The following is a 57671-nucleotide window of genomic DNA, read 5'->3' on the forward strand; positions in this document are numbered from 1 at the left end:
ATCGTCTCGGTGCTCACGCCCCGGCTGATCTCGATCGTCCGCCGGGCCCGCGCGCGAAGACAGGCGGCCCCCGCCAGGTCGCCCGCCTGATCCCCTGTGCTGTTCCCGTATCCCCCGCCACTCCCCCGGAAAGGTTCGCCCCCAGTGAGCAGAAGATCACGATTCGCCCGCGCCTGGCTCACGGCCACGGCCGGCGCGCTCGCTCTCAGCCTGACCGCCTGCGGCGGCACCACGAAGGAGTCGGTGGCCAGCCAGGCGCCCGCCGCCTCCGCCTCCGCGTCCGCCCCGGCCTCCGCGAACCCGGGCGCGCCGCTGAAGGAGGGACTCAAGCTGGCCTTCCTGCCCAAGCAGATCAACAACCCGTACGAGACCATCGTCGACGACGCCGGCATCGAGGCGGCCAAGGAGTTCAAGGGCGAGGCCAAGGAGGTCGGCCCGTCCGACGCGTCGGCCTCCTCGCAGGTCTCCTACATCAACACCCTCGCCCAGCAGGGCCAGGACGCCATCCTCATCGCGGCCAACGACCCCAACGCCGTGTGCGGCCCGCTGGAGCAGGCCCGCCAGAAGGGCATCAAGATCGTCGCGTACGACTCCGACACGAGCAAGGAGTGCCGCGACATCTTCATCAACCAGGCCAGTTCCGAGGACGTGGGCCGCAGCCAGGTGCAGCTGCTGTCGGAGCTGATCGGCGGCGAGGGCGAGATCGCGATCCTGTCGGCGACCGCCAACGCCACGAACCAGAACACCTGGATCGAGTTCATGCAGGACGAGCTGAAGAAGCCCGAGTACGCCAAGATGAAGCTGGTCAAGATCGCCTACGGTGACGACGACGACCAGAAGTCCTTCCAGCAGACCCAGGGCCTGCTCGCGGCCTACCCCGACCTGAAGGGCATCATCTCGCCCACCACCGTCGGCGTCTCGGCCGCCGCCCGCTACATCTCCAGCTCCAAGTACAAGGGCAAGGTCACCCTGACCGGTCTCGGCACCCCGAACCAGATGCGCAAGTTCGTCAAGGACGGCACCGTGGCGAAGTTCGCGCTGTGGAACCCGAAGGACCTGGGTTACCTGGCCGCGTACGCCGCCGCCGCCCTCGCCTCCGGGCAGATCACCGGCGCCGAGGGCGAGACGTTCACCGCCGGGAAGCTGGGCGAGCGGACGATCGGGGCCGACGGCGAGATCATCCTCGGCCCGCCGTTCACCTTCGACAAGTCCAACATCGACGAGTACGACTTCTGAGCCGCCGCGGGCCGTCCCTCCTTCCGGCGGGACGGCCCGATCTCAGGGGCCGATCTCAAGGGCCGGGCTCAGGGGCCGGTCAGGCGGCGTTCACCGGCCGTGGTGAGCACGAACACCTGCCAGCTGTAGTACGCGTAGTAGGCACGCGGGTCGCGTTTGATCTGGCGGGAGTGCTTGAGGATCGCGTTCACGTACGCGCGGGACGGGTTGTAGGCGTGCAGGGCCCGCTGGTAGTCGCGGGGGGCGCCGGTGGCCTTGAGGTAGTTGGCCGCCCCCATGACGGCGTCGCGCGGGTTCTGCACGTTTCCGCCGAGCCCGTACGCCTTCCAGGTCGCGGGCATGAACTGCATCGGCCCCTGCGCGCCGACGTAGCTGTCGGACCTGACCCGCCCGAACTTCGTCTCCGCGAACATCACCGCCGCCAGCACCTCCCACTCCACCCCGAAGCGGCGCTCGGCCTTCTTGAAGTAGCCGAGCAGTTCCCCGGCGGGGCGGGCCCGCTGCGTCTTGAACACGGCGGAGGGCTTGATGGGCTTGGCCAGGGCGAGCAGTTCGCGGATCGCGCCGGTGTTGTCCCTGGCCTGGGCGGCCAGGGCGGCGGGCAGACGGGCGAAGGCGCGGGAGGCGAGGTCGGGGTGGCGGGCGGCGTAGCGGTAGAGGCGCTGCTGGTAGAGCGCGAGCAGCTCGACGTCGCGCGGCGGGCCGCCCTTGGCCGTGCGGCCGCTCTTCGTCCAGGCGTCGATGGCGTCGTTCAGCCCGGCGGTGGTCTCCTTCAGGGCGGTGGCCAGGCGCGCGGCGCTCCCGGGGATCTTCGCGCCGGGCTCGGGGAGATCGTCGGCCTGCGTGGTCGCGTCACCCGCGGTGCCTCCTGAGGAGCCGGTGGGGGAAGCGGCGGGCGGCCGTTCCGCCGGGGCGCTCGCGGCCGGGGTCCCGCAGGCCGCGGCGGCGACGAGCACGGCGAGGTTCGCGGCGGCGGTGGCGAGCGCCGGGCCGCGGCGGCGGGGTCGCGGTTGCTTCGGGGGTGCCTCCATGGACAGGCAACCTACCCGGTACGGCGCCGCGTCCCGCACCTTCGCGGGCCGACGTGTCGCGGCCGGGCGCGTGGTACCGGGCGCGAAACGGCACGTCGGCCCTCCGGCACGTGCGCTTTTTGAGAAACTGTCCGGAGTTGCGGTGAACGGTGCTCTTACGCGTTTCTCGTAGGGGTCCGTCCTGGTTCGGGGGGAAAGAGGAGACGCATGACGGGAACGCGCCCGCTCCGGCCGGCGGACCCCGAGCGGGTCGGCGCCTACCGCCTCGTCGGCGTGCTCGGATCGGGCGGGCAGGGCGTCGTCTACCGGGGCGTGTCCGAGTCCGGGCGTGACGTCGCGGTCAAGCTGCTGCACAGCCACCTGGCGCAGGACGCCGCCATGGCGCGCGGGTTCCTGCGCGAGGTGGAGGCGGCACGGCGGGTGGCCGCGTTCTGCACGGCGGCCGTGCTGGACGTCGGGATGCTGGACGAGCGGCCGTACATCGTCAGCGAGTACGTCCCCGGCGAGACCCTGCACGCGCTCGTCCGCACCTCGGGGCCGCGGTCGGGCGGGGCCTTGGACCGGCTGGCGATCTCGACGCTGACGGCGCTGGCCGCGATCCACCAGGCCGGGATCGTGCACCGCGACTTCAAACCGGCCAACGTCCTGATGGGGCCGGACGGGCCGATCGTCATCGACTTCGGCATCGCCAAGGCCCTCGACGCCACGACCCGCACGTCGGGGGTGCTGGGGACGCCGGCGTACATGTCGCCCGAGCAGTTCCGCGGGGAGCGCGTCGGGCCCGCCTCGGACCTGTTCAGCTGGGCGGGCTCGATGGTGTACGCGGCCACGGGGCGGGCGGCGTTCGCCGGGGACACGATGGTCGTCGTCATGAACGCGATCCTGAACGAGACCCCCGACCTGCGGGGAGTGCCGGACCATCTGGCGGGCCTGATCGCGGACTGCCTGGCCAAGGACCCTGCCGCCCGCCCCGCCCCCGCGGACCTCCTCCGCAACCTGATCCGCCAAGCCGGCCTCACCACCCCCGGCAACGGTGACACCCCCTCGGTGGACGGCATCCCATCCACCGGCGGCTCCCCGCTCAACGACGAACCGGGCGCACCCGGCACCCCTCCGCACGCCGTCGCACCGCTCAACGGCGACCCACTCCACACGAACGGGCCCGCGGCCCGCAGCGCGTCGGATACCGCCGAGCAGCAGGGCGGGGCCGGCGTCGGTGGCGGGCTTGACGTGAGTGACGGGCACGGCGTCTTTCGAGATCCGGAGGCCGGTGGCGCGCCCCGAGTCGGTGGCGGGGCCGAGGTCGGAGGCGGGCCTGGAGTCGGTGGTGGGCCGGGTGGCGGTGGCGGGGCCGAGGTCGGGGTGGGGGCGCGGGGTGGGCGGGTGGGGGTTAGCCGGCGGGTGTTGATCGGTGGGGGTGCCGCTGCGGTTGCGCTCGGGGGGTCGGCGTTCGCTGTGTGGCGGGCTGGGAGTGGGCGGCGGGAGCCCGTCGGTGGTGTGCCGTCGGGTGGGGCGACGCCGGTTGCGGGCTCACCCGCTCAGGGCTCGCCCAGTCCGAGTGAGGGCGGCACCGCCTCACCGTCCGGGGATGCCACTCCGGTGGGTGACGCGACTCCCACGGTCGGTGCCAGTCAAGCGGTGTCCCCTGAGCCGTTCGGGACGCCGGTCACCGATCTGACGCCGCTGCCGGGCGGTCGCGTGGGCGGGGCGGCCGCGCTGGCCGCCGCGGAGGGAGTCGTGGTCTGCGGGACCGACAAGGGGCTCGTCTTCGGATGGGACCCGGGCGCGGCGCCCGTGCGGCTCGGAGACGGTGGCGGGTCGGTGGCGGCGGTGGCCGTGGGCAGCTTGAAGGGCAGGACGGTGGCGGCGTCGGGGCACTCCGACGGGAGGATGCGGCTGTGGGGCCTGGCGGGCGAGAGCCTGGCGAGCCACCGGGTGAGCGACCCCGTCATCGGCGTCATGGTGGCGGGCCGGGCGTACGCGGTGTCGCAGAAGTACGACGGCATGAAGGACCTGCACAGCGTCGTGCGGCTGTGGGACGTCTCCACGGGCAAGCGGATCGGCGCGCCCATCACCGTGCACTTCCAGGGGATCCGCGGGATGGCCTTCGGGCGGGTGGGCAAGGACGACGTGCTCGTCACGGGCGACGGCGGCGAGCGGATCAGGGTGTGGCGCCTGTCCACCGCGGGGATGCTGCGTACGTTCACCACCGGCGAGATCGGCGGCATCGAGCACCTGGCCTGCGGCGAGATGAACGGCAGGCCGGTCCTCGTGTCCACCCACCTGGACGCCACCCTGCGCGTGTACGACCTGACCACCGGCAAGCGCAGGAAGCGGTGGTCGTTCAGCCGCCGGAGTCCCGATGACCGGTTCGCCACCGCCCTGGCCGTCGGAGTGGCCGGCAAGGTGCCCGTCGCGGCCGTGGCGCACGCCCCGGCGGGCGGCGAGAGCTTCGTCCGTGTGTGGGACCTGCGCGACGGTGACGTCATCGGCGTGCTGGGCGCGGGCGAGGGCGGCGCGATCCGCCGGCTGGCCGTGACGGAGCAGGACGGCAACCCGGTCGTCGCCGGGGCCGACGAGGACGGCTCGTTACGGTTGTGGAGCCTGGGCCGCCCCTGAGGCACTGTCTGGAGTCCGGGGGGCCGGGGCACTGTCCGGGGCCCGGGCACTGTCCGGGGCCGGGGCACTGTCCGGGGCCGGGGCTGAAGCGCCGTCCGGGGTCTGGGCCGGTTCTGCGGCATCGTCTGGAGTCCGGGACGCGTCTGAGGCGCCGTCGCGGATGGCGTCGACGTGGTTCATCACCGGGGTGGCGGTGACGCCGTGCAGGACGACCGAGACCATGACGGTGAAGCCGGTCACCGCCCACAGCTCCTCGGCCGGCACCCCGAAGTCGGCCTGGCCCAGCGCGTACGCGAGATAGAACAGCGACCCGATCCCCCGGATGCCGAAGAACGAGATCGCCAGCCGCTCCCTCGGCCCCGCCCGTCCGCGCCACTGGACCAGCCAGCCGGTCAGCGGCCGGATCACCAGCAGCAGCAGGAGCCCGACGGCGGCGCCGCGCCAGGTGAGCGCGGCCAGGCCGCCGGTGGCGACGAAGCCGCCGAGCAGGAGCAGCAGCCAGGCGGTGAGCAGCCGTTCGATCTGCTCGACGAAGCCGTGCAGCACGTTGTTGTAGCCGTGCCCGCGCTCGGCGCCCCTGATGGCGCACGCGGTGACGAAGACGGCGACGAAGCCGTACCCGTGGGCGAGCTCCGTCACCCCGTACGCGAGGAGCGTGGCGGCCAGCGCGACGAAGCCGTCACGGCGCTCCGACAGCCGCAGCCCGTCGGAGCTGGCGCGGAAGAACAGCCGCCCGAGCAGGCGGCCGATCAGCAGGCCGAGGACGAGGCCGGCCGCGGTCCGGTACAGGACGTCCAGCAGGGCCCACTCCCCCAGCCGGCCGGCTCCCGCCGCGCCCGCGACCGCGATGGCGGCGTACACGATGGGGAAGGCCATCCCGTCGTTGAGCCCGGCCTCCGAGGTGAGGGCGAAGCGGACCTCGTCGTCGGCGTTCTCGGCGTCCACGGGCTCGCCGACGTGCACGTCCGAGGCGAGCACCGGGTCCGTGGGCGCCAGCACGGCCCCGAGCAGGAGCGCGGCGGCGATCGGCCAGCCGGGCAGGGCCATGGCCGCGACCGCGACGCCGGCCACGGTCAGCGGCATGGCCAGGACGAGCAGCCGCCACGTCGTGGACCAGCGGCGCCGACCCGCAGGGCGGTTGATGGCCAGGCCCGCGCCCATGAGGGAGATGACGACGCACAGCTCGGTGATGTGCTCCAGCGCCGTGCGGTGGGCGATCGGGTCGGGTTCCGGCAGGCCGATGGGCAGCGTGAACAGCAGCAGGCCGGCCACGAGGTACACCAGGGGCAGCGACAGGGGGCGGCGGGCGAGCACCTCGGGCAGGATCGCGGCGAGCAAGGCCGCGGCGCCGCCCAGGGCCAGGAGGAGGTCGAGGGTGGACATCACCGCTCACCCTGCCCACAAGATCATAGATCATCCCTTTTGTCCCTCGATTCTCCCCACGAATGGGCCTCCCCGGCCGCCCGTCGGGTCCCAGCGGTGGAGGAAGGGATCCGCCGATCGAGGTGGTGGGGGACGGTCCACTGACGCCGAGGCCGGACGAACGCGGTGGCGGGAGGCGGTCGGCCGGGGCCGAGGGCGGACGATCGCGGTGGCGGGAGGCGGTCGGCCGGGGCCGAGGGCGGACGATCGCGGTGGCGGGAGGCGGTCGGCCGGGGCCGAGGGCGGACGATCGCGGTGGCGGGAGGCGGTCGGCCGGGGCCGAGGGCGGACGATCGCGGTGGCGGGAGGTGGTCGGCCGGCGATCCGCCGGTCGGCGGTCAGCCGGCGATCTGGCGGTCGATGGCGGACGGGGCGAGGACGTGCTCGGCGACCATGACCGCCGCGCCGACGATCCCGGCCCGGTCGCCCAGTTCGCTGGCCCTGATCGCGAGATGCTGCGTGGCCAGCGGCAGCGACCGGCTGTAGATCGTCTCCCGTACGCCCGCCAGCACCTGCTCCCCCGCCTCGGCCACGTCGCCGCCGAGCACGATGACGGAGGGGTTGAAGAAGTTGACGATGGAGGCCATCACCGCGCCGACCTCGCGCCCGGCCTGCCGGACCAGCCGGGTGGCGGTGAGGTCGCCCGCGCGCATCAGCGCCACCACGTCCCTGCTGCCGGCCGCCTCGATCCCGGCCGCGCGCAGCGCCGCCGCCATGGACGCGCCGCCCGCTACCGCCTCAAGGCAGCCGGCGTTGCCGCACCTGCACGGGGCCAGCGACCCGGTGACGCGGATGTGGCCGACGTCCCCGGCCGCGCCCTGCGCGCCCCGGTGCAGCCGGCCGCCGGAGACGATCCCGGAGCCGATGCCGGTGCCGATCTTGACGTAGATCAGCGGGTCCACGGCGGGTCCGGCGGCCCAGTGCTCGCCCAGGGCCATGATGTTCACGTCGTTGTCGACCAGGACGGGCGCGCCGAGCCTGCCCTGGAGCCATTCGGGTACCGCGAAGCCGTCCCAGCCCGGCATGATCGGCGGGTTGACCGGGCGGCCCGAGCCGTGCTCGACGGGGCCGGGCAGACCGACGCCGACGCCGCACACCTGCGCGGGATCCAGGCCCGTGGTGGCCAGCAGGTCGCTCAGGACGTCGGCGACCTGGCACAGGGTGCGCTCAGGCCCCTGCTCGACGGGCAGTTCGGCGGCCCGCTCGGCCAGCACGTTCATGGACAGGTCGAGGACGGCCAGCCGGGCGTGGGTGGCGCCGAGGTCGGCGGCGAACACGGCGCGGGCGCCGCCGTTGAAGGCGAAGACCCCGGCCGGCCGTCCTCCCGAGGAGATCGAGTCCTCGCCGGCCACGACCCACCGCTGATCGATCAGGCCGTCCAGCCGCTGGGTGACCGTGGATCTGGACAGTCCCGTCAGCCGGGCCAGCTCGCCGCGGGTGCGGGCCCGCCCGTCCCGCAGGATCGCCAGCAGCGCCCCCGCCCCTACGCCCTGGCCGTTGGCGCCGCTTGCCATGCGCCTACCTTACTTCGAACATCAGCCGACTTATGTTGACAAGAGGTAAAAGTCGCGATCTCCGGCGTCGTTTCCGCCGCCCCGGTGGCGGAGGTTGCGCCTGTCGTGTGATGTGTGATGTTGTGCCGCTTCGGTCCCCTTTCCGGCTCCAGGAGGCTTCGCCGTGCCGTTCATCGTGGATCTGACCAGTGGAAACGTGGAGAAGGAAGATCGCACCCGGGAGAAGGGGCACTATGGCGGGACCGTTCTGGGGCTGCGGTTGATGGAGGAGCGGACGGCGCCGGGGCTGGATCCGTACGATCCGGAGACACTCCTGTACGTGGCGGCCGGAATGCTGGGCGGGACCGCGGCCCCCGGGCTGGCCAAGGCCGTGTTCCTGGCCAAGTCGCCGTTGACCGGGGTGGCCGGGGAGGCGCACGCGCTGGGGCCGTTCGCGGCGGGGATGCGGGCGGCGGGGGCGAAGGCGCTGGCCGTGCTGGGGCGGGCGGAGCGGCTGTCGTACCTGCTGGTCGAGGACGGCGAGGTGACGCTGCACGACGCCGGAGAGCTGCGCGGGCTGGGCGTGGCCGCCACGACCGACGCGCTGCGGGCCCGGCACGGCGAGCGCGCCCACGTGGCGGCGATCGGCCCGGCTGGTGAGAACCTGGTCCGGTACGCGAGCGTGGTCACCGACCTCGCCTTCGCCGCCGGGCGCTACGGCCTCGGCGCGGTCTTCGGCGCCAAGAACCTCAAGGCGATCGTGTGCGCCGGCGACGCGCCCGCCGAGGTGGCGGACCCGGCGGCGGTGGCCGCGCTGGCCGCCTCTTACCGGGAGTCCCTGGTCACGAATCCACTGGCGGCGCTCCAGGCGGGGCTGCCGGGGTTCGCGGGGTGGGCGGACGGCCCGCTCGACCCCGGCTACGCCTCGGTCCGCAACTTCTCGGAGACGGGCACGCCGGGGCTGCGCGTCCCGTCGGCGGATGACTACGCCGGCCGGGCGGTCGCCACCTCGGGCGCCTGCACGGGCTGCCCGAACGACTGCCTCAAGGTGTACGCGCCCCCGTCGGCCGCCGAACGGCGCACGGGCGGCCTCGGGCAGGAGGCGTTCCTGTCGCTGGGCTGGAACCTCGGCATCGACGACCTCGACGCCGTGCTCGCCGCCAACGCCCGCTGCAACGACCTCGGCCTCGACGTCGTCTCCCTCGGCGGGACGATCGCGTTCGCCATGGAGTGCGCCGCGCACGGCCTGCTGCCGGACGGCCCCGCCTTCGGCGACGCGGCGGCGGTGGCGGAGCTGATCGAGGACGTGGCCACCCGCTCGGGCGCGCTCGGCGACCTGCTGGCGGAGGGCTCGGCGCGGGCGGCCAGGCGGCTCGGACCGCGCGCCGGGCGGTACGCGATCACGGTGAAGGACGCCGAAGTGCCCTGCTTCGACCCGCGCCCCCAGCCCGGCATCGGCCTCGGCTACGCGCTCGCCCCCGGCGGCCCGCGTTACGACGCCCTGGAGCACGACCTCGATTTCGACCCGGTCGCCGGCCTGCACTACAGCTTCCCCGAGGCCGCCAAAGTGGGCGCCGCCCCCGCGCCCGCGGGCGAGCTGGACGAGGAGCGGGGGCGGCGCAGCGCGCGGCTGCTGCGGTTGTGGAGCGGGCTCGACGCGCTCAACCTCTGCGTCTTCGCCTCCTCGCCGACCAGGCCGCTGACCATCGACCGGCTCACCGCCCTGGTCACGGCGGTGCTGGGGACGGAGTTCACGCCGGCGGATCTGCTGGCGGCCGGGCAGGCGCGGCTGGACGGGATGCGCGCGTACGCCCTGCGCGAGCAGCCGGACGGCCTGGACGAGGAGCTGCCGGCCCGCCTGCACGAGGAGCCGGTCGCCCAGGGCCCCCACCAGGGCGCGGTGCTCGACCGGACGGCGTTCGCCCGCGCCCGCGCGGCCTTCTACGCCGAGCTCGGCTGGACGACGACCGATGACGATATTTCCCGATAAAACGCGATTGACTGGCCCCTTGTTCGTTTCGGAAGCCGCCTGTTGGATTCCGGTCAATCGTTTGAACGACCAAGGGAGATCACGCTGGAACTCGTGCAACCTCCTGCTACCTTGTGACGCTCAAACGATTGATCTCCGGAAGGATCACCTGCATGGCCGTCGTCGACGCCCACCAGCACTTCTGGAACCTGGAGACGGGCTCGTACCCGTGGCTGACCCCGGAGTCCGGGCCGATCTTCCGCACGTTCGAGCCGGAGGAGCTCCTCCCCCAGCTCGCCGCGGCGGGGGTGGACCGCACGGTCCTGGTGCAGTCGATGGACTCCGCCGCCGACACCGGCGCCATGCTCGCCCAGGCCGACGCGTACGACGTCGTCGGCGCGGTGGTGGGCTGGGTGCCGCTGACGCGGCCGGAGGCGGCGGCCGGGGCGCTGGAGCGGTACCGGCGTCATCCGAAGTTCGCCGGGATCAGGCACCTCATCCACGACGAGCCCGACCCCGACTGGCTGCTCCAGGACACGGTGATCGAGGGCCTGCGGCTGCTGGCCGCCGCGGACCTGCCGTTCGACGTGGTGGCGGTGCTGCCCCGGCACCTGGAGCACGTTCCGGTGCTGGCCGAGCGGGTGCCGGGGCTGCGGATGGTGATCGACCATCTGGCCAAGCCGCCGATCAGGGAGAAGGGCTGGGAGCCCTGGGCGTCGCTGCTGGCCCGCGCGGCGGCGTGCCCCGGCGTGTACGCCAAGGTCTCGGGGCTGAACACCGCGGCCGCGCCGGACTGGACGGGCGAGGATCTGCGGCCGTACGTGGAGCACGCGGTGGAGCTGTTCGGGCCGGACCGGCTCATGTTCGGCTCGGACTGGCCGGTGGCGACGCTGGCCGGCGACTACGCGCGGGTGTGGCGGGAGACGCGGGCGGCGCTCTCCGGGCTGGACGAGGCCGGGAAGGCGCAGGTGCTCGGCGGCACCGCGACGCGCTTCTACCGGATCGGGGAAATGGCCGCTTGATCGACGTCTTCGCCCCCATCGCGGCCGCCGCCGACCTGACGATCCCGCCGGCGCACCGCCTGCCGGTCGCCGTGGTCGGAGCGGGGGCCATCGTGGACGTGGCCCACCTGCCCGCCTACCGGCAGGCCGGGCTGGAGGTGACCGGGCTGTTCGACCTCGACGCCGGGCGGGCCGCGGAGGTGGCCGCCCGGCACGGGGTGCCGAGGACGTACGCGTCGCTGGAGGAGTTGCTGGCCGACGAGCGGGCCGCCGTCGTCGACATCGTGGTCAACCAGCAGCTCCGCTTCGACGAGGGCATCGCCGCCACCCGCGCCATGGTGCGCGCCGGCTGGATCGGCGAGCCGACGGCGATGACGTTCACCGTGAACATCTGCACCGACTGGAGCGCGTGGGACTGGCTGGTCGCCACCGACCGGCTGGAGATCGTCTACCACTCCATCCACCACCTGGACGCGATCCGCTCGATCCTCGGCGACCCCGAGGTCGTCCTCTGCACCGGCAGCCGCACGCCGGGCCAGGCCGCCAAGGGCGAGACGCGGACGATCAGCACGCTGGTCTTCCCCGGCGACGTGCGCGCGCTGGTGCACGCCACCCACGAGAACCGCACCGGCGACCCGGAGGCCTCCTTCCGCGTCGACGGCACCGAGGGCGCGATCAAGGGCCGTCCATCGACCGGTAGAGCGCGTCGAGCAGGCGCAGCGTGCCGAGATTGTCGGCGCCGGACGTCGCCGGCTCGCCGCCCTCCGCGACCGCCGCGAGCAGCGACCCTATCGGCCGGCGAGAGCCGGCGGCCGGGATCGGCGGCATGATGCGCACGCGGGTGACGCTCGCCGACGTGGCCGCGATCGCGAGGGTGGACCGGGCCGTCGTCTCGCGCGTCGTCAACAAGGACCCGACGCTCAACATCCGGCCGGAGACGCGGGAGCGGGTGCTGGCGGCGATCGAGGAGCTGGGGTACCGGCCCAACGTGGCCGCGCGCAGCCTGCGCACGTCGCGGGCGCACATGTTCGGGCTGTTCATCCCCGACTTCGCCAACCCCGTCCACGCCGAGATCATCAAGGGCGCGGAGGCGGAGGCGGCGGCCCAGGGGTACGTGATCGTGACGGGCAGCGCGACGGGCGCGGGGCTGGGCGAGTACATGGACCGGATCGGGCAGGGCCGCATCGACGGGCTGCTGCTGGCGGGGGCGGGCGACGACTCCTCACTCATCGCCCAGCTCGACCGGTCCGCGATCCCGTGGCTGATGCTCAACAACCGCAGCGGGAGCGTCAAGCGGTACGTCATCCTCGACGACCGGCGGGCCGCCGCGCTCGCGGTGGAGCACCTCGTGCTCCTCGGCCACCGCCGCATCGCCCACCTGGCCGGACCGTCGCGGTCCGACACGGCGGCGCGCAGGTCGGCCGGCTACTCGGCGGCCATGGGCGACGCGGGCCTGCCGGAGGGCCCGATCGTGGCGGCCGACTACACCCCGGCGGGCGGCGCGGCGGCGATGGCCCGGCTGCTGGCCGATCCGGAGCCGCCGACGGCGGTGTTCGTCGCGAACGTGGCCTCGGCGATCGGGGCGATGCAGGCCGTACGCACGGCCGGGCTGGAGATCCCCCGGGACGTCTCCATCGTGGCCGTGCACGATTTCGAGCTGGCCGGCTATCTCCATCCGGCGCTCACCACGGTACGGATGCCGCTGGCGGAGCTGGGCCGGCGCGGCGTGACCCTGCTGGGCAGCATGAAACCGGATGACACGATCGCCGAGGTGCTGGCGGGCCCGATCGAGCTGATCCAGCGCGGCTCCACCGCGCCGCCGCACCGATGAGTTCCGCCGCTCTCCGCCGTCCACACCTTGAACGGAGAGGTGGATCATGAGCAGACTGCTGTACTCGGTGACCATGTCGGCCGACGGCTTCATCGCCGGGCCCGGTGGCGACATGTCCTGGCTGACCCCGCACCTGGGGCCGAACCCGCTGGTGGACGAGCTGATCGGCGAGATCGGCGCGCTGCTGGTGGGGCGGCGCACGTTCGGCGGTGACGACCCGCACCGGGGCACCGAGAAGGAGGGCAAGGCGTTCGGCGGCGGCTGGGAGGGTCCCCAGTTCGTGCTGACCCACCGCGCCCCCGGCTCGCCGGTCCCGGGCGTCACCTTCGTCGGCGACCTGGCGCGGGCCGTCGCGGCGGCCAAGGAGGCGGCCGGCGGCAAGTACGTCAACGTGCTCGGCGCCGACGTCGCCCGGCAGTGCCTGGAGGCGGGCGTGCTGGACGAGGTCCTCACGATCGTGGCTCCGGTGCTGCTGGGCGACGGCGTGCGCCTGTTCGACCGTCCCGGCGGGACGGACGTCAGGCTGGAACGGCTCCGCGTCGACCACGTGCCGCACGCCACGAACCTCTGGTATCGGGTCGTGAGGTGACCTCCTTCCGCTGGTGACCGGCCTGCTGGTGATCGGCATCGTGGGACCGGCACGGTGGGAACCGGCCGGACGGCGGTCCGGCCGGGTGGGATGGCGCGGCGCAGCTTCCTGCGGGTGCCGATGTTAGCGCTAACATCGGATGCGGAAACGGCCTGAACGTATGAGGGCTGACAAGGCCTGTCAAGACCGTCGTGGCAAGGGCTTGGTGTCGCCGCAGTTCAGCGCGGCCACGGCCGATTCGCCGGCCGATGTAAGTTTCACCACTTCGCACGCCGGGATTGACGGCCGGGAAAGCGCATGCCTACATTTCCCACGACGCGACGGCGCAGCGTCCGGCAGGTGCGGCGGCCCCCCCGATCCGAGGAGGACCCTTGCGTCGCCTATCCCGTCTCGTCGCCGCCCCCGTGACCGTGCTCGCGCTCGCCGCCTCGCTCGCGGGCGCCGGGCTCGCCTATCCCAACCCCGGCCGGGTCACCGGCGACGTCCTGGTGCACGACCCCACGATGATCCGCACCTCGTCCAACTACGTGCTCTACTCCACGCACGGCTACCTGGAGGCGCGCACCTCCACCGACCGCGTCGCCTTCACCCGGGCCGGCTCGGCCTTCCGCACGCCGCCGTCGTGGTGGCGGACGTACTCCTCGGGCAACGACCCGTGGGCGCCCGACATCTCCCAGCAGGGCGGGAGGTACCTCATGTACTACGCGGTCTCCAGCTTCGGCTCCAACCACTCCGCCATCGGCCTGGCCACCAGCTCGACCGGCCAGCCCGGCTCCTGGAGCGACCAGGGCGTCGTCTACGCGAGCACCACGAGCTCCGACCACAACGCCATCGACCCCAACCTCCTGGTCGACTCCTCGGGACGGTGGTGGCTGAGCTTCGGCTCGTACTGGACGGGGATCCGGATGATCCGGCTCGAACCCTCGACCGGCAAGCGCCACTCCTCCGACCGGACGCTCTACCATCTGGCCACCCGGCCCGACTCCCCGTACGCCGTCGAGGCGCCCGACATCGTCCGGCACGGCGGCTACTACTACCTGTTCGCCTCCTACGACCGGTGCTGCGCGGGCACCTCCAGCACGTACAAGATCAAGGTCGGCCGCTCGTCCAGCCCCACCGGCCCGTACGCCGACCGCTCCGGCACGCCGATGTTGTCCGGCGGCGGCACGACGGTGCTGGAGACGCACGGCCGCTACATCGGGCCCGGCGGCCAGAGCGTCATGTCCGACGTGGACGGCGACCTGCTCGTCTACCACTACTACGACGGCCAGGACAACGGCACGGCCAAGCTCGGCGTGAACCTGATCGGCTGGGACTCGGCCGGCTGGCCGTACGTCTACTGACCCACCGGGAAGGGACCGGCCCGGGCACCCTCCACCCGGGCCGGTCACCGGCGCGCGGGCGGGTCACCGGGAGCGGCACCCGGCGTGCGGGCGGGTCACCGGGGGGCCGACACCCGGCGTGCGCGGCCGGATGCGGTCAGGTAGCGGCGGCGCCATTGTCGGGCCCCCCGATTTCCCATACATTGCGTCTGCAATCACGCCGTCTCCCTCCGTAGCGGGAGGTACATGGTGAGACCTCCGCCGCTGCTCGCGCGGTTCCCCGCGCTGCGTGCCCCGGCCGCCTCCGCGCCGGTGATCCCGGCCGGCCGGAGGGCCGGCTATCCCGCGCTGACCGCCGACTTCGAGGTCCTCGACCGCGAGCTGACCCCGGTCTTCGAGCGGTACGACGCCGAGGCGCTGCGCGACCAGAACCGCTACCGCCGCCAGCAGGTCCTGATCCTGCTCGGCTCGGCCATGATCACGGGCCTGGGCGGGCTGCAGGCCGTGCTGCCCGACCAGCACTGGCCCGCCGTGCTGGTCACGGTGATCGGGGTCGCGCTGGCCACCAGCACCAGGTACGCCAGGGAGAGCGAGACCCTCGACCGCTACCTCGCGGCCAGGGCCAGGGCGGAGCGGCTGCGGGCGCTGTACTTCGGCTATCTGGCCAGGACGGGCGCGTTCGCGGGTGAGGACAGGGAGCTCGCGCTCGGCCGCGCCGTGCTCGCGATCGAGGCGGGCGAGGAGCCGGAACGGGAGCCGGGATGAGCGACCAGCGCACCGGCGAACCCGTTGAGCCCGATGAGCGTGATGAGCCCGATGAGCCCGTTGAGCCCGATGAGCCCGGACGCCGTGGGGCCGGCGACAGGGACGCGCAGTTCCGCGCGTTCTACCGCGAATTGCGCGTCGACGACCAGCGGGCGTTCTACGAGGCGCGCGAGCGCGAGTACGACCGCGCCCACCACCAGTCGATCCTGGTCCGCAACACGCTGCTGCTGCTGTCGGCGCTGCTCGGCGTGGCGGGCCAGTTCAGCACGGGCACGGGACGGGCGGCCTGCGGCGTCGCCGCCGCCGTCCTGGCCGCGCTGGCGGGCGCGGTGACGGCGTTCGAGGCCCTGATCGGCTTCGCCCAGCTGCGCAAACTGTACGGCGACACGGCGGGCAACCTCCGCGCGGCGGCACTCGACTGGCAGGCCGCCGGACCAGGGGCGGGCGTGGAGGAGCGGGTCGAACGGATCGAGCGGATCTTCCGCACGGAGAACGGCCGATGGGGCCAGCTGATGCTCCAGAGGCAGGAGGGCACCCCGCCGGATGCCGGGCCGGCCGCGCCGGAGCGGCCCTGACCCCTCCGGTCCCGGCATCCGTACGCAATGACGCGTCAAGCGCAGGGAGGGCAGGCGATGAGCAACTCCGTGGCATTCATGGTGATGCCGTTCGGCAGGAAACCCACCGGGCGGGTGGACGACGGCGTTCCCGCGGTGGTGGACTTCGACTTGTTGTGGGAGCGGGTGCACGAGCCGCTGCTCACGGAGCTCGGCTACCGGGCGATCAGGGCCGACAGCGATCTCGGGGCGCTGGTCATCGTGCAGATGATCCAGCGGCTGGCCCTGGCGGACGTCGTGATGGCGGACGTCTCGCTGCCGAACTCGAACGTGTACTACGAAGTGGGGGTGCGCCACGCGGCGCAGCGGATCGGCTGCGTCCTGGTGGCGGCTGCCTGGGCCGAGCCGGTGTTCGACCTGAACCAGATCCGGCGGCTGGCGTACCCGCTGGCGGACGGCGACTGCGGCGAGCAGGCCGCGGCGGCGGCGAGGGAGCACATGCGCAAGCGGCTGCGCGAGCAGCTGTCGGGGACTTCGCCGGTGTTCGAGGCGCTGCCCGGCTATCCGCAGGTCTCCGACGGCGCCCAGCTGACGCCGTTCACCACGGCGGTCAACATGCTCTCGGACTTCCAGGCCGACGTCCGGGCCATCCAGCTCACCTCGGACCGGCGGCAGCGCCAGGAGAAGACGCGCGCGCTGGTCTCCCGTTTCGGCGCCCAGCCGGTCATCCGCGAGTCCGTGGTGCTGAAGCTGCTCCGGCTGATCGAGGACCACCTCGAATGGGAGGACGTGCTCGCCTACATCGACACGCTGCCCGACGCGCTGCAGCGGCATCCGCCGGTGATCGAGCGCAGGCAGCTCGCGCTGGCCAGGACCGGCAAGGCGGCGGAGTCGGCCGCCGCGCTGGAGCGGCTCATCGAGCGGGTGGGCCCGTCGTCCGAGCGCATGGGGCTGCTCGGCGGCAGGTACAAGGACCTCATGCACGAGTCGGCGGGCGAGACGTCGCGCGACTACCTGGACCAGGCCATCGCGGCCTACGAACGGGGCATGACCCTCGACCTGAACGACTACTACCCGGCCTCCAACCTGCCCCGGCTCTACCGGCTGCGCGGCGGCAGGGGCGACGAGGAGCGGGCGGCCGAGGTCGCGACGATCGTCCTAGCCGCGTGTCAGGCCGGGGTCGAGCACCGGCCCTGGGACGATTGGGCCCTGCCCACCAGGCTGGGGGCGGCGTTCGACAAGGGGGACGTGGAACTGGCGCGCGATCTGGCGGCACAGATCCGCAGACGGGGCATAACCGACAAGCAACTGAAGACGACCATCCGAGATCTGGAGCTCAGCTTGTCGTTGCAGAAACGGCGCAGGGTCAGGGCGGGCCTGCGCGGCGTGCTGAAGTCGTTCCGCGCTCTGGGACGGGAGTGAGGCGAGTCCTGGTCGTGGGCGGCCATCTGGTGGACCGCCCCGGCCGCGTCCCGCCGCGCTTCCCGCAGCACCGCGTCGAGGCCGTGACGGCCGCGATGGGCGAGGTCCTCGACGCGTGGGAGGTCGGGCCGGGAACGACCGTGATCTGCGGCGGCGCGCGCGGCGCCGACCTCATCGGCGCCGGGCTGGCCCTGGAGCGGGGCGCGGCGGTGCGGCTGTGCCTGGCGCTGCCGCCGGCCGAGTTCGCCCGCCGGTCGGTCGACCTGCCCGGGACCGGCTGGCACGCGCGGTTCGAGGAGGTGCGGGCGCGGGCGGAGGTGGAGGTCCTGCCGACTGGGGCGGCGGTGGGCGACGAGGTGTTCGTCCTGGTCAACGCGTGGATGGCCGAGGAGGCGTACGCGCTGGACGAGCGGCCGCGGGCGGTCGTCGTCTGGGACGGGAAGACCGGCGACGGGCCCGGCGGCACCGCGGACCTCGTCGCGCTGCTGGGCCGCGACGACGCCGGAGCCCGCATCCGGATCATCCACCCCGATCCCACAGCGCCCTGACGCCCTGAGGCCCCCACGCCCCCACGCCCCCACGCCCCCACGCCCCCACGCCATCATCCGCCCGGCCTCCGGCGTCCCGACGCCTGGCGTCCGCTCGGGGATCCCCTTTTCCGGTCGGCCGTATTTCCGCCATTGACATCCCCACAAAGCGGACTTTAGCGTGATGCGAAACGTTTCGACCCCCGATATCGGCCGCCTCCCGGAGTCTCCTTGCCCTCGATACGTGACGTGGCCTCGCGCGCCCAGGTCGCGGTCAGCACCGCGTCCGCCGCGCTCAACGGCACCCGCCCGGTGGCGGAGGCGACCAGGCAGCGCGTACGGCAGGCCGCGGCGGAGCTCGGTTACCGCCCCAACCTGCTGGCCCGCGGCCTGCAGAGCAAGCGCACCCGCATCCTGGCGCTGCTGTTCCCCGCCCCGCACAGCGGTTTCGGGCTGACCGAGATGCGGTTCGCCACAGCGGCGGCCGAGGCGGCCGGCGAGCTGGGCTACCACCTGCTGCTGTCGCCCGAGACCGGCGACCCGATCGAGGAGCTGCGTCACCTCACCGGCCTCGGGCTGGTGGACGGCGTGGTGCTGATGGAGGTCAGCCTCGACGACGCGCGGGTGGAGTTCCTGCTGGAGGCCGGGGTGCCGTTCAGCATGATCGGGCGGACCCGCGAGCCGGGCCCGATCGACCACGCCGACATCGACTTCGCCGCCACCGCCGGGGACGCCGTGGCGCACCTGGCCGGGCTCGGGCATCGCAAGCTGGCCTTCTTCAACCTCTCGACCGGCACGTACGCGGCCCAGTACGGCCCCGCGATCAGGGCGGGCGAGGAGTTCGCCGCCGCCGCCCGCGCCGCGGGCCTGGCGTACGTGGACGACTACCGCCCCGGCTCGGCCGAGGAGGGCGGGCAGGCGTTCGAGCGGCTGATCGAGGCGCATCCGGACGTGACGGCGCTGGCCGTGATGGACGACCACGCCGCGGTCGGCGTGATCGCGGCCGTGGCGCGGCGCGGCTGGCGCATCCCCCGCGATCTGACGCTGATGCTGGTGCTCTCCTCGGCCAGGGTCGCCGAGATGTTCCACCCCCGGCTGACCACGATGGAGCCGCCCAGCGCCGAGCTCGGCCGGCTGGGGGCGCGGATGCTCATCGACCGGTTGCGGGGCGACGTGCCGCCACAGGGACGGCTCATGCCCTGCCGGCTGGTGCCCGGGGACAGCTCAGGGCCGCCACGGGACAGTACGGCGCGGAAGGAAACAGGGGGAATGGGTTCATGACGGAACGGCTGGGCATGCACACGCTCACCGAGGGGCGCGGGCTGCTGTTCGGCGGTGACTACAACCCGGAGCAGTGGCCGGAGGAGGTCTGGGCCGAGGACGCCGAGCTGATGCGGGCGGCCGGGGTCAACCTGGTCACGGTCGGGGTGTTCAGCTGGGCCCGGCTGGAGCCCGAGCCGGGCCGGCACGACTTCGGCTGGCTGGACCGGGTGCTCGACCTGATGGCCGCGAACGGCATCGCGGTCGACCTGGCCACCCCGACCGCCTCACCGCCGCCCTGGCTGGGGCACCGGTGGCCGGAGACGCTGCCGGTGGACGAGGGCGGGCACCGTCTCTGGTACGGCTCGCGCAACCAGTTCTGCCCCTCCTCCCCCGTCTACCGCGAGCGGGCCCTGGCCATCGCCGGCGCGCTGGCCGACCGGTACGCCGGCCATCCGGCGCTGGCGCTGTGGCACGTGGGCAACGAACTGGGCGAGGTCTGCCACTGCGACGTGTCGGCCGAGGCGTTCCGCGGCTGGCTGCGGGCGCGGTACGGCGATCTCGGCACGCTCAACGAGGCGTGGGGCACCACGTTCTGGAGCCAGGGATACGGCGACTGGGCGGAGGTCCTGCCGCCGCGGCGGGCCCCGTACATCGTCAATCCGTCGCAGCGGCTCGACTGGTGGCGGTTCAGCTCGGACGCGCTGCTCGGCCACTTCCGCGCCGAACGCGACGTGCTGCGGGAGCGCACGCCCGGCATTCCGGTCACGACGAACTTCATGGGGTTCTTCAAGCGGGCGGACTACTGGTCGTTCGCGGCGCAGGAGGACGTGGTCGCCAACGACTGGTATCCGGAGCCGGGCGACCCCCTGTCCCCCGCCAGGACGGCGCTCACCCACGACCTCATGCGCGGCCTGGCGGGCGGACGGCCCTGGATGCTGATGGAGCAGTCGACCAGCGCCGTCAACTGGCGTCCGCACAACCTGCCCAAGCCGCCCGGCCAGTTCCGGCTGGAGTCGCTGCAGGCGGTCGCCCGCGGCGCGGACGGGCTGTGCTACTTCCAGTGGCGGGCCTCGCGCTTCGGCGCCGAGCGCTTCCACGCCGCGATGGTGCCGCACGCGGGCGCGGACACGCGGCTGCACGCCGAGGTGCGCGCGCACGGGCAGGAACTACGCGGGCTGGCCGGGCTGGCGGGCGAGCCGGTGCCGGCGCGGGTGGCGATGGTGTTCGGCTGGGAGAACTGGTGGGCGCTGGAGGAGCGCGGGCGGCCCAGCGACCGGCTCAACGCCGTGGACCAGCTGCTCGCCTACTACGTGCCGTTCTTCGAGCGCGGGGTGAGCGTGGACGTGGTGCCGCCGTCGGCGGACCTGTCGTCGTACGCGCTGGTGGTGGTGCCGAACCTGTTCCTCGTCGCGGACGAGGACGCGCGGGCGCTGTCGGCGTACGTGCGCGGCGGCGGCGTGCTGGTGGTCGGGCCGTTCTCCGGGGTGGTCGATCCGCGCGGGCACGTGCGCACCGGGCCCTTCCCAGCGCCGCTGCGCGAGGTGCTGGGCGCCGCCGGCGAGGAGTGGCTGCCCGCGCCGGACGACCGGCCGGTGCGCTGCCGGTGGAGCGGCGGCGCCGAGTTCACCGCGAGCACGTGGACCGAGCTGCTGCGCGCCGAGGGCGCCGAGGTGGTGGCCGAGTTCACCGAGGGCGACCTCGCGGGCCGCCCCGCCGTCACCCGCCACCGCGCCGGGAACGACGGCGTCGCCTGGTACGTGGGCACCATGCCCGAGCCCGCCGCCCTCGGCGCCCTCGCCGCGCGGGTGCTGGCCGACGCGGGCGTGGAGGGAGCGGTGCCGGACCTGCCGCCCGGCGTCGAGGCCGTGCGCCGGGGCGAGGTCCTGTTCCTGCTGAACCACGGCGCCACCACCGTACGGGTGCCGGTCCAGGACGCGGCCGAGGACCTGCTGACCGGCACGCCCGCGCGGGAGGCCGTCACGCTCGCCCCCCGCGCGGTCGCCGCGCTGCGCCGCCGGCCCTGACACGAGAACGGATCGAGATGAAGTTCAAAGACGGCTACTGGCGGATGCGTCCAGGAGTCCGGGCCGACTACGCCACCAGCGCGCACGACGTGACGGCCGAGCCGGAATCGCTCCGGATCCTCGCCCCGACCAGGGAGATCCTCCGCCGCGGCAACACCATCGACGGGCCGGTCCTGCGGGTGGACCTGTCCGCGCCGATGCCGGACGTCGTCCGCGTCCGCGTGACGCACCTGGCCGGATCGGTGCCCGCCGCCCCCGTGTTCGAGGTGCGGGACGACCACCCCGGCGTCGAGATCTCCGTGGACACCGAACGGGCGAGCCTGACCAGCGGCGCCCTCACCGTCCGCGCCGGCCGGGACGCGCCCTGGGACCTGTCCTTCAGCGCCGGCGGACGCGAGCTGACCCGCAGCGCGGGCAAGAGCCTGGGCGTCATGCACGACCAGGACTCCCGTCACTTCATGGTCGAGCAGCTGCGGCTGAGCGCCGGCGAGCTCGTCTACGGCCTCGGCGAGCGCTTCGGCCCCCTCGTGCGCAACGGCCAGTCCGTCGACATCTGGAACGAGGACGGCGGCACCAGCAGCGAGATCGCCTACAAGAACGTGCCCTTCTACCTGACCGACCGGGGCTACGGGGTGTTCGTCAACCATCCCGGCCGGGTGTCGTTCGAGGTCGGGTCGGAGAGCGTGTCACGGGTGCAGTTCAGCGTCGAGGGCCACGACCTGGAGTACCTCGTCGTGTACGGGCCGACGCCCGCCGACGTCCTGCGCCGCTACACCGCGCTGACCGGCCGGCCCGCGCTGCCGCCCGCCTGGTCGTTCGGGCTGTGGCTGTCCACCTCGTTCACCACCGACTACGACGAGGCCACGGTGACGTCGTTCGTGGACGGGATGGCCGAGCGGGACCTGCCGCTCAGCGTCTTCCACTTCGACTGCTTCTGGATGCGGCGGTACCGGTGGTGCGACTTCGAGTGGGACCCCGAGGTCTTCCCCGACCCCGAGGGGATGCTGCGCCGGCTCAAGGAGCGCGGGCTGCGCGTGTGCGTGTGGATCAACCCGTACATCGCGCAGGCGTCGGCGCTGTTCGACGAAGGGGCGGCGGCGGGGCACCTGCTGCGCCGGCCGGACGGCACGGTCTGGCAGGATGACCACTGGCAGGCGGGCCGGGCCCTGGTGGACTTCACCTCGCCCGCCGCCCGCGAGTGGTACGCGGGCAAACTGCGAGGGCTCCTCGACATGGGGGTGGACGCGTTCAAGACCGACTTCGGCGAGCGCATCCCGACCGACGTCGCCTACGCCGACGGCTCCGACCCGGAGCGGATGCACAACTACTACAGCCTGATCTACAACCAGACCGTCCACGACGTGCTGGCCGAGCGGCGCGGCGCCGCCGAGGCGGTGCTGTTCGCGCGCTCGGCCACGGTCGGCGGGCAGCGGCTGCCGGTGCACTGGGGCGGCGACTGCGAGTCCACGTTCGAGGCGATGGCCGAGTCGCTGCGCGGCGGGCTGTCGCTGGGCCTGGGCGGATTCGGCTTCTGGAGCCACGACATCGGCGGCTTCGAGGGCCGTCCCGACCCGGCCGTGTTCAAGCGGTGGGTGGCGTTCGGGCTGCTGTCCTCGCACAGCCGGCTGCACGGGAGCGGCTCCTACCGGGTGCCGTGGCTGTTCGACGAGGAGTCGGTGGACGTGCTGCGCGCCTTCACCCGGCTGAAGGCGCGGCTGATGCCCTACCTGTACGGCGCCGCCGTGCAGGCCACCGAGGAGGGCCTGCCGATGATGCGGGCGATGCCGCTGGCCTTCCCCGATGACCCGGCCTGCTCCCACCTGGACGCCCAGTACCTGCTCGGCCCGGACCTGCTGGTGGCGCCGGTGCTGTCGGCGGAGGGCGAGGTCTCCTACTACGTGCCCGCGGGCACGTGGACCCGGCTGCTCGACGGGGAGCGCGTCACCGGGCCGGGGTGGCGGACCGAGCGGCACGGGTTCGACAGCCTGCCGCTGCTGGTCCGGCCGGGCGCGGTGATCGCGACCGGCGCCCGCGACGACCGGCCCGACTACGACTACGCCGGCGGCGTCACCCTCACCGCCTACGAGCTCGCCGACGGCGAGGTCGCCACCGTCACCGTTCCCGCACCCGACGGCCGCCCCGCGGCCGTGTTCGAGGTGTCCCGGGCCGGCTCGCGCCTGCGCGCCCGCCGTATCGAGGGCGCTCCCGCCCCCTGGAACCTGCGCCACGCCGGGACACACGCCGCCGCGGCGCCCGGGACCGACCACATCGAGATCAGCCTCAGCGCCAAGGAGTGACATGACCGCCTTCCCCGAGAACTTCGTGTGGGGCACCGCCACCGCCGCCTACCAGGTCGAGGGAGCCTGGAACGAGGACGGCCGCGGGCCGTCCGTCTGGGACACCTTCTCCCACACGCCGGGCCTGGTGGCGCACGGCGACACCGGTGACGTGGCCTGCGACCACTACCATCGGCTGGAGGAGGACCTCGACCTGCTCGGCGCGCTCGGCGTCGGGGCCTACCGCTTCTCCATCTCCTGGCCGCGCGTGCAGCCGGGCGGCCGCGGCGCGGTGAACGCGCCCGGCCTGGACTTCTACCAGCGGCTGGTGGACGGGCTGCTGGCCAGGGACATCGCCCCGGTGGCCACGCTCTACCACTGGGACCTGCCGCAGGAGCTGGAGGACGCGGGCGGCTGGCCCGAGCGCGACACCGCGGCCCGCTTCGGCGAGTACGCCCGCCTCATGGGCGAGGCGCTGGGCGACCGCGTGCGGACGTGGATCACGCTGAACGAGCCGTGGTGCTCGGCCTACCTGGGTTACGCCTCCGGCGTGCACGCCCCGGCCAGGACCGACCCCGCCGCCGCGCTGGCCGCCGTGCACCACCTGAACCTGGGCCACGGCCTGGCCGTCCAGGCGCTGCGCTCGACCGCGGCCAAGGACGCGCAGATGTCCGTCACCCTCAACCTGCACCACGTGCGCGGCGTCTCCGATCGGGACGCCGACGCGGTCCGCCGCGCGGACGGGCTGGCCAACCGGGCCTTCCTCGGCCCGATGCTGGAGGGCGCCTACCCGCGCGACCTGATCGCCGACACCGCCGCGGTGACCGACTGGTCGTTCGTCCGCGACGGCGACGAGGCCACCGCCTGCCAGCCGCTGGACGTGCTCGGCGTCAACTACTACAACCCCACTCTGGTACGCGCCTGGGACGGTTCGAGCGCCAGGGAGACCGCCGACGGGCACCAGGACGGGGCCGCGTCGCCGTGGATCGCGTGCGAGGACGTCGAGTTCGTCCAGCAGCCGGGGCCGTACACCGAGATGGGCTGGAACATCGACGAGACCGGGCTGACCGAGCTGCTGCTGCGGCTGCACCGCGACTACCCGGACCTGCCCACGATGATCACCGAGAACGGCGCCGCCTTCCCCGACCCCGTCTCCTCCGACGGGCTCGTGCACGACGCCGACCGCGTCGACTACCTGCACCGCCACCTGAGCGCCGTGAGCGAGGCCATCGCGGGCGGGGCGGACGTGCGGGGGTACTTCGTGTGGTCGCTGATGGACAACTTCGAGTGGGCCCACGGGTACGCCAAGCGGTTCGGCATCGTCCGCGTGGACCGCGACACGCTGGATCGGAGCTGGAAGGACAGCGCCCACTGGTACCGCGATGTGGTCGCCGCCAACAAGCTGCCGGGCTGACCTACTGGGCTGACCTACTGCGCTGATCCACTGGGCCGGCCCGGCGCGAGGGGGCTACGGCTTGCGGCCCACGCCTCCGGCGAAGGTGTGATAGGTGATCCCGAGCTCGGGCAGTTCCTCGTCCGGCTCGGGACGCCACTCCGGCAGCGGCACCAGGCCGGGCTCCAGCAGTTCGAGACCGTCGAAGAAGGCGAGAATCTCCTCGCGGGTGCGCCACCGGCCCGTGCCCAGGTGCTCGTTGAACACCCGCTCGGCGCTGACGGCCTGCTCCGCCACCTCGGGGTGGGCCTGGCCGGGGTTCTGGAAGTGCGAGATCACCACGTGGCTGCCGGGAGCGAGCGGCCGGATGAGGCGGGCCGCGACGCCGGCCGGGTCCTCCGCGTCCGACATGTGGTGCAGGATGCCGAACAGCAGCAGCCCGACCGGCTGGGTGAAGTCGATCAGGTCGCGGGTCCGCGGGTCGTCCAGGATGCGTTCCGGCTCGCGGGCGTCGGCCTCGATGATCGTGGTGGTCTCGTCCACGGCGAGCAGGGCCCGGCCGTGGGCGAGCACGATGGGGTCGTTGTCGACGTACACGACGTGCGCCCCGGGGGCGACGGACTGGGCGACCTCGTGCACGTTGCCCTGCGTGGGCAGCCCGGAGCCGATGTCGAGGAACTGGCGGATGCCCACCTCGCCGGCCAGGTGGCGGACCGTGCGGCGCAGGAAGTGGCGGTTGGACGCGGCCGCCTGCGGCGCGTCCGGCGCGATCTCCAGCATCGCGGCCGCCACGTGGCGGTCGCTGGCGTAGTTGTCCTTGCCGCCGAGGATGTAGTCGTAGACACGGGCGACGCTCGGCTTGCTGGTGTCGATCCCGCGGGGCGCGCTTTCCTGCTCGCTCTCGGGCACGGGGAGCTCCTTGCGACGGTTCGGGGCGTTGGCGCCATGATCCTAATGGGGCCGCCCCGACCCGCGCGCGAAGTATCAGGAAATTTCAGGACACGCCCAGTTCGTCCCTCAGCAGCCGGGCCGCGCCCGCCATGGCCCGCATCTTGCCCTCGGCCGACTCCCTCGGCAGGTACTTCATCCCGCAGTCGGTGGCGATGACGATCCGCTCGGGAGACGTCCACGAGAACGCCTTGCGCACCCGCCCCGCCACCACCTCCACCGGCTCCACCTCCGGCGTGGACAGGTCGATCACGCCGAGGATGACCGTCTTGTCCTTCAGATCCGACAGCACGCCGAGGTCGAGACCCGACTGCGCGGTCTCGATCGACACCTGCCGGACCGGGCAGCCGGCCAGCTCGGGCAGGAACGAGTACGCCTCGGGCCGCTCGTGGATGATCGCCGCGTACCCGAAGCAGATGTGCACCGCCGTCATCCCGGTGATCCCGTCGAGCGCCGCGTTCAGCGCCGCCAGACCGTAGGCCCGCGCCGCCTCCGGCCTGGCCTGCATGTACGGCTCGTCGATCTGCACGATGTCGGCCCCGGCGGCGAACAGGTCGCGGATCTCGGCGTTGACCGCCGCCGCGTAGTCCATCGCGGCCGCCTCGGCGTCGGGGTAGTGGTCGTTCTGCGCCTGCTGGCTCATCGTGAACGGCCCCGGCACCGTCATCTTCACCACCCGGTCGGTGTGGGCGCGCAGGAACCGCAGGTCGTCGACCTCGACCGGGCGGGGCCTGCGGATCGGCCCGGCGATGCGCGGCACCGGGTTGGGATGCCCGCTGCGGTCGAGCGCCGTGCCCGGGTTGTCGAGGTCGAGTCCCTCCAATGCGGTGGCGAAGTGGTTGGAGTAGCTCTCGCGCCGGATCTCCCCGTCGGTGAGGATGTCCAGCCCGGCCCGCTCCTGCGCCCTGATCGCCAGCTCGGTGGCGTCGTCCTGGGCCTGGGCGAGCCGGTCGGGCGGGATCCGCCACAGCTCGGCGGCCCGCACGCGCGGCGGGAACCGGCCGGCCAGCCGGGCGCGGTCGATCAGCCATTCGGGCTGGGCGTAGCTGCCGACCAGGGACGTCGGCAGCAGCGGCAAAGAGTTCACAGGGGGCCCTCCTCACATCAGGTACAGGAGTCCACTCTGCCCCCACCGCGCGGGCGTTTACCAGTGATCGACGTGAAGGACCTCGTCCAGCGGCTGGCGCTTGGCGGGGCCGAAGGTCTCGCCGGTGTAGTACGCGGTGGGGATGAGCACGCCCTGCCGGACGTCGCCGGGGATGCCGAGCAGCTCGGCGATCTCGCTCTCGTACGCCAGGTGCAGCGACGTCCACGCGGTGCCCAGGCCGCGGGAGCGGGCGGCCAGCATGTAGCTCCAGGCGGCCGGGAGCAGCGAGCCCCACAGCCCGGCCTGGTTGCCCTGCGGCAGGCCGGGCACGCTGATGCAGCCGATCACCAGCACCGGCACCTCGCCCATGTGCTCGGCGAGGTGGCCGGCGCTGTCGGAGACCCGCTGCTGGGTCGCCGCCCGTACCGGATCGTCCTCGAACAGCCGCCGGGCCGAGCCGCCCGACTCGTAGTAGCGGCGCCAGGAGCGCTGATAGTAGTCGCCGATGGCCGCGCGCTTGTCCGCGTCGGTGACCACGACCCAGTGCCAGCCCTGCGAGTTGCCTCCGGTGGGCGCCTGGAGGGCGATCTCCAGGCACTCCCTGACCAGCTCCAGCGGGACCGGTCGGGTCAGGTCGAGACGCTTGCGGACACTTCTGGTCGTGGTGAGCAGCTCGTCTGCTGAGATCGTCATGCGGCCATCATGCCCCGATCGGCGTGGCGACCCCCTGGGCGGGGCCGCGATCAGCGGCGGCCGAGGACCGTCATCGCCGGGAGCGCCCGGTCGTCGTAGCCGAACAGGGCCTGGTTCTCCCAGCCGTTGCCCGACGCCGGGTCGGCCGGATCCCAGCCGTTGCCCTGGACGCCCGTCCAGGTGGCCTCCCAGGTGAACAGGCCCAGGCCCAGGCCGTTCGGCACGGCGCGGACGATGTCGGCCACCTTGGCCAGCATCGCCGCCTGCCCCTGCGGGGTCGCCGGGTAGCCGGGGTAGGGCTCGGCGGCGGTGATGATGTTCGGCCAGCCGTCGTCGTCGCCGGTGGTGAACGGGTAGGCGGTCTCGACCACGACCACGGGCTTGCCGTACCGGACGGCCACGTCGTCGATGTTGGCCTGGAAGCTCTCCGGCGTGCCGTGCCAGAAGGCGTAGTACGACATGCCGATCACGTCGTGCCGGATGCCGTGGGCCCGCGCGTTGTCGAACCACCACCGGTAGAGCCCGTTGTCGCCGCCGTCGGCCAGGTGCAGCACGACCTGGGTCTTCCTGGACACCCGCTTGACGGCGTCGTAGCCGGCGTTGAGCAGCGCGGCCGTCTTCGGCCAGTCGGCGTTGGAGCCGTCGGGCCAGAGCAGGCCGCCGTTGATCTCGTTGCCGATCTGCACCATGTCGGCCGTGGTGCCCTGGCGGCGCAGCGCGTCGAGCACGTCGAAGGTGTGGTCGGAGAGGGCCTGCCTGAGCTCGTCGAAGGGCAGCGCCTCCCAGGCGGCGGGCTTGAACTGCTTGCCCGGGTCGGCCCAGGTGTCGGAGTAGTGGAAGTCGACGAGCAGGCGCATGCCGTGTGCCTTGATCCGCCTGGCCATGGCCAGCACCCTGGCCTTGGTGTTGTAGCCGTCGGCCGGGTTCACCCAGACCTTGAGCCGCATGTAGTTGAGCCCGGCCTTGGACAGGATGGCCAGCGCGTCGCCCCTGCGCCCGCGGGCGTCGCGGTAGACGCCGCCGTACGCCTCCGACTTGGCCAGGCTGGAGACGTCGGCGCCCCTGATCGGAAGCCGGCCGGGCCCCGTCTGGGGCCCCGTCTGAGGCACTGTCTGGGGCCCCGTCTGGGCGGCGGCGGGCGCGGCCGGGAAGGCGGCCAGGGCGACGAGTAACAGCAGGGCGGTGAGCATGCGTTTCATCGGGTCTCCCTAGGGTTGGGGGGTCGGCACGACGACCATGACCTCTCCGGCCGCGACGGTGACCGGCCCGTCGTGCCGTACGCCGTCGAACACGTTCACGCCGCTCACCCCCTCGACCGTGACGGCCTGGTCGCCGTGGTTGATCAGGAAGAGGTGGTCGCCCCTGCGCACCAGTTCGAGGGTGTCGGGGAGACCGTGCGGGCGGGAGACGCCCGCGTGGCCGAGCACCTGGGCGAGCAGGTCGCGCAGGCCGGTGAGGGGGGCGGTGGCTAGGTACCAGGCGGCGCCCGCGCCCAGGTCGTGCCGGGTGAAGGCGGGGTGGCCGGCGTCGGGTCCCGAGGCGAAGCCGCGCAGCGTGGTCGCGCCCGCGGGGCGGACCCGTTCCGACCAGATCCGGGCGGCGCCGCCGCCGGTCAGCTCCACCGTCTCGTCCGCGCGCAGGGGGTGGAACTCCTCGATCGACAGGCCGAGCAGCTCGCGCAGCGCCCCCGGGTGGGCGCCGGGGTGGATGGCGTCGTGCTCGTCCACGATGCCGGAGAAGTACGACACCAGCAGGTTGCCGCCCGCTTCCACGTACCGGTGCAGGTTCTTGGCGGAGGCCTCGGTCAGCAGGTACGAGCTGGGCGCGACCACCACCCGATACCCCGAAATATCAGCGGAAGGGTGGACGAAGTCCACCGTGACGTGCTCCCGCCACAACGCCTCGTAGAAGGCGTCCACCCGCTCCCTGAACGTCAGGTCCACCGACGGCCGCCACTCCAGCTCCAGCGCCCAGTACGACTCCCAGTCCCAGACGATCGCGACCTCGGCCCGGACCCGGCTCCCTCGCACCCCGGCCAGCCGACGCAGGTCGGCGCCCAGCCGGACCACCTCGCGCCACTGCGCGGAGTCCGCGCCCGCGTGCGGCACCATCCCGGAGTGGAACTTCTCCGCCCCGAACCGCGAGGCCCTGAACTGGAAGAACAGCACGCTGTCCGAGCCGCGCGCCACATGCGCGAGGCTGTTGCGGCGCATCTCCCCCGGCCGCTTGGCGAGGTTGCGCGGCTGCCAGTTGACCGCGCCGGCCGAGTGCTCCATCAGCATCCACGGCTCGCCGCCCGCCACGGACCTGGCCAGATCGGCGGACATGGCCAGGTCGATGTGGTTGTCCGGCCGCTCGGCCTGGAGGTAGTGGTCGTTGGCGATCACGTCCAGCTCGCGGGCCCACTGCCACAGGTCGGTGGACTTGCAGTTGACGGTGCCGGCGAAGTTCGTGGTCACCGGCACGCCGGGGGCCACCTCGCGCAGGATGTCGCGCTGGAGCGCGTAGTGCGCGCGGTGCTGACCGTCGCTGAAGCGGGCGTAGTCGAGCCGCTGGGCCGGGTTGACGACCGTGTGGTTGGCGCGGGGGGCGTCGATCTGGGACCAGTCGGTGTAGGTCTGGCCCCAGAACGTGCCGCCCCACGCCTCGTTCAGCGCGGAGATCTCCTGGTAGGTGGCTTCGAGCCAGCTCCGCCAGGCGGCCACGCTGTGCTCGCAGTAGCACTCGCCGAGCGGCGCGCCGTACTCGTTGTGCACGTGCCACATGACCACGGCGGGGTGGCCCCGGTAGTGCTCGCCCACCGCCCGCACCAGCCGCGCGGTCGCCTCCAGGAAGGCGGGGGCGCTGGAGCACGCGCTCTGCCTGCCGCCGAACCCGATCCGCAGGCCCTCCCTGGTCACCGGCAGCACGTCGGGGTGCTCGGCCACCAGCCAGGCGGGCGGGGCCGCGGTCGGGGTGGCCAGGTCGACGGCCACGCCGGCGCGGTGCAGCCGGTCGATGACCTCGTCCAGCCAGCCGAACGCGTAGCGCCCCCGCTCGGGCTCCATCAGCGCCCACGAGAACATGCCGAGGCTGACCAGGTTGACCCCGGCCTCGCGCATCAGGGACACGTCCTCTTCCAGGACCTCGCGCGGCCACTGCTCCGGGTTGTAGTCGCCGCCATAGGCGATTCCGGCAGGACGCTCCGGATACATCCATCCCCCTTGGAAAACTTCTGTGAACGTGCACAGTATGGCTCACTCGACGGCGTGGGGAACTAGCAGGCGGAAATTTCCTCCGATAGGCGGACCCTCCAGGACATTAACGAGAACGTAACGACCCCTTGACGGGTGTTTCCGGGCTGTTCCACTCTGTGCACGTTCACAGAACCATCTGGAGGTACGCAATGCGCGCCAACCGCCTTGGAGCAGCCCTGGCCGTCGTCCTCACGGCCGCCCTCGCCGGCTGCGGGTCGGGTGAGCCCGCCGCCGAGAGCACCGGGGCGGCGCGGAGCCCTGCGGCCGCCCCCCAGGGGCCGGTGAAGCTCACGTACTGGGCGTGGGCCCCGAACATGGACAAGATCGCCGCCGTCTGGAACAAGGACCACCCGGACATCCAGGTGACGGTCAGCAAGCAGGCCGGCGGCGACGACGCGGCGGCCAAGTACCTCACCGCCGCGAAGGCGGGAAATCCCCCTGACCTGGTGCAGGCCGAGTACCAGCACCTCCCGTCCTTCATCGCCGCCGACGCGGTCGCCGACGTCAAGGCCGAGACCGACGCGATCAAGGGCGAGTTCACCGAGGGCCTGTGGAAGCTGGTGACGCTGGGCACCGACGCCGTCTACGGCATCCCGCAGGACAGCGGCCCGATGATGCTCTTCTACCGCAAGGACCTGTTCGACAAGCACGGGCTCAAGGTGCCGGCGACGTGGCAGGAGTACGGCGAGGCGGCCAGGCAGCTGCGCAAGAAGGATCCGAAGGCCTACCTCGGCACGTTCTCCAGCAAGGATCCGGGAGCGTTCACAGGGCTGGCCCAGCAGGCCGGGGCGCAGTGGTGGTCGATCGACGGCGAGTCGTGGAAGGTCGCCATCGCCGACGAGCCCACCAAGAAGGTCGCCGACTACTGGGGCGGCCTGGTGAAGGAGGGCGTCATCGACGACATGCCGTTCTTCACCCCCGAATGGAACAAGGCGCTCAACGACGGCAAGCTGCTGACCTGGCCGTCCGCCGTCTGGGCGCCGGGCGTGCTGTCCAGCAACGCCCCCAAGGGCAAGGGCAAGTGGGCCGTCGCGCCGCTGCCGCAGTGGAACGCGGGCGAGAGCTTCAGCGGCTTCTGGGGCGGCTCGTCCACGGCCGTCTCGGCCAAGACGCCGAACAAGGCCGCCGCCACCCAGTTCGCCACCTGGCTCAACACCGACCCCGCCGCCATCGAGCTGCTGGTCAAGGAGGCCGCGATCTACCCGGCCGCGACCAAGGCCCAGTCGGCGCTCGGCGCGGCCCCCGACTACTTCGCCAACCAGCCCGACTTCTGGCAGCAGGCCGCCACCGTCTCCGCCGGCGCCCGCGGCTTCACCTTCGGGCCCAACGTCGGCGTGACGTACAACGCCTTCAAGGACGGCTTCGACAAGGCGCTGCAGTCGGGCACGCCGTTCAGCTCCGCGATCCAATCCATGCAGGACGCCACGGTCGCCGACATGCGCAAGGCCGGCTTCCAGCTCGCGTCATGAAGCGCTCGCAGAGGGGCATGTGGCCGTACCTCTTCCTGACGCCCGCGATCGTGCTGTTCACCCTGTTCCTCGCGGTGCCGATCGGCTACACCGTCTACCTGGCGATGCGCAGGACCAAGGTCTCCGGGCTGGGGCTGGGCCGGGGGGCGCGCACGGAGGTGTTCGTCGGGTTCGACAACTTCGCCGCCGCCCTGGCCGACGCCGAGCTGTGGCAGGGCTGGCTGCGGGTGCTCGGCTACGGCGCGCTCGTGCTGGCCGTGATGCTGGGGCTGGCGCTGCTGTTCGCGCTGCTGCTGGACTCGGCGCGGGTGCGGCTGGCCCGCTTCTCCCGGATCGCGATCTTCCTGCCGTACGCGGTGCCGGGCGTGGCGGCCACCCTGCTCTGGGGCTTCCTCTACCTGCCCTCGCTCAGCCCGATCCGGGAGGTCCTGGACGTCGACCTGCTGGGCGCGAGCACCATCACCTATTCCATGGCGAACGTGGCGGTGTGGGGCGGGGTGGGCTTCAACATGCTCGTGCTCTACACCACGCTGCGCGCCATCCCCCGCGACCTGTACGAGGCCGCCCGCCTCGACGGCGCCTCCGAGTTCCAGATCGCCGTCCGGGTCAAGATCCCGATCCTGACGCCGGCGATCATCCTGACCACCGTGTTCTCGATCATCGCGACCATCCAGGTGTTCACCGAGCCCACCACCCTGCGCCCGCTGACCAACACGATCAGCTCCACGTGGAGCCCGCTCATGAAGGTCTACCGCGACGCCTTCGTCACCGGCGACCTGTACTCGGCCGCCGCCACCTCGATCGTCATCGCGGCGATCTCGCTCGTCCTGTCGTTCGGGTTCCTGCGCGTGGTCCGCAACCGCGCCTTCGGGGAGGGTTGATGGCCACGGTCACCGCCGCCACCGCACACCGCCGCCGCGCCCGCGCCGGCTCCAGGGGGCCGGCCGGGCTGGCGCCGACCGCGCTGCTGCTGGTCGGGGCGCTCTACTGCCTGTTCCCCGTGGCCTGGGTGCTGATCGCGGCGACCAAGTCGCCCGGCGAGCTGTTCAGCACCTCGACGCTCTCCTTCGGCACCGGCTTCTTCGACAACGTCGGGGAGCTGTTCGCCTACCGGGACGGGGTGTTCTGGCTCTGGGCGGGCAACACGCTGCTGTACGCGGGCGGGGGCGCGCTGCTGTCGACCGCGGTCTCGGCGGTCTCCGGGTACGCGCTGGCCAAATACCGTTTCCCCGGCCGGAACGTCATCTTCAACCTGCTCATCGGCGGCATCCTGGTGCCCGCCGTGGTGCTGGCGATCCCGCAGTACCTGCTCTTCTCCAAGATCGGCCTGGCCGACAGCCACTGGGCCGTGCTGCTGCCGCAGATCCTGCACCCGTACAGCATCTATCTGGCCCGCATCTACGCCGCCGCGGCGATCCCCGACTCCCTGCTGGAGGCGGGGCGCATCGACGGCGCCGGCGAGTGGCACCTGCTGCGGCGGGTGGCCATGCCGCTCATGGTGCCGGGCATGGTGACGATCTTCCTGTTCCAGTTCGTGGCCATCTGGAACAACTTCCTGCTGCCGTTCATCATGCTCGGCGACGACGGCAAGTTCCCGCTCACGGTCGGCCTCTACACGCTGCTGGCGGCGGGCGCGAACCAGCCCACCCTGTACAACCTGATCCTGACCGGCGCCTTCCTGTCGATCGTGCCGTTGATCGCGCTCTTCCTCACGATGCAGCGATACTGGAAGACCGACCTGTCTTCCGGAGCCGTCAAGTGAAGCGCCCTACCATCCATGATGTCGCCGCCGCCGCGGGCGTGTCCCGCGGCACGGTGTCCCGCCTGCTCAACGGCGACAAGTACGTCAGCCCGAAGGCGCGGGTGGCCATCGAGCGGGCCATCTCCGAGACCGGTTACACGGTCAACCGCGCCGCCCGCAGCCTGGTCACCCAGCGCACGGGCTCCGTCGTCATGGTCATGTCGGAGCCGCACGAGAAGCTGTTCGAGGACCCCAACTACAGCACGCTGATCCGGGTGGCGATCCGGATGCTGGCCGAGCACGACCTGTCGCTGGTGATGATGATGGCGGGCGACGAGGCCGACCGCGAGCGCGTGGTGCGCTACGTGCGCGGCGGCCACGCCGACGGGGTGCTGCTCGTCTCCACGCACGCGGGCGACCCCCTGCTCGACGCGCTGCAGAGCGGCCCGCCCGCCGTCTCCTGCGGCGCCGTCATCGGCCGCGAGAACGTCATCCCGTACGCCACCGCGGACGACCGGCTCGGCGCCCGTCAGATGACCGAGTACTTCGTCGGGCTCGGCCGCCGGCGCATCGCCATGATCACCGGCCCGATGGACACGCCGGGCGGCATCCAGCGCCTGGAGGGCTTCACCGACGTCCTCGGCCGCCGGGCCACCTCCAAACTGATCGCCCACGGCGACTGGACGCAGGCCAGCGGCGAGCGGGCGATGACGGAGCTGCTGGCGCGCACGCCCGACATCGACGCCGTCTTCGTGGCCTCCGACCTGATGGCCGCCGGTGCCCTGGCGGCGCTGCGGGCGGCCGGGCGGCGGGTGCCGGACGACGTGGCGGTGGGCGGCTTCGACGACTCCTCGGTGGCGCTCTCGACCCATCCGCCGCTGACCACGATCCGCCAGCCGCTGGCCGAGATGGCACAGGCGACGCTGCGGCTGCTGCTGGAACTCATCGACGGGGCCGAGCAGGTGGACCCGGTGATCCTGCCGACCGAACTGGTGATCCGCGCCTCCGCCTGACCACCTCACACCCCCGTCGCGCCCCCTCCCCCCCCCCGCCACACCCTTTCCCCCGCTCCGTCGCGTCCCTTTCCCATCCGGTCGCACCCTTTCCCTGGTCCCCGTCCCCGTCGCGTCCCTTTTCCCACTCCACCGGGCCCTTCTCCACCCTCGTCGCGCCCTCTCCCCCACCCCGTCGCCCACTCCACCGGGTCCTCTTCCCCACTCCAATCACGGGCCCTCTCCCCGCCCCAATCACGGGCTCTCCCCCACCCCAATCACGATCTCGCCCCCCACTCGGGCGGATCGGAGGGCGAGCGTCGCGATCCCTTCCCGCGCCTACGCTTTCGTGCTCTAATGACCCACGCTTATCCCACCCCCATTTCCCGAAATTTCCGCACTTTCCGGCAGTACGATCATGCGAGCTGACGTTCCCCGAAGGAGCCACAGTGGCCGACAACGAGCGGGAGCGGGGCCCGGCGGGCATCGACACCACCAAGCCCAACGTCTCCCGCGTCTACGACTACATGCTCGGTGGCAAGGACAACTACGAGGCCGACCGCCTGATGGCGCAGAAGGCACTCGAGATCGCCCCCGACGCCCGCGAATCCGGGCGCGCCAACCGCGAGTTCCTCGGGCGCGTGGTCCGCTACCTGGCCGCCGAGGCCGGCATCCGCCAGTTCGTCGACCTCGGCTCCGGCCTGCCCACCCAGGGCAACGTGCACGAGATCGCCCAGTCGGCCGCCGCGAACACCCGCGTCGTCTACGTCGACCACGACCCGACCGTCCTGGTCCACGCCCGCGCCCTGCTCGCCGTGAACGACACCACTACGGTCGTCGAAGCCGACGTACGCGAGGCGGACCGGATCCTGGACCATCCGAAGATCCGGCGGGTCATCGACTTCGAGCAGCCGGTGGGCCTGCTCATGTTCGCGATCCTGCACCATCTGGCCGACGACGACGACCCGGCCGGGATCATCCGCGCCTTGATGGCCCGCCTGGCACCGGGCAGCCACCTGGCCGTCTCCTGCTTCCACAACCCCGGCGCGGCCCTTCCCGAGGTCTCCAAGCAGGCGTACGCAGCCGAGAAGATCTTCAACGAAACCCTGGGCACGGGCCGCTGGCGCACCACCGAGGAGATCCTGACCTACTTCGAAGGTCTGGACCTGGTGGAACCCGGCCTCGTCCCCCTACCGGAATGGCACCCCGACACCAACGACCGCGCAGAACCCGGCATCACCTACCACACCTTCGTAGGAGCCGTCGGCCGCAAACCGTAAAGCCCGCCCAGCCGCATACCCTGCCGCCCGGACACCGCACACCGTGACACAACGGCCGCCGCAGGCCATGACACCCAGACGACCACAGCAAGTCACGCCCCGGCGGGTCCCAGGCAGTGAGGCGCTACAGGGCACCCGCGTAGACCCAGCGGCCCTCGTACCGGACGAACCTGCTGTTCTCCTCCATCTCCCCCGGCCGGCCGCGGTCGAGGTAGTGGGCGCGGAAGCGCACGGTGCCCTCGGTGTGCACGACACTGCCCCCGCTGCTGTCCAGCACCTCCAGCCGCGTCCACTTCACCCGCCGATCCTGTACGGCCCCCGCCGGTCGAGCGGACGGCAGCCAGCTGCGCAGCAGGTAGGCCTCGTCCCCGACCGCGAACGCGCTGAACCGTGACCGCATGAGCTGCTCGGCGGTGGCGGCAGCAGCCTCACCGCGATGAAGCCTGCCACAGCAGTCCTGGTAGGTACCGGGCAGACCGCAAGGACACGCACGAGGAGCCATGCCCCCATTCTCCCCTGGCCTCGACACCCCGGTGCCACCCCTCCGCACCACCACCAGCCCCACGGCCTCGTGGCCGCGACCCCGCCGTGGAGCCGGTCAGGTGGGGGTCGTGAGCTGGGTCGTGAGGTGGGTCAGGGTCGGGCCCAGTGGGGCGTCCACGGTGAGCGTGGCGTCGGCGTCGGCGCCGGTCGGGCCCTGGTTGACGATCGCGATGGGGATGCCGAGCGCCGCCGCCCGGCTCACGAACCGCAGCCCCGACCTGATCGCCAGCGACGACCCGAGCACCAGCAGCACCCGCGCCCCGCCCACGACCGCGAAACACTCGTCGACGCGCGGCCCCGGCACGTTCTCCCCGAAGAAGACGACGTCCGGCTTGAGCAGCCCGCCGCAGCCCGTGCAGTCGACCACGCGGAACGTGGCCACCTGGGCGTCGGTCAGCACGGCGTCACCGTCGGGGTTGATCTGGCCGGCCGCCGCCTCCCAGTCCGGGTTGGCCGCGCGCAGGCGCCGCTCCAGCTCGGCGCGCGGCGTGCGCTCGCGGCAGGACAGGCACACGACACGGTCGAGCCCACCATGCAATTCGATCACCTGGCGGGCGCCGGCCGCCTGGTGCAGGCCGTCCACGTTCTGGGTGACGATGCCGGCCAGCAGCCCGCGCCGCTCCAGCTCGGCCACCGCCCGGTGACCGTCGTTGGGCTGAGCCAGGCCGATCTGCCGCCAGCCGACGTGACTGCGCGCCCAGTAGCGCCGCCGCGCCTCGGCACTGCCCACGAAGCGCTGGTACGTCATCGGCTCCGCCCGCCTGGCCCGCCCTGTCGGCCCCCGGTAGTCGGGAATCCCCGACTCGGTCGACAGCCCGGCCCCGCTGAGCACGGCCACCCGACCCCTGGAGACCAGCTCGACCAGCTCCGCGACCCCGGTCATGCTCGGCGTGATGCTTGTTGTCACAGATCCATGGTGCCCCCTCCCACCGACAACCTCGTCCACCACCCCACATCTCGAACGGCCCACATCCCGAGCAGCCCGTGCCCCGGCGGTCCGTGGTTCCATCGTCCGCAGAACAGCCATCCGTGGATCAGCCGTCCACGGGTCACGTCGCCCGAGGGTCAGTCGCCCGTTCGTTCCTCCGCCTCCGCGATCAGCTCGGCGTGCCAGAGCCGTCGCATCTCCGGGCACGTCTCCAGCAGTTCGGCCAGCGGCCCCCGCCCGGCGACCCGCCCCCGGTCCAGGACGATCACCTGGTCGGCGCGTTCGAGGGCGGCCTGCCGGTGGGAGACGACCAGCACGGTCTCCGGGCCGTTCCGGGCGATCCGCTGCCACAGCAGCCGCTCCGTCTCGACGTCCAGCGCCGACGACAGGTCGTCCACGACCAGCAGGTCCGGATCTCGTACGAGGGCGCGGGCGGCGCTGACCCGCTGCGCCTGCCCGCCGGACAGCCGCATCCCGCGCGGCCCGACGAGCGTGTCCAGCCCGGCGGGCATCTCGGCCAGGTCCTGCTCGAAGGCCGCCAGCTCCAGCGCCCGCCGGGCGTCCCCGGCCCGGCCGAGGAGCAGGTTCTCGCCGAGTTCAGCGGAGAATAGCCGTGGGACCTGGCCCGCGTACGCCGTCCGCCCGGGGACGAGAAACGTGCCCGGATCCTCGACCGGGACGCCGTTCCACGAGATCGTGCCCTCGTCCAGCGGCAGCAGCCCGAGCAGGGCGCGTACCAGGGTCGTCTTGCCCGCCCCCACGGCCCCGGTCACGACCGTGAACGAGCCCCGCTCGACGCGCAGCCCGACGTCGTGCAGCACCCCGCGCACGCTCACCCCGCGCGCCTCGAACACGCGCAGCCGGTCGGCGTGCGGCGGCGGGGTCGCGGCGGGCGGCGGGTCGCGACGCAGCCACACGTCGGTGCCCTTGACCAGGTCGGCGGCGTCCTCGTGCGGCGCCATCATCGCGCTGAGCCGCTCGGTCGCGACCGCGGCCTGCGGCAGCCGGTAGAGGAGGGTGCCGATCGACCGGGGCAGCGCGGTGAGCCAGCCGATGTAGCTGGTGAACAGCGCGAGGTCGCCCACGGTGAAGTCGCCGCCGCGCATGGCGGGCGCGGCGAGCAGCAGGACGAGCCCGATGCTGAGCTCGACGGTCGTGGTGGTCGCCGCGTCGAGCAGGTCGGTCGCCATCCGGTCCCTGACGGCGGCGTCGCGCCGCCGCCGGTTGTGCTCGCGCAGCCGCTCCAGCGCCGCGTCCTCGGCGCCGGCGGTCTTGATCGCCAGTACGCCGCCGAACACCTCCCCCACGTACGCGGTCACGGCCGCCCCGAGCAGCCGGGCCCGCCGGTGCAGCCGCGCGATCGTCCGCCGCATCGTCCTGCTCAGCACGCCGACCGCGATCATCGGCAGCACCAGCACGAACGTGACGAGGGGATCGACCGCGGCCATGATCGGCACGGCGGCCAGGGCGAACAGCGTGGTGCCCGCCAGGCTGACGCTCTCGTCGGTGAAGTCCACCGCGTCGGCCACGTCGTCGCGCATCCGTGCCACGGACTCGCCGGAGGAGTGCGGCAGCCGGGCGGCGGCGGGGCCGCGCGCGGTGAGGACGGAGCGCAGGACGTTCCCGCGCAGCAGGGTCGCGGCGGCGGTCCACCAGTAGACGCCGTACGTCCACGCGACCGTGATCACCACCCCGCGCACGACCTCGACCCCCACGAAAGCGGCGCACCACCACAGCGTCGCCTCCAGGGCGGCCGGCTGATGGCCGCTGATCCGATCGAAGACCTCGCGCAGGACGAGCCCGCCGGCCAGCGGGATCACGTGGACCGGCAGCCACAGCAGCGCTCCGATCACGTACCGGCGCAGGTCGAACGTGGCCAGCCGGGTGGCCACCCGCGTCACCGGCCTCATCGGCTCACCCCCGCCAGGTCCAGCAGCCGGCCGAAGCGGCTGTGCGGGTCTGCGGCGAGGTCGGCGCGGCGGCCGTACTCGACGATCTTGCCGTGGTCGAGCACCGCGATCTTGTCCACCCTGGCGAGGGACGACAGGCGGTGCGCGATGATCACGCCGGTCCGGCCGCGCAGCAGCCGGGCGACGCCGTCCTCGATGCGGCGCTCGGTGGCCGGGTCGAGCCGGCTGGACGCCTCGTCCAGCACGACGAGCCCGGGATCGGCGAGGAACGCGCGGGCGAACGCGAGGAGCTGCGCCTGCCCGGCGGACACGGTACGCAGCTCGGTGTCGAGCCCGTCGGGCAGCGCGTCCGCCCATTCCCCGAGCCCGGCCGCGGCGAGCGCCGCGCGCAGCCGTTCGTCCCCTGGGGAGGGCCGGAACAGCGTGAGGTTGTCCCTGACGCTGGCCGCGAAGAGCTGGACGTCCTGGGTGACCACGCCGATCCTGGCCCGCAGCGACCGCGGGTCGGCCTCGCGCAGGTCCAGGCCGCCGACTAGCACGGTCCCCTCGACCGGGTCGTGCAGGCGCAGGACGAGCCGGCCCAGCGTGGTCTTGCCGCTGCCGGTCCGCCCGACCAGGCCGAGCGTCTCCCCGGGCGCGAGCGTGAGGTCGATCCCGGACAGCACCTGCTCGTCGTCGCCGGGGTAGGAGAACCCGACGCCGTCGAGGCGCAGGCCTAGCGGCCCGGTGGCGGGCAGCGGCCGGGTGCCGGGGATCAGCGACGGGCGCTCGGCCAGCAGTCCCGCGATGCGGGACAGCCCGGCCAGGGCCGCCTGGTACTGCCTGATCTGGTCGATCAGCCGCTCGAACGGCGCTCGCACCATGAGTGTGTACTGGAAGAGCAGCACGGCGGTGCCCACCGTGAGCGCCCCGGTCTCCATGGTCCAGGCCGCCAGCGCAAGCATGATCGCGGTCCCGGCGGCGAAGGCCACCGAGGTGCCCGCCAGCAGGGTGGTGCCGATGCGGGCGTCGTGCCGCTCGGCGCGCAGGACGGCTGCGCTCGTCTGGTGGAACCGGCGTACGGTGTGCTCGCCCGCGCCGTTGGCCCGCAGATCCTCGGCGCCCGCGAGGCGCTCCTCGAGTACGCCCATCAGGGTCGCGTTCGCGGCGCGGGAGCCGGCCGCCGAGGGGACGGCCAGGCGCTGCGCCCTGACCATGCCGTACCCGATGAGCAGGCAGTACGCCAGCAGCACGGCCCCGATGCGCCAGTCGACGGTGAAGACGACGGCGACCACGCCGGCCAGCAGCAGCACGCCGGCCACGACGTCGAGCAGGAACGCCACCACGAAGTCGCCGACCGCGACGACGTCGCCGTCCACCCGCTCGATCAGCTCGCCGGGGGTGTGCCGGCCGTGGAAGGCCAGGTCGAGGCCGAGTGTGTGCTCGGTGAGCCGCTCGCGCAGGCGGTTGGCGCCGTCCCAGGCGAGCCGGCTGGCCAGCCACGCGGTCAGCATGCGGGCCGCCTGGCCTCCGGCGGCGAGCCCGAGGTAGCCGAGCGCGATCAGTGTCAGGTGGCGGATGCTCGCGCCGGCGATGGCGTCGTCGACGAAGCGCCTGGTGATCTGCGGCGCGGCCAGCGGCAGCGCGGTCGCCGCGGCGACGGCCGCGGCCAGCGCGGCGCTTTGCCGCCGTCCGGGGCGCAGGAGGCGGAGGAGGGAGAGGTCAGAGGATGAGGTCCTGGAGTCGGACGGTCTCAAGAAGCGTCATGCCCTTTGCATAGGAGGATTCGCTGAGCTGGGGGAACATGAACGCTTCCCGCATCGCGGGCCTCCTCGGGGTGCTGAACTGCTTCAGCCCGGGATTACACCAGCCTCCTCCGCACCCCGGCAACCGCTTTTCCGCTCACCCGTGAGGACCGGCGGTCGCCGGCACCGGGTTCTCAAGGGGATCACCGGTGTCCGCGGGGTCGGGCCTCGGGTCGAGCAGCGGCGTCGTCCGGGGGTAGGGGCACGGCGCCGGGGAACTTACGGGCGAGTCCTTCAGCCGTCCGCCCCGGGCCAGGGGTAGGGGTGCGCCGACCGCGACCTGGCACCACCGGCCGCCTGCGAGGCGCGCCCGTTCGGCGGGTCGGCGGGAACGCCAGCCGGAGAGCCGGTGGAAGTGTCGGCCGGGGAACCGGTGAAGGCAGTCGAACGTGCGTGACCGGCGTGACCGTTGGAGGCGTCGCCGGCCGGGCGCAGGTACACGCAGCGCAGTTCGGCGGCGAACCGCTGGTCGCCGTCCCGCAGCCAGCACTCGTCCGGCCCCGGCAGCACCTCCGTCATCGTGACGCGATCGGTCGCCGACGCCAGCCGGGCCAGCCCTTCGAGCAGCGCGGGCGAGCGCGTGTCGACGTAGAAGGGCTCGCGGTCCCGTCCTGAACGGGCGTAGAAGGCGGCGGGCAGATCGTGGACCTGCCGCAGCCGGGCCGCCGCCACCAGCAGCCCCCGGTCGTCGTCGGCCAGGCCGAGCGCTTCGAACGAGGCCCGTCCCACCTGCCAGCGCCGCCGCGAGATGACGACGTTGTCCCAGGTCAGCCGAGGCACGCGGGGCAGGTCGCCGAGCCGGGGCAGGCGGATTCTGGGCAGGGCGAGTGCCGTGTGCAGGGCGGTGTCGTGCTCGCCGTTGTGCAGCAGCAGCGGCTCCTTCGTGCCCTTGGCGTACAGGATCGCGCGCCGGCCGTCGCTGTGGACGTACAGCTCGTCGAGCCCGATCCGCCGCCGCCCAGGATCGGCGGTCGCGCCGCCGAGCTCCAGCACGGGGCCGGGCAGCTCGGTCGGCGGCGCGCCGCCGGAGCGGTGGCTGATGACGTTCAGCACGGTGCAGCCGGACAGCGCCCTCCTGATCTCCGCGTCGCGCCCGGCCAGGCAGGCCGCGCCGTCCTCGTGGAACTGCGCCGCCCACGGCGTGAGCAGGACCGAGTCGTGCAGCCGGTCGAGGATCAGCGGGGTGACTCCTTCCTCGTACGCCTCCAGCGAGGCGGCGGCGACCATGACATCGGCCGAGCAGAGCACGGGGACGGCGGGCGGGACGGGTTCGTCGAGCAGACCGGCGAGGTCGAGCGAGCGGACCCCGGCCGGCTCGTCGCGCACGAGGGCGGCGATGCGCCGGGAGAGCCTGTCGCTGTGGTCGATCCGCAGGTCGCCGGTCGCCCGCAGCGCCTCGGCCAGCTCGAACGTGCCCGCGCCGAGCCGCCCTGCCACCAGCCGGTTGGTGCGCGTCCTGGTCAGCTCGGCCTCCTCGGCGAGCAGGTCGAGCACCCGGGGCACCCGGCCGCGCAGGTCGGCCGCCAGCCCGCCACCGGCGGTGACCCGCAGCGTGCCGGCGGCGGCCTCGTGCACCACCGGCCGTTCGTCGCGCCGGCCGGCGCCGGTCAGCGTCTCGATCCGGCGCTGTACGGCCAGCTTCACGTCCGGCGAGGCTGCCGGGTACTGCCCGAGCAGCTCGCTGATCTCCTCGACGCGCCGCGCCGGCGGCGGTTCACCCCCTGGCCGGCCACCGATGAGAACCCGTTCCCGCTGTACGGGCACATCCGCCGGCACCACGAACCCCCGCCCGCGCACCCCCCGCGCACCGGCCCCCTCCCCACCAGCATCAGCCCCCGCCCCGTCCACGGAATCCACGGCACCAGCGGCGTCAGCCCCTCGGCCACCCGCAGAGCCCGCAGCACCCCGAACGCCGGAAACCGGCCCGTCCGCAGAACATCCGGCATCACCCCCGACGGGCCTCCGCCCGCCCGTGGCACCTCGGCCGCCAGAGGCCGGGGCGCCCCATGGTCTCGTGGTGGCTCGGCCGTCGGGGGACGGGTCGGCGGTGAGGCCGCATTCGCAGACGTCCGCGCCCGAGGCGAGCGCGCGGCGGAAGCCCTTCACCGCCGAAAGGCGGCCGGGGCGCAGGCCCTTGGCGGCCAGGCGGTCGCGTAGCCAGCTCAAGGGGTCGCAGACGGTGGCGGGCGGGCAGAGGTCGTGGGTGAGCAGGCCGCGCCGGACCGCCACGGCCAGCGCCGCCGAAGCCCGTTCCATGCCCGTGCCGGTCTCCTCGGCGATCTCGGCCAGTGTGCGGCGCCCGTCGCAGTGGGCGGCGAAGGCGGCCCCGTCGTGCGCCTCCCCCGTCCAGGTCGTCCGCCGTGGCACCAGCCCGGCCACCAGGCCGGGGTCGGCCAGGAGGCGCTGCTGCAGCGCCTCGGTCACCCGCGCGGCCGGGTAGGCCACCCGTCGCGTGAGCTCGCGGTGCCCCTTCCAGGTGTAGCCGCCGGCGGCACCGGGCTCGACGGTGCCGTAGCCGATGGGCCCGTAGCAGCCGGTCGTCTCGCACGAGGCCGCCAGCCGCTGGAGGCGGGCGGCGAGCTGCCGGCGGGTCCTGCCGCCCTTCGCCCCGCGCCGCAGGTCGCGGTAGAGGGCCGGCTCGTCGCACACGAGCGCGTCGAGGAAACGTTCGTCGCCCATGAGCCCGGCCACGGCCGTCCTGGCCAGCGCCGCGTCCGAGGAGGCGAGGCCGGCGAGGGTGAGCCGGGCCTCCTCCAGCAGCCCGGTCACCTCGTTCCACGCCGCCACCCACCCGTCGGGCCCCGGTGTGCCGGCCGGCAGCGGGCGCAGGGTGCGCAGGCGTCCGCGCAGGCCGCCCGGCAGCCGCCCGTCCCGCTCCCGGTGGCCGCCGGTCCGCGCGCCGGGCGCGCCGGCGAGCAGGCCGAGTGCCCTGCGCTCCAGCCGGACGACCGCCGCGGCCGCCCCCGCCGCCCTCGGATGGGCGAGGGACAGGACGAGCTCCCACGGAAACCCGGCGCTGCGGACGACCACGGCCGGCAGCAGGGTCCAGTCGTGTTCGATGCCCATATGGAACAGCTCCCTTTCGTGGCCCGAATTCCCGCACCCCGCCCCAACTCAGATATTTACAAGATCGTTATTCTCTGTCAATGAGTTTCCGGATGAGAAGAAAATAAGAGCCCGCCGCCCCAGGAGAAAATTTACGTTAAATCCGAACAAGACTCGTCATAATGGACAGCTCTGCTCACCTTCTGTAGCCAAGAACCGGATCCTTGCAGTACGGAGAGCTATCATCTGCCTAGATCAACATGAAGAAGACACCCGAAACCCACGGAGAAGCACAGGGAACGAATTCAGCATCGGCGAATTAACGCCATTACCGCGACGACCGCGACCTCCTTTTTCGCACCCCCATGCGAAATGACGCCGGCGCGTTCTCCTTCACGCCGGGGCAAGGTGGGGTCAAAGGCGCGTGCCAGCGCGCGGGAACGGCGAAACAGGCTGATAGAAGGTGACACGAGCGCGAGGAGCATGGGAGGTGAGCGGGTGACGGAAGACGTGCTGCGCACGGAGCGGCGGAGCGGGGAGGGACGGCGCCTGCGCGCGCCGGTGTTCTTCGTAGGACTGGTCCTGGTCACCCTGGTGATCGTGGTGCTCGACCTGACCACGGGCACGGCGGTCCGGCTGTTCCCGCTGCTGATCTTCCTGCCGGCGATCGTCTCGGGGCTCGGCGCGGTGTGGCAGACCGCCGTCGCCTCCGTCTGGGTGGTCTGCGTGGAGGTCGTCACCGGCGCCTACCTGCGCGGCGCGTGGGACGACATCGCGCTGGCCGCCGGGTTCACCGCGCTGTTCGGGGTGGTGAGCGTGGTCGGCTGCCGCTTCCGCGTGCGGCGCGAGGAGGAGGTGCACCGGCTGCGCTCCGCCGCCGCCGCACTCCAGCGGCAGATCGTCCGCCCGCTGCCGCTGCGGACCGCGGACGTGCTGGTGGACGGCCTCTACCAGCCGGTGGAGGAGGACACGATGGTGGGCGGCGACATGTACGAGGTCGCCCCCTCCAGGAACGGCACCCGCGTGCTCATCGCCGACGTCCAGGGCAAGGGGCTGCCCGCGATCGGCACGGCGCTGGCGGTGCTCGGATCGTTCAGGGAGGCGGCCTACCGGGAGGAGACCCTCACCGGCGTCGTGGCCGCCATGGAGAACTCCGTCATCAGGCAGAACTTCTTCGCCGCCCACACCGGCGAGCCCGAACGGCTGGTCACCGCCCTGGTGCTCGACATCGGCCACGAGCTCGGCGACGATCCGGCGGTCGAGGCGGTCAACTGCGGCCACATCGCGCCCTTCGTCATCCGGCACGGCGACGCCTGGCAGGCCGACCTGGGCGAGCCCGACGTGCCGCTCGGCGTGGCGTCGCTGACGGACGAGCCGCGCCGGATCACCCGGTTCGCCTTTCCCAGGGGCGCGACGATGCTGCTGTGCACCGACGGCGTCACCGAGGCGCGCGACCCGCACGGCGCCTTCTACCCGCTGGAGGAGCGGCTGCGCGAGTGGGCCCCGTCCCCGCCCGGCGCGCTCGCGGCCGTGCTCGGCGCCGATCTGCGGCAGTTCACCAGGACCGCGCCGCGCGACGACATCGCGATCCTCACGCTCCGCAGGCCGGAACCGCCTCCCGGATAGCGCGGGAGGGCCCGCTGAACCACCCGCTCCATCGGCGCGTACCTAGACACATCGGACACGTGGTCCATGGAGGTGTCGTGGAGCTCAGTCTCTTGCGGGCACAAGCGCACAGCCCGTCGTACTTCTCACTCATGCGCAGCTCGACGGGAGAGCGCGCCCCGGTGGACTTCTGCATCCCTTGCAACCCGTATTTCCCCACACCGGAGATCTTCGAGCACCTCGGGAGAAACCTGGAGACGATCCTCAAGTTCTATCCGAGCGACGCGGGCACGATCACCGAGGAGCTCTGCTCCACGCTCGGGCTCCATCCCAAGACCGTCGCGATGGGCAACGGCTCGACGGAGCTGATCACCTGGATCGACCACCTGCTGGTACGCGAGAGCCTGGCGGTGCCGATCCCCACCTTCGGCCGCTGGACCGACCAGCCGCTGGAGACCGGCAAGCGGGTGGACATGTATCCGCTGATGGAGAGCCGCAACTTCGCCCTCGACGTGGATGACTTCGTGTCGTTCGTCCGCATGCGCGGCTCCCGCGTGGCGGTGATCTGCAACCCGAACAACCCCGACGGCGGCTACCTGCCCAAGCACGAGGTCCTGTACCTGCTCGACCAGCTCATCGACCTCGACCTGGTGATCGTGGACGAGTCGTTCGGCGACTTCGTGGACGCCGAGCCCTACCCGGGCGTGGCCGCGGAGGCCGCGGTGCGGCCGAACGTGATCGTGCTGCGCAGCCTCGGCAAGAACTTCGGCCTGCACGGCATCCGCTTCGGCTACATGGTGGCCAACCCCGCCCTGGCCGCCCGGGTACGGGACGCGCTGCCGAAGTGGAACCTCAACTCCTTCGCCGAGGTCGTCGTGTTCATGATGCGCCAGTTCATGGGCGAGTACGACGAGAGCCTCAAGCGGCTCAACGCCGACAGGCGGGCGATGTTCCAGCAGCTCAGCACCATGCCGGGGCTGTCGGTCTACGCCTCGCAGGGCAACTTCCTGCTGGTCAAGCTGCCGCCGGGCCATGACGGGGTGCCGCTGCGCGACCACCTGCTCACCGAGCACGGCGTGTACGTCCGCGAGTGCGGCAACAAGCTGGGCACGACCAGCCAGTTCCTGCGCCTGGTCGTGCGTCCCCAGGACGACGTGCGCCGGCTGCTGATCGGCATGACGCAGTTCCTGTACTCGGGCAGCCTGCACGAGATCCCCGTGATCGGCCTGCACCACCGGGCGGTCAATCCGCTCTCGGCGTGAACCGCGGGCGGGGGAAGGCTGGATCCCCCGCCCGCGTCATCGGTGTAAGCTGTCTCGGCTATTTCCTTACGCCATAAAAAGTCGGCCGACGATGGAAGGGTTCCGTGCTCTCCAGCCAGCAGGCAAGCACCGTCCAGCCCCGCGATCACACCGCCGCGGACAGCCATGACCACATCCAGGTCCGCGGCGCCAGGGAGAACAACCTCAAGGGCGTCTCCCTCGACATCCCCAAGCGACGGCTCACCGTCTTCACCGGAGTGTCCGGCTCCGGCAAGTCCTCCCTCGTCTTCGACACGATCGCGGCCGAGTCCAGGCGGCTGATCGACGAGACGTACACCGCGTTCGTCCAGGGCTTCATGCCGAGCCTGTCACGTCCCGACGTCGACGCGCTGCACAACCTGAGCGCGGCGATCATCGTGGACCAGGAGCGCATGGGCGCCAACGCCCGCTCCACCGTGGGCACCGCGACCGACGCGCACACCATGCTGCGCATCATCTTCAGCCGCGCCGCCGAGCCGCACGTCGGCACCGCCTCCGCCTTCAGCTTCAACATGGCCGAGGGCATGTGCCCCGCCTGCGAGGGGCTGGGCAGGACGTCCGAGGTGGACGTGGACGCGGTCGTCGACAGGAAGCTGTCGCTCAACGAGGGCGCGATCAAGCTGCCCGGGTTCGCCGTCGACAGCTGGTCCTGGCAGGTGGTGGCGGGCTCCGGCCTGTTCGACCCGGCCGTCAAGCTGACGGACTTCACCGCCCAGCAGTGGGACGACCTGCTGTACAAGCCCGCCACCAAGCTCAAGTACGGCAACAGCAACTTCACCTACGAGGGCCTCATCCCCCGGGTCAAGCGCTCCTACCTGGGCAAGGACAGGGAGTCGATGCAGTCGGCGGCGCGGGCGTTCGCCGACCGGGCCATCACGCAGGCCACCTGCACCGCCTGCGGTGGCGCGCGGCTCAACGAGGCCGCCCTGTCGGCCAGGATCCAGGGCCACAACATCGCCGACTGCTCGGCCATGCAGATCAACGACCTGGCCGACTTCGTCCGCGGCATCGACAGCCCGAACGTCGGCCCCGTGCTGGAGGGGCTGCGCTCGACTCTCGACTCGCTGGTGGAGATCGGGCTGGGCTACCTCAGCCTCGACCGGGAGTCCGCCACGCTGTCGGGCGGCGAGGCGCAGCGGGTGAAGATGGTGCGCCATCTCAACTCCAGCCTCACCGACGTCACGTACGTCTTCGACGAGCCCACGGCCGGCCTGCACCCGCACGACATCCAGCGGATGAACCGGCTGCTGCTGGCGTTGTGCGACACGGGCAACACCGTGCTCGTGGTCGAGCACAAGCCGGAGACCATCGCGATCGCCGACCACGTGGTGGACCTCGGCCCCGGCGCGGGCACGGCCGGCGGCGAGGTCTGCTACTCGGGCAACCTGCACGGCCTGCGCCGCTCGGAGACGCTGACCGGCCGCTACCTCGACCACCGGGTCGGGCTGCGCGAGCGGATCCGCACGCCGTCCGGCTGGCTGCCGATCAGGAACGCCAATCTGCACAACCTGCGTGACGTGAGCGTGGACCTCCCGCTCGGCGTGCTGACCGTGGTCACCGGAGTGGCGGGGTCGGGCAAGAGCTCGCTGATCCACGGGCACGTCGCCGGGCGGGACGGCGTGGTGGTGGCCGACCAGTCGCCGATCCGCGGCTCGCGCAGGAGCAACCCGGCCACCTACACCGGCGTGCTCGACCCGATCCGCGCGGCCTTCGCCAAGGCCAACGGGGTAAAGCCGGGCCTGTTCAGCGCCAACTCGGAAGGGGCCTGCCCGGGCTGCAAGGGCATCGGGCTCATCTACACCGACCTGGTCATGATGGCCGGGGTGTCCTCGGTGTGCGAGCAGTGCGAGGGCAGGCGCTTCACGCCTGAGGTGCTGACGTACGAGCTGCGGGGCAAGAACATCAGCGAAGTGCTGGAGATGCCGATCTCCGAGGCGCGCGACTTCTTCCGCACCGGCCAGGCCGGGGTCATCCTCGACCGGCTGGTCGCGGTCGGCCTCGGCTACCTGGGGCTCGGGCAGCCGCTCACCACGCTGTCGGGCGGCGAGCGGCAGCGGCTCAAGCTGGCCGTCAACATGGCGAAGAACGGGACCACGTACGTGCTGGACGAGCCCACCACGGGCCTGCACCTGGCCGACGTCGACCAGCTCCTGTCCCTGCTCGACCGCCTGGTCGAGGACGGCAACACGGTCATCGTGATCGAGCACCACCAGGCCGTCATGGCCCACGCCGACTGGATCGTGGACCTGGGGCCCGGCGCGGGTCACGACGGCGGCCAGGTCGTCTTCACCGGAACCCCCGCCGAGCTGGTGGCCGACGGCACCTCGCTGACGGCCGTCCACCTGCGCGACTACGTCAGCAGAAGCTGACGCACCGCTCCCTTCGGAGGGCCACCCCCTCCGAAGGGAGCTCAGACCGCCAGGCGGGCCAGGACGCGGGCGAAGTCGGGCGGGGGCGCCACGACCAGCCTGGTCTGCCCGCCCTGGGCGACGATGTCGGCCCTGATGAGCGTCAGCCGCTCGTCGTGCCACCAGTACACCTGCGGGCTGAGCCCGTCCGTGCGCGCCGCGTGCACCCGCAGCCGCTCGATGGCCCGCACCACGCCGATCCCGTCCACGGGATGCAGCAGCAGCGTGTACGGGTCGGGCAGCACCACCAGCACGCCGTCCGCCGGCACCGGCAGATAGTCGCCCAGCCAGCGCAGATGCGTGGCGGCGGACGGGCTCGGCGCGGTCAGCCGGGTCACCGGCGTGCCGGTCAGCTCGATGCTCTCGCTGCTCAGGCGCTCCCGCTCGCGGACGTTCGCCACGGCCAGCTCGATCGCCCGCCCGGTGGGCACCGGCCAGCAGCCGGCCTCCTCGGGCCGCACGGCCCTGGACCCCACGGTGAGCAGCTCGACCACGTCGGCGTTGAGGTGGCGGCCGACGACGCGGGTCAGGTCGGGCACCTCGTCCACGGCCTCCACCCGCAGCCGCAGCAGCGGCCGGGCCTGCTTCAGGTCGCACACGTCGAGCCGGTCGCCGGCGGTGGCCACGGCGTGGCCGAGGTGCTCGGAGACCAGCATCGGCCAGTCCTCCCTGGCCCTGCGCCCGGCCTCGCGCCGCAGCCCGGTCAGCCGGACGACCATCTCGCCGTCCCCGAGCCCTTCGCCGCGCCGACTTCTGGGCCCACCTCCGGGCCCATCTGCGGACCCGTCCGGTGCCCCCGTCAACGTCACGGAGGAGCCGTCCTGGGCGAACTCGAAGGAAAATCCGAGGGACTCCGCGACCAGTGCGAGCAGCGAGTCGAGATCGACGTCTTCGACGGGCCGTCGCGAGGGCTCACGCCTGAACAAGTTCACGCGTCATGTCCCCTTCTGTCTGATTCGTCCCCCCTACCTTGCCTGCTCCCCGTTCCGGATCGAACCGGCCAGCGAGCACGATTCGGTATCGATAACACCAAGTGCATTCAGCCACACGCTCATCTGTGGCGACCCGTGCCCCACCGGCAACCCGGCCACCACCGGCACCCCGAGCGAGGCCAGCCGGTCCTCCAGCACCGGGTACGGGTCCCCGCAGCCGACCCACGACCCGAGCGCGATCCCGCGCACGCCGTCGAACACCCCCGCCTGCAGCAGCTGGGTGAGCATGCGATCGATCCGGTACGGCTCCTCCCCCACGTCTTCGAGGAACGCGATCCCGTCGGCGAACGACGGCTGCCAGCGCGTGCCGCACATCGAGGCGAGCAGCGACAGGTTACCGCCGCGGAGCACCCCTTCGGCGCGTCCCGGCGAAAGCACCCGGTCACCCCGCACGAGCGGCGCGGGACCGAACAGCGCCTGCCCCATGCTCTCCCAGGTCAGCGGCTCGGGCCCGGCCTCGTCGCCGGCGATGACGTCGCAGGCGGCCATCGGCCCGTGCAGCGTCGCCACGCCCAGCTCGATCGCGAACGCGTTGTGCAGCGCCGTGATGTCGCTCGACCCGAGCAGCACCTTGGGCCCGGCCGCGCGCATGGCGTCCCAGTCGAGCAGGCCGAGCAGCCGCCCGGCCCCGTAGCCGCCCCGGCAGCAGAAGACCCCGGTCACGGCCGGGTCGCACCAGGCGGACTGCAGGTCGGCGGCCCGGTCGGCGTCGTCGCCCGCGAGGTAGTCGAGGCCCTGACGGTCGAGGACGTGCGCGCCCACCACCACCTTCAGGCCCAGCTCCTCCAGACGCCGGACGCCCCGCCTGAGCAGGACGGCGTTGGGCGGCCCCGAGGGGGCGACGATGGCTACGGTGTCACCTTGCCGCATCGATCAGCTCCTTGACGAGCGCGGGTAGTGCCTGGCCGATCGGTTCGTTGATCACCCGGTCGGCGAAGGGGTCATAGGGGGTGGGCTGGGCGTTGACGATCACCAGGGTGGCGCCGGCGTCCAGCGCCTCGCCGCACAGCCCGGCGGCGGGATGCACGGTCAGCGAGGTGCCCACGGCCAGGAACACGTCGCAGGTGCGGGCGGCGCGCTGCGCGGCCCGGATCACCTCGGGCTTGAGCGACTGCCCGAAGGAGATCGTGTTGGCCTTCTGGACGCCGCCGCAGCGCGGGCAGGGCGGGTCGTCCTCGCCGGCCGCAACCCGGGCGAGCACCTCTTCCATGGGCGTGATCAGCTCGCAGGACAGGCACTCGGCGCGACGCATGGTGCCGTGGATCTCGATCACCTTCTCCGGCGAGGACCCGGCGCGCTGGTGCAGCTCGTCGATGTTCTGCGTGACGAGGGCCCGCAGCAGCCCCGCGCGCTCCAGCTCGACCAGCGCCAGGTGGGCGGCGTTCGGCCTGGCGTCCCAGGCGGCGTGATCGAGTCTGGCCCGCCACGAGGCCCGCCTGACGTCCGGGTCGGCGAGGTAGCGGTCGATGGTCGCGTCGGCCTCGGCCTGCGGATTCCTGGTCCACACGCCTTGGGGGCCGCGGAAGTCGGGGATCCCGGAGTCGGTGGAGACGCCCGCGCCGGTGAGGACGGACACCATCCTTGGCTCGTTCACCTGGCAAACGGTGTCACACTTACCTCTCGTATGCGACTTCCGCCCCACATCCTCGTGGTCAACGGCATCAAGGTCCGCCGCCCGGTCTTTCTGATCGGAGCGCCGCACTCCGGCGCGGACCTGCTGGCCCGTGCCTTGAAACGCTCTCCGGGTTTCCACGTGACGATGGGCCGCGCGAGCGTGGCGCACGTGGTCTACGCCTTCGCCCGCAAGCCGTCCATCGCCCGTACGTCCGGCGCCGTGCGCGTCCTGCGCGACGCGCTGTCCGAGTCGTGGCAGGTGCTGCCCCGCTCGTGCGGCGAGTGCGCCGAGTCGTGCCGGGACGCGGGCGGCGTCACCGGGACGGGCCCGTGCGTGTCCGCGAGCGACGTCACCCGCTTCGCCGACGGCAGCCCCGACCTGCTCTACAGCGTGCCCGTGCTGCTCCAGGCCTTCCCCGACGCCCGTTTCATCCAGCTCATCCGCGACGGCAGGGACGTGGTGGCCGACATGCTGGCCGATCCGGCGTGCCTGGCCTGGTTCAAGCCGGCCATGGTGGCGGAGCAGACCGAGTTCCCCAACGCGTTCCTCGGCGTCAACAAGGATGAGCACCTGCAGCGCTGGAAGACGATGCCGGCGGCGGGCAAGAGCGCGCTGCGCTGGCGCGGCGCGGTGCGGCTGAGCGCCGAGCTGCGCCGCACGCTGCCCGGGCCGCAGCTGCTGACTGTGCGCTACGAGGACCTGGTCGGCACGCCGCCCCAGGCCGTGGCGACGCTCGCGGAGTTCCTGGAGACGCGGGTGTCGAAGGTCGTCATGTACGACACCGCCGTGCCCAAGATCGGCGCCTGGCGGACCCGGCTGCGCCGCGAGGACCTGGAGCTGGTGGAGAAGGTGGCCAGGGAGGAGCTCAGGCGGCTGGGCTACCGGAAGAACTGAACTGGGTGCGGTAGAGCTCGGCGTAGAGCCCGCCGCGCGCCAGCAGCTCCTCGTGCCGGCCGCGCTCGGCGATCCGGCCGTCGTGGACGACGAGGATCTCGTCGGCCTCCCTGATCGTCGAGAGCCGGTGCGCGATGACCAGCGACGTGCGGCCCTCCAGTGCCGTCTTCAGCGCCACCTGCACCGCGGCCTCGGACTCCGAGTCGAGGTGGGCGGTGGCCTCGTCGAGCACGACCACCCTGGGCGCCTTCAGCAGCAGCCTGGCCAGCGCCAGCCGCTGCTTCTCGCCGCCGGACAGCCGGTAGCCGCGGTCGCCCACCACGGTCTCGAGACCGTCGGGCAGGCCGGCGATGAGCTCGCCGATCTGCGCCGCGCCGAGCGCCTGCCAGATCTCCTCGTCGCTCGCCTCCGGCCTGGCGTAACGCAGGTTGGCGCCGATCGTGTCGTGGTAGAGGTGGGCGTCCTGCATGACCACGCCGACGGTGTCGCGCAGCGAGCCGAGCGTGGCCTCGCGCACGTCGAGCCCGTTGATCCTGACCGCGCCCTCGTTGACGTCGTAGAGCCGCGACACCAGCGAGGTGATCGTGGTCTTGCCCGCGCCGCTGTGCCCGACCAGCGCGATGAGCTGCCCCGGCCGCGCCGTGAAGGACACGCCCTCCAGCACCGGGTGGGACGGCCCGGAGTCCTGCCTGGCCACCGACTCCAGCGAGGCCAGCGAGACCTCCTCGGCGGCCGGGTAGCGGAAGCGCACGTCGTCGAACTCGATCGTGACCGGGCCCGCGGGCACCGGCACGGCGCCGGGCCGCTCGGCGACCATGGGCTTGAGGTCGAGGATCTCGAAGACGCGGTCGAAGCTCACGAGCGCGGTCATCACGTCGACGTGCACGTTGGACAGCGAGGTGAGCGGACCGTAGAGGCGCATGAGCAGGGCGGCCAGCGCCACCAGGGTGCCGAGCTCGAAGGCGCCGGAGACGGACAGGACGCCGCCGATGCCGTAGACGAGGGCGGTGGCCAGCGCCGCGATCAGGCCGAGCGCGACGCGGAAGACGGTGCCGTACATGCCGACGGTCACGCCCACGTCGCGCACCCGGGCGGCGCGGGCGCCGAAGACGGCGGCGTCGTCCTCCGGCCTGCCGTAGAGCTTGGCGACCGTCGCGCCCGCCACGTTGAAGCGCTCGGTGGTGACCGAGCTCATCTCGGCGTCGAGCTGCATCTGCTCGCGGGTCAGCGCCGACATGCGGCGGCCGACGTATTTCGCGGGCACGATGAAGATCGGCAGCAGCACCAGCGCGACCAGGGTGACCTGCCACGACAGCGCCAGCATGGCGCCGAGCACCAGGACCAGGCTGACCACGTTGGCGACGACCGAGGACAGCGTGCTGGTCAGGGCGCGCTGGGCGCCGATGACGTCGGTGTTGAGCCGGCTGACCAGCGCGCCGGTCTGGGCGCGCATGAAGAACGCCACCGGCATGCGCTGCACGTGGTCGAACACCTCGGTGCGCAGGTCGTAGATGAGGCCCTCGCCGATGCGGGCGGAGAACCAGCGCTGCGCCAGCGTCAGCCCGGCGTCGACCAGCGCGAGCGCGGCGATGGCCACGGCCAGCCAGACGATCACGCCCGGCCTCTTGGGCAGGATGCCGTCGTCGATGATCGCCTTCATCAGCAGCGGGTTGGCGACCACGATCACCGCGCCGGCCACGACGAGCGCGAGGAACGCGGCGATCTGCCTGGTGTACGGGCGCGCGTAGCCCGCGATGCGCCGCACGGTGCCCGGCCGCAGCCGCTGCTTGGTGACCGAGCCGTCGCGCCGCAGGGACGCCATCATGCTCGGGCCGAAGCCCCCACCCATCATCGCCATGCGGGAGATCCCCCTTCCTCCGCACGGGACAGCGTCGCCGGGACGCTCGGTGATTCCCGGCTCCGCTCACCGCGAAACTCGCTCCGGGAAGCCCCCTTCTCCGCGCGGCGCTCTGAGGCACGCTGAGCCGTTTTCCCGCCCCGTTGTCAGTCGTACCCGTCGGCGGGCCCGACCGGCGGCCCAGGGGCCGCACAGCCCCTCACGACCGGCCGGCAGCGCCGGCGCCTGAGTGACGAATCAGCCCGACTGCCCCCAGAAGCACCGAACCGGCCGTCAAGCCGCGAATCACCACCGGTCCGGCCCGAAGCGCTGAGCCGCGGCTCAGCCCGACCGGCCGAAGAGTGCCTTGATGCGTGCCGCCTGCTCGATCCCCTCGGCCACACTCTGCTCCTCCAGGGTGCGTGCCTGCGCCCCCTGGAGGAGCCGCTTGGTCGCCACAGCCGCGTCCCGGTTCGTCGACAGCAGCTGCGCGGCCTTGTCCTTCACCGCTTGGTCCAGGTCGCCCCCGGCGACCACTCTCTCCGCGAGGCCGATGCGCATGGCCTCTTCTGCGTGCACGGTCCTGGCGGTCAGGCAGATGTCGATCGCCTTGGCCAGGCCCACCAGCTCGACCAGGGGCTTGGTCCCCGTCAGGTCGGGCACCAGGCCCAGTGCGGGCTCTTTCATGCAGAACGAAACGTCTTCGGCCACGATCCGCAGGTCACAGGCGAGCGCGAGCTGGAATCCCGCACCGATCGCGTGCCCCTGCACTGCGGCGATGGAAACGATCTCCGGGCGGCGCAGCCACAGGAACCCCGCTTGGGCCTGTCTGATGCGCTGCTCGAAGCCGGTGTCCCCGTCTGCGGCCACCGAGCTGAACGAGCCCTGTCCGGGCACCCCCTCAGATGTGAACGTTCGCAGGTCTATGCCTGCCGAGAAGGACGGTCCCTCACCTTTCACGACGACGACGCGTACCTGCTCGGGCAGGTTCTCGCCGATGCGAGCCAGTTCCGACCATGTCGCGAACGTCTGTGCGTTGCGCTTTTCCGGCCGGTCCAGCGTGATCGTCGCTATCTCACCGTCCACCTCGTAACGGACCCCGTTCTGCGCCGAGGCAGAGCCGTCGTCCGTATTCCCCCCGCGCTGTCGCGCCTGCGCTTCCGCCATCGCCCGCTCCCTTGTCCGGAGTGCTGACCGTCGCGCCCGAGCTTACAGAATATGATTCTGGCCCGGGCGCGACGGCGGCTGACTAGGGACGGGCGGCTGCGGTCGCACGTTCCGAGGCGGCCGTCAGCGCTTGGACTTGCCTCGGGTCGCCCCGCCGCGTCCGCGCAGAGTCACACCGGACTCGCTGAGGATGCGGTGGATGAACCCGTAAGACCGACCGGTCGAAGCGGCCAGGGCGCGGATGCTTTCGCCCGCGGCGTAGCGCTTCTTGAGATCGCCGGCCAGTTTTTCCCGGTCGGCCCCGGTGACCCGGGTGCCCTTCTTCAGTGTCTCGGCCACGAGTACCTCCTGTAGTGCCGGACTTCCGCAGCGTTACTCCGCCATGATCAGTCATTTCAGCGGGATCGGCTACCTACTCCACGGGAAAAGATCCGTACCCACTCAAATTAAGATCAGGCAAGTGCCACAAGATCGGAAAATTCGGCGCTCCATGCGTCTTCAGTTCCGTCAGGTAGCAAGATCACCCTATCCGGTGACAGGGCGTCAACGGCACCCTCGTCGTGGGTGACTAGGACGATTGCTCCTGAATACGACCTCAGAGCGTTGAGGACCTGCTCCCTGCTGACCGGGTCGAGGTTGTTCGTGGGCTCGTCGAGCAGCAGCACGTTGGCGCTGGAGAGCACCAGCATGGCCAGCGCCAGCCGGGTCTTCTCGCCGCCGGACAGCACCCCGGCGGGCTTGTCGACGTCGTCCCCGGTGAACAGGAACGAGCCGAGCACCTTGCGCAACTCGGTGTCGGTGAACCCGCCGCCGGCCGAGCGCATGTTCTCCAGCAGGGTCCTGCCGGGGTCCAGGGTCTCGTGCTCCTGGGCGTAGTAGCCGATCTTGAGGCCGTGGCCGGGGCGCAGCGCACCCGTGTCGGGCTGCTCGATCCCGCCCAGCAGGCGCAGCAGCGTGGTCTTGCCCGCGCCGTTGAGCCCGAGGATGACGACCCTGTGACCTCGGTCGATGGCCACGTCGACGTCGGTGAAGACCTCCAGCGACCCGTAGGTCTTGGACAGGCCCTCGGCCATGAGCGGGGTGCGGCCGCAGGGCTGGGGGTCGGGGAAGCGCAGCCGCGCCACCTTGTCGCCCTTGCGCTCCTCCTCGGTGCCGGACAGCAGCCGGTGCGCGCGCCGCATCATGTCCTGGGCGGCCTTGGCCTTGGTCGCCTTGGCCCGCATCTTGTCGGCCTGCGCCAGCAGCGCCCCCGCCTGCTTCTCGGCGTTGGCCCGCTCGCGCTTCCTGCGCTTCTCGTCGGTCTCGCGCTGGGCCAGGTAGGCGTTCCAGCCGACGTTGTAGTGATCGATCACGGACCGGTTGGCGTCCAGGTGCAGGACCTTGTTGACCGTGGCTTCAAGAAGGTCGACGTCGTGGCTGATGATCACCAAGCCACCCTGATGACTGCGCAAAAAATCGC

The 57671-nt window shown here is 72.3% G+C and carries 45 protein-coding genes (1 of these 45 running past the window's edge); 25 read left to right on the plus strand and 20 right to left on the minus strand.

Annotation, left to right across the window (positions count from 1 at the left end; translation table 11 throughout):
* Positions 1–144 precede the first annotated feature (144 nt).
* Positions 145–1236, plus strand: a complete 1092-nt coding sequence (rhaS, locus tag B0I32_RS48490) for a rhamnose ABC transporter substrate-binding protein (RefSeq protein ID WP_106251367.1) — start codon at positions 145–147, stop codon at positions 1234–1236.
* Positions 1237–1304: 68 nt separating this feature from the next.
* Here the strand turns inward: rhaS and B0I32_RS48495 are convergent, their stop codons facing one another.
* The gene (locus tag B0I32_RS48495) at positions 1305–2267 is read right to left on the minus strand and encodes a lytic transglycosylase domain-containing protein (protein WP_106251369.1); all 963 of its coding nucleotides are present in this window, start codon (positions 2265–2267) and stop codon (positions 1305–1307) included.
* Between the two features lie 207 nt (positions 2268–2474).
* Here B0I32_RS48495 and B0I32_RS48500 point away from each other — a divergent pair, with 207 nt between their 5' ends.
* Positions 2475–4886: a WD40 repeat domain-containing serine/threonine protein kinase gene (locus B0I32_RS48500; RefSeq protein ID WP_106251371.1), complete on the plus strand. Its 2412-nt coding sequence runs from the start codon at positions 2475–2477 to the stop codon at positions 4884–4886.
* Here the strand turns inward: B0I32_RS48500 and B0I32_RS48505 are convergent.
* Both B0I32_RS48505 and B0I32_RS48510 read right to left on the minus strand, forming a co-directional pair.
* Positions 4857–6269 (minus strand): cation:proton antiporter, encoded by a 1413-nt coding sequence (locus B0I32_RS48505; protein ID WP_106251372.1) that lies wholly within the window; start codon positions 6267–6269, stop codon positions 4857–4859. The genes B0I32_RS48500 and B0I32_RS48505 overlap by 30 nt on opposite strands.
* Before the next feature lie 377 nt (positions 6270–6646).
* Complete coding sequence (locus B0I32_RS48510) at positions 6647–7822, minus strand: ROK family transcriptional regulator (RefSeq protein ID WP_106251374.1); 1176 nt, start codon at positions 7820–7822, stop codon at positions 6647–6649.
* Positions 7823–7985: 163 nt separating this feature from the next.
* Here B0I32_RS48510 and B0I32_RS48515 point away from each other — a divergent pair, with 163 nt between their 5' ends.
* The 14 genes from B0I32_RS48515 to B0I32_RS48580 all read left to right on the plus strand — a co-directional run bounded on the left by B0I32_RS48515 (position 7986) and on the right by B0I32_RS48580 (position 24758).
* Positions 7986–9791, plus strand: a complete 1806-nt coding sequence (locus tag B0I32_RS48515) for an aldehyde ferredoxin oxidoreductase C-terminal domain-containing protein (protein ID WP_106251375.1) — start codon at positions 7986–7988, stop codon at positions 9789–9791.
* A gap of 152 nt (positions 9792–9943) precedes the next feature.
* On the plus strand, positions 9944–10792 hold the full coding sequence (locus tag B0I32_RS48520; RefSeq protein ID WP_106251376.1) for an amidohydrolase family protein: 849 nt from the start codon (positions 9944–9946) through the stop codon (positions 10790–10792).
* Positions 10789–11601 (plus strand): Gfo/Idh/MocA family protein, encoded by an 813-nt coding sequence (locus tag B0I32_RS48525; RefSeq protein WP_181308616.1) that lies wholly within the window; start codon positions 10789–10791, stop codon positions 11599–11601. Before B0I32_RS48520 ends, B0I32_RS48525 begins: the two co-directional genes overlap by 4 nt.
* Positions 11598–12602, plus strand: coding sequence for a LacI family DNA-binding transcriptional regulator (locus B0I32_RS48530; RefSeq protein ID WP_146178582.1), 1005 nt, complete (start codon positions 11598–11600; stop codon positions 12600–12602). The genes B0I32_RS48525 and B0I32_RS48530 overlap by 4 nt, the downstream gene beginning before the upstream one ends.
* 46 nt (positions 12603–12648) lie before the next feature.
* The gene (locus tag B0I32_RS48535; protein ID WP_106251381.1) at positions 12649–13191 is read left to right on the plus strand and encodes a dihydrofolate reductase family protein; all 543 of its coding nucleotides are present in this window, start codon (positions 12649–12651) and stop codon (positions 13189–13191) included.
* Between the two features lie 371 nt (positions 13192–13562).
* On the plus strand, positions 13563–14534 hold the full coding sequence (locus tag B0I32_RS48540; RefSeq protein ID WP_106251383.1) for an arabinan endo-1,5-alpha-L-arabinosidase: 972 nt from the start codon (positions 13563–13565) through the stop codon (positions 14532–14534).
* Positions 14535–14759: 225 nt separating this feature from the next.
* Entirely contained in the window at positions 14760–15278 is a 519-nt protein-coding gene (locus tag B0I32_RS48545) for a DUF4231 domain-containing protein (RefSeq protein ID WP_106251384.1), read from the plus strand.
* Positions 15275–15853 (plus strand): SLATT domain-containing protein, encoded by a 579-nt coding sequence (locus B0I32_RS48550; protein ID WP_106251386.1) that lies wholly within the window; start codon positions 15275–15277, stop codon positions 15851–15853. Before B0I32_RS48545 ends, B0I32_RS48550 begins: the two co-directional genes overlap by 4 nt.
* Positions 15854–15910: 57 nt before the next feature.
* A complete protein-coding gene (locus tag B0I32_RS48555; protein WP_181308618.1) occupies positions 15911–17254 on the plus strand; it encodes a TRAFs-binding domain-containing protein in 1344 nt (447 codons plus the stop codon).
* Positions 17251–17802: a hypothetical protein gene (locus B0I32_RS48560; protein ID WP_146178583.1), complete on the plus strand. Its 552-nt coding sequence runs from the start codon at positions 17251–17253 to the stop codon at positions 17800–17802. The genes B0I32_RS48555 and B0I32_RS48560 overlap by 4 nt, the downstream gene beginning before the upstream one ends.
* Before the next feature lie 210 nt (positions 17803–18012).
* Positions 18013–19062, plus strand: a complete 1050-nt coding sequence (locus B0I32_RS48565; protein WP_106251392.1) for a LacI family DNA-binding transcriptional regulator — start codon at positions 18013–18015, stop codon at positions 19060–19062.
* Positions 19059–21068, plus strand: coding sequence for a beta-galactosidase (locus B0I32_RS48570; RefSeq protein WP_106251394.1), 2010 nt, complete (start codon positions 19059–19061; stop codon positions 21066–21068). The genes B0I32_RS48565 and B0I32_RS48570 overlap by 4 nt, the downstream gene beginning before the upstream one ends.
* Before the next feature lie 17 nt (positions 21069–21085).
* Positions 21086–23365 (plus strand): alpha-xylosidase, encoded by a 2280-nt coding sequence (gene yicI / locus B0I32_RS48575; protein WP_106251395.1) that lies wholly within the window; start codon positions 21086–21088, stop codon positions 23363–23365.
* 1 nt (position 23366) lies between these two features.
* Complete coding sequence (locus B0I32_RS48580) at positions 23367–24758, plus strand: GH1 family beta-glucosidase (RefSeq protein ID WP_106251397.1); 1392 nt, start codon at positions 23367–23369, stop codon at positions 24756–24758.
* Between the two features lie 54 nt (positions 24759–24812).
* Here B0I32_RS48580 and B0I32_RS48585 read toward each other — a convergent pair whose 3' ends face one another.
* The 5 genes from B0I32_RS48585 to B0I32_RS48605 form a co-directional block, all read right to left on the minus strand.
* Complete coding sequence (locus B0I32_RS48585) at positions 24813–25646, minus strand: SAM-dependent methyltransferase (protein WP_106251398.1); 834 nt, start codon at positions 25644–25646, stop codon at positions 24813–24815.
* Positions 25647–25731: 85 nt separating this feature from the next.
* Entirely contained in the window at positions 25732–26772 is a 1041-nt protein-coding gene (locus B0I32_RS48590) for a uroporphyrinogen decarboxylase family protein (RefSeq protein WP_106251400.1), read from the minus strand.
* 57 nt (positions 26773–26829) lie between these two features.
* Positions 26830–27465, minus strand: a complete 636-nt coding sequence (locus B0I32_RS48595; protein WP_106251401.1) for a nitroreductase family protein — start codon at positions 27463–27465, stop codon at positions 26830–26832.
* 50 nt (positions 27466–27515) lie between these two features.
* A complete protein-coding gene (locus B0I32_RS48600; RefSeq protein ID WP_106251402.1) occupies positions 27516–28664 on the minus strand; it encodes a glycoside hydrolase family 53 protein in 1149 nt (382 codons plus the stop codon).
* Between the two features lie 9 nt (positions 28665–28673).
* Complete coding sequence (locus tag B0I32_RS48605; protein WP_106251403.1) at positions 28674–30659, minus strand: beta-galactosidase; 1986 nt, start codon at positions 30657–30659, stop codon at positions 28674–28676.
* Between the two features lie 191 nt (positions 30660–30850).
* On the opposite strand from B0I32_RS48605, the gene B0I32_RS48610 reads away from it, so the two are divergent.
* The 5 genes from B0I32_RS48610 (at position 30851) to B0I32_RS48630 (ending at position 36183) form a co-directional block, all read left to right on the plus strand.
* Complete coding sequence (locus B0I32_RS48610) at positions 30851–32170, plus strand: ABC transporter substrate-binding protein (protein WP_106251404.1); 1320 nt, start codon at positions 30851–30853, stop codon at positions 32168–32170.
* Positions 32167–33051: a carbohydrate ABC transporter permease gene (locus tag B0I32_RS48615; protein ID WP_106251405.1), complete on the plus strand. Its 885-nt coding sequence runs from the start codon at positions 32167–32169 to the stop codon at positions 33049–33051. The genes B0I32_RS48610 and B0I32_RS48615 overlap by 4 nt, the downstream gene beginning before the upstream one ends.
* Positions 33051–33932, plus strand: a complete 882-nt coding sequence (locus tag B0I32_RS48620) for a carbohydrate ABC transporter permease (protein WP_106251407.1) — start codon at positions 33051–33053, stop codon at positions 33930–33932. The genes B0I32_RS48615 and B0I32_RS48620 overlap by 1 nt, the downstream gene beginning before the upstream one ends.
* Complete coding sequence (locus tag B0I32_RS48625; RefSeq protein WP_219912403.1) at positions 33929–34924, plus strand: LacI family DNA-binding transcriptional regulator; 996 nt, start codon at positions 33929–33931, stop codon at positions 34922–34924. The genes B0I32_RS48620 and B0I32_RS48625 overlap by 4 nt, the downstream gene beginning before the upstream one ends.
* 428 nt (positions 34925–35352) lie before the next feature.
* Complete coding sequence (locus B0I32_RS48630) at positions 35353–36183, plus strand: SAM-dependent methyltransferase (RefSeq protein WP_106251409.1); 831 nt, start codon at positions 35353–35355, stop codon at positions 36181–36183.
* Between the two features lie 124 nt (positions 36184–36307).
* Here B0I32_RS48630 and B0I32_RS48635 read toward each other — a convergent pair whose 3' ends face one another.
* The 5 genes from B0I32_RS48635 to B0I32_RS56970 form a co-directional block, all read right to left on the minus strand.
* Entirely contained in the window at positions 36308–36685 is a 378-nt protein-coding gene (locus tag B0I32_RS48635) for a YchJ family protein (protein WP_106251567.1), read from the minus strand.
* Between the two features lie 96 nt (positions 36686–36781).
* A complete protein-coding gene (locus B0I32_RS48640; protein ID WP_106251411.1) occupies positions 36782–37609 on the minus strand; it encodes an NAD-dependent protein deacetylase in 828 nt (275 codons plus the stop codon).
* Positions 37610–37791: 182 nt separating this feature from the next.
* Positions 37792–39564 carry an ABC transporter ATP-binding protein gene (locus tag B0I32_RS48645; RefSeq protein WP_106251413.1) on the minus strand — a complete coding sequence of 591 codons (1773 nt, stop codon included), beginning with the start codon at positions 39562–39564 and terminating at the stop codon, positions 37792–37794.
* Positions 39561–41300, minus strand: coding sequence for an ABC transporter ATP-binding protein (locus B0I32_RS48650; protein ID WP_106251414.1), 1740 nt, complete (start codon positions 41298–41300; stop codon positions 39561–39563). Before B0I32_RS48650 ends, B0I32_RS48645 begins: the two co-directional genes overlap by 4 nt.
* A 282-nt stretch (positions 41301–41582) precedes the next feature.
* Complete coding sequence (locus B0I32_RS56970; protein WP_146178584.1) at positions 41583–44414, minus strand: lantibiotic dehydratase family protein; 2832 nt, start codon at positions 44412–44414, stop codon at positions 41583–41585.
* Between the two features lie 477 nt (positions 44415–44891).
* Here B0I32_RS56970 and B0I32_RS48660 point away from each other — a divergent pair, with 477 nt between their 5' ends.
* The 3 genes from B0I32_RS48660 to B0I32_RS48670 all read left to right on the plus strand — a co-directional run bounded on the left by B0I32_RS48660 (position 44892) and on the right by B0I32_RS48670 (position 49668).
* Positions 44892–46019 (plus strand): PP2C family protein-serine/threonine phosphatase, encoded by a 1128-nt coding sequence (locus B0I32_RS48660; RefSeq protein WP_245956626.1) that lies wholly within the window; start codon positions 44892–44894, stop codon positions 46017–46019.
* Positions 46020–46096: 77 nt separating this feature from the next.
* Complete coding sequence (locus B0I32_RS48665) at positions 46097–47260, plus strand: pyridoxal phosphate-dependent aminotransferase (RefSeq protein ID WP_219912404.1); 1164 nt, start codon at positions 46097–46099, stop codon at positions 47258–47260.
* Between the two features lie 104 nt (positions 47261–47364).
* The gene (locus B0I32_RS48670) at positions 47365–49668 is read left to right on the plus strand and encodes an ATP-binding cassette domain-containing protein (RefSeq protein WP_106251420.1); all 2304 of its coding nucleotides are present in this window, start codon (positions 47365–47367) and stop codon (positions 49666–49668) included.
* Between the two features lie 41 nt (positions 49669–49709).
* Here the strand turns inward: B0I32_RS48670 and B0I32_RS48675 are convergent, their stop codons facing one another.
* From B0I32_RS48675 to B0I32_RS48685, 3 genes are read right to left on the minus strand one after another with little or no spacing between them, the layout of a single operon-like run.
* Positions 49710–50639: a hypothetical protein gene (locus B0I32_RS48675; RefSeq protein ID WP_106251421.1), complete on the minus strand. Its 930-nt coding sequence runs from the start codon at positions 50637–50639 to the stop codon at positions 49710–49712.
* Between the two features lie 33 nt (positions 50640–50672).
* Positions 50673–51569 carry a S66 peptidase family protein gene (locus B0I32_RS48680; RefSeq protein ID WP_106251423.1) on the minus strand — a complete coding sequence of 299 codons (897 nt, stop codon included), beginning with the start codon at positions 51567–51569 and terminating at the stop codon, positions 50673–50675.
* Positions 51556–52278: an SIR2 family NAD-dependent protein deacylase gene (locus tag B0I32_RS48685; RefSeq protein ID WP_106251424.1), complete on the minus strand. Its 723-nt coding sequence runs from the start codon at positions 52276–52278 to the stop codon at positions 51556–51558. The genes B0I32_RS48680 and B0I32_RS48685 overlap by 14 nt, the downstream gene beginning before the upstream one ends.
* Before the next feature lie 45 nt (positions 52279–52323).
* Here B0I32_RS48685 and B0I32_RS48690 point away from each other — a divergent pair, with 45 nt between their 5' ends.
* The gene (locus B0I32_RS48690; RefSeq protein ID WP_106251426.1) at positions 52324–53208 is read left to right on the plus strand and encodes a sulfotransferase family protein; all 885 of its coding nucleotides are present in this window, start codon (positions 52324–52326) and stop codon (positions 53206–53208) included.
* On the opposite strand, the gene B0I32_RS48695 is transcribed toward B0I32_RS48690, so the two are convergent.
* The 4 genes from B0I32_RS48695 to B0I32_RS48710 form a co-directional block, all read right to left on the minus strand.
* A complete protein-coding gene (locus B0I32_RS48695; RefSeq protein WP_106251427.1) occupies positions 53180–55066 on the minus strand; it encodes an ABC transporter ATP-binding protein in 1887 nt (628 codons plus the stop codon). The genes B0I32_RS48690 and B0I32_RS48695 overlap by 29 nt on opposite strands.
* Positions 55067–55387: 321 nt before the next feature.
* Complete coding sequence (locus tag B0I32_RS48700; protein ID WP_106251429.1) at positions 55388–56212, minus strand: enoyl-CoA hydratase/isomerase family protein; 825 nt, start codon at positions 56210–56212, stop codon at positions 55388–55390.
* Positions 56213–56335: 123 nt separating this feature from the next.
* Positions 56336–56551, minus strand: a complete 216-nt coding sequence (locus B0I32_RS48705; protein WP_020547488.1) for a helix-turn-helix domain-containing protein — start codon at positions 56549–56551, stop codon at positions 56336–56338.
* A gap of 113 nt (positions 56552–56664) precedes the next feature.
* A protein-coding gene (locus tag B0I32_RS48710) for an ABC-F family ATP-binding cassette domain-containing protein (protein ID WP_106251430.1) crosses the window boundary here: on the minus strand, positions 56665–57671 show its 3' portion. Its footprint extends 592 nt past the window's final position; only the last 1007 of its 1599 coding nucleotides appear in the window; its start codon lies beyond the right edge, outside the window; it ends in the stop codon at positions 56665–56667.

The sequence above is a fragment of the Nonomuraea fuscirosea genome (assembly GCF_003001935.1).
Lineage (GTDB): Bacteria > Actinomycetota > Actinomycetes > Streptosporangiales > Streptosporangiaceae > Nonomuraea > Nonomuraea fuscirosea.

Coding starts and splice junctions, on each gene's coding strand:
- B0I32_RS48495 (WP_106251369.1), bottom strand. CDS start 2,267: ATGGAGGCACCCCCGAAGCAACCGCGACCCCGCCGCCGCGGCCCGGCG.
- B0I32_RS48500 (WP_106251371.1), top strand. CDS start 2,475: ATGACGGGAACGCGCCCGCTCCGGCCGGCGGACCCCGAGCGGGTCGGC.
- B0I32_RS48505 (WP_106251372.1), bottom strand. CDS start 6,269: ATGTCCACCCTCGACCTCCTCCTGGCCCTGGGCGGCGCCGCGGCCTTG.
- B0I32_RS48510 (WP_106251374.1), bottom strand. CDS start 7,822: ATGGCAAGCGGCGCCAACGGCCAGGGCGTAGGGGCGGGGGCGCTGCTG.
- B0I32_RS48520 (WP_106251376.1), top strand. CDS start 9,944: ATGGCCGTCGTCGACGCCCACCAGCACTTCTGGAACCTGGAGACGGGC.
- B0I32_RS48530 (WP_146178582.1), top strand. CDS start 11,598: ATGATGCGCACGCGGGTGACGCTCGCCGACGTGGCCGCGATCGCGAGG.
- B0I32_RS48535 (WP_106251381.1), top strand. CDS start 12,649: ATGAGCAGACTGCTGTACTCGGTGACCATGTCGGCCGACGGCTTCATC.
- B0I32_RS48545 (WP_106251384.1), top strand. CDS start 14,760: ATGGTGAGACCTCCGCCGCTGCTCGCGCGGTTCCCCGCGCTGCGTGCC.
- B0I32_RS48550 (WP_106251386.1), top strand. CDS start 15,275: ATGAGCGACCAGCGCACCGGCGAACCCGTTGAGCCCGATGAGCGTGAT.
- B0I32_RS48555 (WP_181308618.1), top strand. CDS start 15,911: ATGAGCAACTCCGTGGCATTCATGGTGATGCCGTTCGGCAGGAAACCC.
- B0I32_RS48570 (WP_106251394.1), top strand. CDS start 19,059: ATGACGGAACGGCTGGGCATGCACACGCTCACCGAGGGGCGCGGGCTG.
- yicI (WP_106251395.1), top strand. CDS start 21,086: ATGAAGTTCAAAGACGGCTACTGGCGGATGCGTCCAGGAGTCCGGGCC.
- B0I32_RS48580 (WP_106251397.1), top strand. CDS start 23,367: ATGACCGCCTTCCCCGAGAACTTCGTGTGGGGCACCGCCACCGCCGCC.
- B0I32_RS48595 (WP_106251401.1), bottom strand. CDS start 27,465: ATGACGATCTCAGCAGACGAGCTGCTCACCACGACCAGAAGTGTCCGC.
- B0I32_RS48600 (WP_106251402.1), bottom strand. CDS start 28,664: ATGAAACGCATGCTCACCGCCCTGCTGTTACTCGTCGCCCTGGCCGCC.
- B0I32_RS48605 (WP_106251403.1), bottom strand. CDS start 30,659: ATGTATCCGGAGCGTCCTGCCGGAATCGCCTATGGCGGCGACTACAAC.
- B0I32_RS48610 (WP_106251404.1), top strand. CDS start 30,851: ATGCGCGCCAACCGCCTTGGAGCAGCCCTGGCCGTCGTCCTCACGGCC.
- B0I32_RS48615 (WP_106251405.1), top strand. CDS start 32,167: ATGAAGCGCTCGCAGAGGGGCATGTGGCCGTACCTCTTCCTGACGCCC.
- B0I32_RS48620 (WP_106251407.1), top strand. CDS start 33,051: ATGGCCACGGTCACCGCCGCCACCGCACACCGCCGCCGCGCCCGCGCC.
- B0I32_RS48635 (WP_106251567.1), bottom strand. CDS start 36,685: ATGGCTCCTCGTGCGTGTCCTTGCGGTCTGCCCGGTACCTACCAGGAC.
- B0I32_RS48640 (WP_106251411.1), bottom strand. CDS start 37,609: ATGACCGGGGTCGCGGAGCTGGTCGAGCTGGTCTCCAGGGGTCGGGTG.
- B0I32_RS48645 (WP_106251413.1), bottom strand. CDS start 39,564: ATGAGGCCGGTGACGCGGGTGGCCACCCGGCTGGCCACGTTCGACCTG.
- B0I32_RS56970 (WP_146178584.1), bottom strand. CDS start 44,414: ATGGGCATCGAACACGACTGGACCCTGCTGCCGGCCGTGGTCGTCCGC.
- B0I32_RS48680 (WP_106251423.1), bottom strand. CDS start 51,569: ATGCGGCAAGGTGACACCGTAGCCATCGTCGCCCCCTCGGGGCCGCCC.
- B0I32_RS48685 (WP_106251424.1), bottom strand. CDS start 52,278: ATGGTGTCCGTCCTCACCGGCGCGGGCGTCTCCACCGACTCCGGGATC.
- B0I32_RS48690 (WP_106251426.1), top strand. CDS start 52,324: ATGCGACTTCCGCCCCACATCCTCGTGGTCAACGGCATCAAGGTCCGC.
- B0I32_RS48695 (WP_106251427.1), bottom strand. CDS start 55,066: ATGGCGATGATGGGTGGGGGCTTCGGCCCGAGCATGATGGCGTCCCTG.
- B0I32_RS48700 (WP_106251429.1), bottom strand. CDS start 56,212: ATGGCGGAAGCGCAGGCGCGACAGCGCGGGGGGAATACGGACGACGGC.